Raw genomic sequence first — 55869 nt, 5'->3', positions numbered from 1 at the left:
ACACTCCGAAGCGCGACAGGCTGCCGGACAGCGCACAGTGAGCACACGATCGCCATCACCGACGACGGAGCCGAAATCCTCACCCTGCCGAAGCAGACGTAACCGTGAGGTGACAGCCATCCGCGTTCCCCTCGTGGTCGACGACAGGTGGCCGGTCAGTGAGGTCGCGGCCCGTGCGGCTCTGGCAGCGATGCGACAGCGGCCGGCCCCTCAGGCCGAACGGGTACTGGCACGGCCATAGACGACAAGCAATCATGCTTCCATGGATCCTGCTCCGGTGACCGTCGCTGCCGACCCATCACCGCCCCGCCGGATCTGGTACGTCGTTCCGGCGCTGATCGCCGTCGGCGGCGTGCTGGCCGCCGCCGCGATGCTGTTCCTGATTCCCTTCGGGGGTGACCTCGGGCAGCGCGTCACGCCCGGGCAGCCGATCACCGTGCATGTGCCCCAGGCCGGGAAGATGGTGTGGGTCAAGGGCGAGCAGTATTTCCCAGCCTGCCACTACTCGGAGGCGGACACCCAGAAGCTCGGAGAGTCGAGTCTGGTTTCGATGCTCTCCGACGATCTCACCTTGGAGGTGGACGGCGAGCGTTGGCGCGGCGTACAGATGATGTACGCCAAACCGGCCGGCCCGTACACGCTGACCTGCACGGTTTCGGACGAGCACCTCACCTCGTCCTTCTCGATCGGTGATCCTCCCCGGTTCCACGATGCGCGTTCGAGGGCGCTGGCGGCGCTGGCCGCCTCGGCCCTGGCATCCCTCAGCGTGCTGGTCGGTGCCGTGTTGACGGTGGTCATCGCGGTCCGGCGCCATCGGCACGGAAAGCGTCTCGCCGAGCGGAACCTGACGAACGGACAGCGCCGGTCCGGCGCGTAGCCGCCCGCGATCGCCCCCCACCATGCCCGCGGGGGCGGTGCCACCCTCGTGGGTGGAGAGCCGCTCGCTGCGGCGATTCTGGTTGCCCTTCAACACGTGCGTTGCCCGAGTCGACGCGATGGCGCACGCGCCGGCTGCCTTCCGCCGGCTCGGCGACCGGCTGGCCAGCCGAGGCGTGGACGGTGGCGTGGCGACGTCTGGGCGATGTTCCATCCGGGTCGGCGTTGCCGTGGTTGTACGGGGACCGGGCCGGGCGCGCCGGGAGGCGTTCTCGATTACGTCGAGCGCCCACGGACTCCCTGCCCAGTACACGGTGATCGTCGATCCAGGCTCCGGTGCGCTGTTGGGATATGAGGCGGTACTGACTACGACGGCGGGGAGACTGAACGTGACGATTCCCGCGGTGACCTCCTACCGGTCGTACCTGGTCGCCGAGTATGCCCTGTTACCCGGATGATGTGGGTCGGAGGGGCATCCGTGGCCCCTGGCGGCTCAAGAGCGCCTCGTCCCTCCTCTTCCGCTGCGCCGACTCGGCCATGTGTGAACCGGTAGTTGGCAGCTCAGGGCCCGATAACGGGCAGTGGCTGACCACGAATCCGTCCACGTGTGTACTAGCGTCAAGGTGTGAAGGATCGTGTTGCGGCGTACGAGCCCCTGACAATGGAGCGCCTCGGTGCCCTGCTCGCAGGAGCCGATGAGGCGGAACGGTGGCGGTACGTGGCGGAGTTCCTGGAGGAGTACCGCTGGGAACCGGTCGAGACGCGCGTTGGTCTGCTGGACTCGGAACCGGCTCTCACCGGTGACGAGCATTGGGACGTGTTCCTCGCGGCGTTGGCGGAGCATGTGGCGGCGAAGGACGGGCGCGGTGCCCCCTCGTGGGTTGAAACGCGCTCGCTGCGGCGATTCTGGTTCCCCTTCAACACTCGCGCTGCCCGAGTCGACGCGATGGTGCACGCGCCGGCGGCGTTCCGGCGTCGCGGTGTGTACGTGGCGGCCCAAGAGTTGAACGTCGCATGAGCGCCGACGATCCGCTGCTGGATCGTACAGCGATCGAGGAGGCCTTCCGCCGGCTCGCCGCGCGACGTCGGGATGCCGAGGACATCCGTTTCCTGGTCAAGCATCTCGGGCTGACCAGCTCCGAGCAGGTGCTCACCCTGTGTATGGAGATCTTCCCAGAAGAAGAGGTTCCGGGCCGAGCGAGACTCGTGCTCGATGACGTGTTCGACGGTCGGTAACCCGGCGAGCGGGCACGGCAACTGTGCCGTGTCGGGGCCTGCTCGGCGAGGTCTGCGGCCGTTCGCGGTGCACCGAAGCATCGGATGCGACTGAGGTGCCGGCCCGACCGGGCCGGCACCTCAGGGGCGCATCCGTCGAACTGGTCGGCCTACCTGTCGGCCCTCTGCTGCCGGTCGGGATCGGCCGGTGGCCCGTCGCGTACCGGGTCCGTGGTTCCCCCCGGACCCGTGTCGGTGTGGCGGCCGGAACCCCGGCGTGGCCCCGGGGCGCTGCCGCCGACCGTCGCCATGCGGGGACGGCGCAGCGTCATGAGGAGACCGACGATCACCAGCGCCAGGCCGATGACCGCGAGCGCGAGCGGACCCCACAGCTTGACCATCTGGAGCAGCTGCCGGTTGGAGCCCGCCTTGTCGGCGCTGCCTGCGATCGTCTCGTCGGTGTAGGTGAAGACCGCGTCGAGGATGACGGTCTCCTGCCCGTTGTCGCCGACGAGCTTCTTGCTCTGCTTCTCCTGCACCTTGATGAACTGGCCGGTGGCCGGCTCCACCCACACGGTGCGGGTGTTGCTGTAGCTGACCCGGCCGGTGGTGGCACCGGGCACCAGCTGGCCCACCAGGAGCTTCAGGCGATCGGCCGGCAACGGCTGCGTCGCGTCGCGGATCTCCTGGGTGAACTGGTAGGTCTCCAGCCCGTTGATCTGCTCGGTCTTGATGAAGCGTGCCGGCTGGGTGGTGTTGATGTCCCGGTCGAAGATCTCGTAGGTCTTCTTCTCGGTGCCGAACGGGAACTTGTAGATCTGGCCCGAGTAGTTGACGCTCTGCCGGTTGCTGCCGGTGTCGAGCCACTGCTTGTCCCACTGCTGGGCGGCGCCGGTCTTGCGGTCGAGCGCCAGCGACGTGCTGTAGGCGCTGATCAGGGCCTTGGTGTCGGTGCGGACGACCTCCTGCCCGACCAGCCACACGACGGCGTCGCCGTCGAGCCGGCCGTCCAGCTTGGCGGTCTCCGCGGTGTCCGGCGTTACGGTGATGGTCGAGCGCAGGGTGCCCTGGTTCACCTCCGCCTTGCCGTTGGTGATCTGCATGAAGCGGGCGTTGGGTGCCTCGGCGACGGACTGGGTACGCTCCAGGTCGTACGGCAGACGCTCCGCCTGGGGTGCCACGACGAACGCGAGACCGCCGGCGAAGACCAACGCGAGGACACCGACGCCGAACAGCGCGGCGCCGATGACGCGAGACCTCATAGTGCCTCCACGTATTGAGGGACGGTTAGTTCGGCAGGCGGACTGCTTGCCGGCTGCCAGAGGTTACTACCGAGTTACATCCCGAAGCGACCCCTGCGCGGCATCTTCTACGCTCGATCGCCGGGTTCCGCCGTTTTCCGGAGCACCATCGTGAAGTTCCACGTGAGCGTCTCCCGCAGCGCGGGGATCCGGGCGACCCACCGCGCCCACCCCGGGTGGTACCGGGGCAGCACGTCGACGATGTCGATGGCGCCGGCGCGCCGGGCCGCCCTGGCCCACCGCATCGCCCGCCCGGCGCTGACCGGGAACAGGGTGTGCCCGACCCGGTTCTTCGGCTCCCGGCCGTTGCGGCGCAGGTAGCGCAGCCGGGCCCGCTCGCCACCCAGGAAGTGCCACGGCGAGGTCTCGTGGCCGCCCCACGGGGACAGCCACGGGGTGAACGACACGAACACGGTGCCGCCGGCGCGGGTCACCCGGACCATCTCGTTCAGCATCGCCTCGGGGTCGGCGACGTGTTCGAGCACATTGGACGAGTAACAGACCTCCACCCCACCGGTCCGTACGGGCAGCGCGGTCCCGCTGCCCCGCAGCATGCCCGACACCGCCGCACCGGCCGCGGCGAAGTCACCGACGGCCGGGTCCAGACCGATGTACGCCGCGCCGGCCTCCCGGAACTCGGTGGCGAAGTAGCCGGGGCCGCCACCCACGTCGAGGACCCGCGCGCCGGCGAGATCCACGTAGGACCGCAGTTGGCGTACCGAGTCCTTGGCGAGCAGCGAGTAGAACCGGTCGGGGTCTGACTGTTCGTGCAGGAAGCCGCGGAACAGCGCGACCGACCGGCCGAGCGTCGCCCGGTACCGATTCTCGTCGGGTGGCGCGGGCGCGGGCTCCGGCGACGGCTCGGTGTCGGCCTCAGGCGGCCGGCCGGCGGCCGGCACCACGGTCGCCGCGACGGCGCACACCGCCGCGAGCATCGCCGCCTGCACGACGGTCCCGTACACCCACTCCTGCCCGTGCCCCAGCAGTCGGCCCAGGACGGCCACCGAGATGCCGCCGGCACCGGCGACGAAGGCGATCCCCGGCAGCGCACCCGGCCGCAGCAGGCGCACCAGCATGGCGGCGAGCAGCAGCACGGCCGCGGCCACGCCGCCGAGGGCGACCGCGAGCGCCATCAGCGGCACCACGACCCACCATTCGCCGCCGGTACGGGACGGCCGGTCCGTCGCCGGGCCCACCACCGGGCGGCGGCGTCGAGCCGGCACGAGCGCGGCGAGTCCGACGACGAACACGGCGACAGCACCCGCCACCAGCCCGGCCCGATAGGGCCGGTCCGGGGTGAAACTGAGCGTCACGGTGCCGCCGCTGCCGGCCGGCACCTCGAACGCCTGCTGCCAACCGTCGACCCGCTCGGCCCGCAGCCGCCGGCCGTCCAGCGTCGCGGTCCAGCCGGCGTTGAAGTTCTCCGTCACGACGAGCAGCGCCGCCTCGCCCGCGCCGACCGTGACCGTCCGGTCGGTGGCGGCCCACCGCCCGACCTGCACGTCGCGCGACCGTGTCGGCGCCGCCCGGTCGGTCCCGTCCGGCACGAGCGCTGCCGAGTCCACGACGAACCCGGCCGAGGGCACCGTGCGCAGGCGGTGTTCGCCTGCGGGGAGCTGCACCCCCTCGCTCGCGAAGTCGTCGCACACGGTCACCGCCAGCGACCGGCCGGCGCGCAGGTCCGCCAGGGTGCCGGATACCGAGGTCGGGTACCCGACGCCGTCGAGCGACACCGTCGGCCCACCGCCGCACGGCACCGCCACCGGCGTGTCGGCAGCGGTCGGCCGCAGGAGGCCGGCGAGCGCGGGAACCTCGACCTCGGCGATGCCGACCGGCGCCGGCCACGCGTTGCCGCGCGGGTCGGCCACCGCGCCGTCGAACGCGGTCACCGCGATGTCCAGTCGGTCGGTGGTCAGCGCCGGGAAGCGGATCCAGCCGTCCGCGTCGACCGGCGCGGTGGTCGAACCGGACCGGGTGCGCAGTACGACCTGCCGCGGCCGGGCGGAGACCGGCGCCGTCGGCGCGACCAGTCGCACCCGGTCGATCTTCCGACGCTGATCCCACCGCAGGCGCAGTGTCGGACGGTCGTCGACCGGTTCCGCGAGCCATGCCGTGGTCGGATCGCCGTCCACCGCCGCGTCGGCGGCGACCGTGGCGTCCCCGGCGAGCACCGACGAAGCCGACGCGGTCACCGGGCGGTCCACCGGCATCGACCCGCCCGTGCGCGGTCGCGCGGTCAGGCGCAGGTGGTACGTCGCGTCCACCGGCGTCGCGAAGAACCGGTCCACGCCCAGCGGCTCCTCGCCCGTACGGGCCAGGAACTGGTCGCAGCGGAGCCCGTCCGGGCCGGTGAAGCAGGCGCCGCGGTCCTGCGGGGCGCGGCTGAACGCGTACGCCGGCGCCGGCCCCCCGCTCAGGTCCGCCGGCGCGCGCAGCCCACGCTGGGCCGCCAGCCCCGCGACGCCGAGCTCGCGCAGCGCCACCGCGCCGCCGCTGTAGCCCTCGCGGAGGGCGAGCACCGTCACCCGTACGGTCGTGGTCAGGCCGGGGAGCGTCTCGAGCCGGTGCGGTCCGGGAGTGTCGGGCACCGCCCGGTCGACCGCACCCTGGTCGGTGCTGACCCGCACCAGCCCGACCGGGAGCGCCACCCGCAGGTCGTCGGAGAAGTCCACGGTCACCTCGGTGACCCGGCGCGGCGTGTCGAGGGTGAACTCCAGCCACTGGCCCGAAGCCGGTTGGAACGGGTCGGAGCGCCAGGCGGTGGCCGGGTCGCCGTCGAGCGCGGCGAACGGGAGGTGGGACGGCTCGGTGCCGCCGCCGGAGTCGGCGAAGCTGGCGCTGCTGGACGCGTCCACCGACCGGATGCCCTGGTACACGGCGACGGTCTGGTGCCCGTCGGCGGCGAACGGGAGCAGGTCGGTGCGGATCCGTCCCTGCCGGGTCGCCTCGTCGGCGGTCAGGGTGTGGCTGACATTGTCGCGCATCCGGCCCACGTTCAGCTCGCGCCGCCGCAGCCCGTCGGTGACGATCCGCGGACCGGCCGCGTCGGCCGGTTCCGCGTCGCCCGTCAGCAGGACCGGCTGCCGCGGGTCGAGCAGGCCCTGATCGAGCACCCCGAGCAGCGACTCCGGTCCGCCGCTGACCACCGGCACGTCGGCGCGGGCCGACGCCGACACGGTGGGCACCGCGCGGTCGACCGCGAAGATCTCGATCGCCGGTACGGACTCCGCCGCGTCCACCGGGCTGCGCTGCGGATCGTCGACGCTCACCTCGGGACCGAACGACGCGGCCGGCCGCAGCCCCGGGGAGCCCGCGATCGCCTGCCGGATGACCGCGACCGGCGGGGCGCCGCTGGCCGTCCGGTCGATGTCGTGGCGGACCAGCAGGTAGCGGTAGCCGGAGCGGGCGAGGAAGTCGGCGAGCGCCGGTGAGCCCCGGCCCTGCGCCAGGACCGTCTCGACGGTGTCCATCACCCGGATGTTGCCCTCGGAGCCGAGCGGGATCTGGTGCCGGGTCGCCCAGGGGGCGCCGGTCAGCGGCTGAAGTGGCTCGTCCACCGTCCGGCCCCAGGTGTGCTGCGCGAACCCGGACCCGGGGACGACCAGCGTGCGGGCCTGCGGATCCTGCGCGGCGAGCCAGCCGGCCGCCTGCCGCCAGTGCGTGGGCAGGTCCGTCCAGCCAGGACCCGGCCGCAGCATGAGCAACCACGCGGGCGCGGACGCGACGAGCAGCAGGACCGCCACGACCGGCGCCGCAGGGATCCGCACCCGGCGGGGGGCGACCAGGTAACTGGCCGCGTGGGCGAGGCCGAGCAGGAGCGGCAGCCGCAGCACCGGCTCGAACTTGTGCACGTTGCGCAGCGGCGCGAGCGGCCCGTCGAGCAGGTCGCGGACGAACGGGGCGAGCGGGCTGTCCAGCGTGCCGAGGTAGCCGGTGGTCAGCAGGGTCAGCCCGGTCAGCACGCCGAGTACGAGAAAGCGGCGCTCGGGCAGGCCGCGCAGCGCGAGCCCCACCAGGCCGACCAGGGCGACCAGCGCGGTCGCGGCCATCAGTACGGGGTTGTCGATGAGCACCCAGCCGGCCGGCCACCAGGGTTCGCCCTGGACGACGTAGCCGACCCACTGGTTGGTGCCGCGTACGGCCTGGAAGAGCGAGGTCACCGCGGTGGTCGTCGCCGACGACTCGATGTAGTCCAGGAACGGCAGACTGTACTGCCCGAAGAGCAGCAGTGGCGCGACCCACCAGAGGGTCGCGCCCGCCACGAAGACGCACCACCAGGCGGTGAGCACGGCCAGTTGCCGGTCCCAGCGCCGGGTCGCCAGCCAGAGTGCGGGAAGCACCAGCGCCATCACGGTGGCGGCGGCGTTGATCCCGCCCATGAAGAGCACGGCGAGCCCGGAGAGGGCCGCCGCGCGCCGGGCCGATCCGATGCGGCGCACCGCCGCCAACGGCAGCAACACCCACGGCAGCACGACCACCGGCAGCATCTCCGCGGAGAGTGGGCCGATCTCGGTCAGCATCCGGGGCGCGAGCGCGTAGGCCAGCCCGGCCAGCAGCCGCCCGGGCTCGGCACCGATCCGCAGCGCCCGGGCGAGCAGCACCACGCCGAGGTACCCGGCGCAGAGCAGGAGTGCGCTCCAGGCTCGCTGGGTCACCCACGGGGGCAGGCCGAGCAGGTCACCGACGGCGAAGAACGGGCCCATCGGGAACAGGTAGCCGTACGCCTGCTGCTGCAGTTCCCCCGAGGCCGCCTCCGGGTTCCACAGGTGCAGCGCCCGGGCCATGAACCCGATCGGATCGACGGCCAGGTCCAGCTTGGTGTCGAAGGTGGTCCGGCCGGGGCGCTGCAGCACGGCGACCATCACGAGGAGGAGCGCGCCCGCCCAGGTGGCGAGACGCCGCCGGCGACGGTTTACCGCTTGGGGGCCGACGGCCGCGTCCACCGGCCGGGCGGCGGTCGGCCCGGGAACGCGGTCCCGCGTGGTGGCCGTCATCGGCGGCACTTCGGCGGCAGGCAGCTGAACTCGGCCAGCGCGGAGTAGAAGATCTGCTGGATGCCGGACGGTCGCGGGGTCAGCGCGACCCGTCCGCCCGTGGCACGGGCGATCTGTCTGAGCTCGTCCGGATCGATCTCCGGGCCGACGCCGATGAACAGGATCGGCACCGGGCGGCGCTTGTCGCGCAGCCCGGCCAGCTCGTCCAGCAGCTCCGCACGGCTGATCCCGCTGGCGTTGTCGTCCTTGCCGTCGGTCAGGACCAGCACCATGTTGATCCGTCCGACGGTCCAGTTCCGGGTCGCGTCGCGGTACGCGGCGAGCGTGGTGTCATAGAGTCCGGTCGCGCCGTTCGGCTTGACCCGTACCCGGTCGAGCGCGTCCACGATCTCCTCACGGCGCGGGCCGACCGGACCCACCGGTACGACCTCGCGGTAGTCACGCTCGCCGTCCAGGTCGGTGGAGAACTCCCAGACGCCGAGCTCGGTGGTGCCCAGGAGCAGCTCCGCCCCGCCCTGCGCGGCCTTGATCGTGGCGGAGAGCCGGGTCTGCGTCGACCCCGGCAGCCGCGCGGCCATCGATCCGGAGATGTCCAGGACCGCGAGCATCCGGGCGCTGATGTGCACCCCGCCCCACGCGTTGAGCAGCGCGGTCGCGTCCGCCTCGGCGGGTATGGAAGCCGGCGGGTACTCCCCGGTGCGGATCCCGCTGCCGGCGGGGATGCCGGCGGGTGACCCGCCGCTCGGGGTGCGCAGGCCGTGGCCGGTCAACGCCGCCGCGCCCTCGGTGGCGAGCATCCCGCGCAGGAAGGCGGCGGCACCGTCGCGGCGCGCGTCGGAGGCGAGGATCGCGTACGGGTAGTCCGGGCCGGGCACGGGCGCCGGCGGGTAGACGGCGACCTGGCGCGTACCGCCGCCGGCGGCGGCGGACAGGAGGATCGCCTGCTCGGTGCTGACGACCGCGGATTCGGCCGCACCAGGGCCGGTGGGTGCGGGGGCCGCACCGGGGAACGGCACCGTGCGGGCCGCCAGTCGACGCATGATCGCCGCCGCGCCGGCCGCACCCGCCGCCGGTCGGGCGGAGTCGGCGAGCGCCCGGATGCCCACCAGCGCGCCGAAGCCGAGCGGGCTGGCCGTCGGGTCGGGCAGCACGACGGGCAGCGGTGGTCGTTCGGCGGCGACCAGACTGGTCCAACCGAGGTCGCGGTCGCGCCTCAGCCGCGCGGCCGACCGCTCGTCGAGCGACAGCACGACCGGGGTGCTCGCCACGGAGACGCCCTCCGCCGGCACCTGGAAGGCGCCGGCGGCGTGGGCCCGGCGCAACCACAGCGTCGACTCCGGCAACCAGGCGTCGGGGGGAGCGGCGGGAGCCGAGGTCGTGGCCGTCACCGTGGGCGGCGGACCCGTCGCTGTGCCGGTCCCCGCACCGCCGGCCGCCGGGCGGATGAGGTCGCGCAGCACGTCCGCGGACTCGCGCGCCTGCACCGTCACGTCGAGGCAGCGTTCCCGGGCGGCCAGGTCGCGCGCGACCTGTCGGGCGGGCGCTTCGACGCTCGGCGCCACCGCGATCCGCAGCGCGGTCCGTTGTGTACACGGCGGTTCACGCCGGGTCCGATCGAGGTAGCTGGTCGCACCCCAACCGCCGAGCACCGCGACCAGCGCGACGCTCAGCAGCAGGACCGGCCAGAACTCCGGCCGGTTCCGCAGGCCGCCGTTCGCCACACTTCCTCCTCTGTGACGTCACCGTTGCGGAAACTCTGCAGAGCGCCCTAGTGTGACGCAACCGCGAACCGTACTCGCAAGTAGGGGTGGATGAGTAGGCCATGACCCAAACCTCTGGTCCTCATGTCCACTTCCTCAGTTGGCGGGACACGCGGCATCCGGAGGGCGGCGGTTCGGAGGTCTTCCTCGAACGGGTCGCAGCCGAGTTGGTCGCGCGCGGTTACCGGGTGACCCTGTTCTGCCAGGCGCACGCCGACGGCCCCGCCCTGGAGACGATGCCCGACGGGTTCCGCATCCTGCGCCGCGGCGGCCGTCACACGGTCTACCTGTACGCGGCCCTGGTCTACCTGGCGGGCGCCTTCGGCATCGGTCCGCTCGCCCGCCGGCGGCTCGGCCGGCCGGACGTGATCGTCGACGTGTGCAACGGCATGCCGTTCCTCAGCCGGGTCTACGCCCGCCGCCCGGTCATCGCGCTGGTCCACCACGTGCACCGTGAGCAGTGGCCGGTGGTCTTCGGCCCGTGGATGGCCCGGATCGGCTGGTGGATCGAGTCGCGGCTGGCGGTCCGGGTCTACCGGACCTGCCGGTACGTCACGGTGTCCGAGTCGACGCGCAGCGAGCTCGCCGGGCTCGGCGTCGACCCGGGCCGCATCGCGGTCATCCACAACGGAACGCCGGCCGTCGTCGGCCCGCCGGTGCCGCGTACCGCCCACCCGAGCCTGGTGGTGCTCGGCCGGCTCGTCCCGCACAAGCGGGTGGAGCTGGCGCTGCGCGCCACCGCCCTGCTCGCCACGGAGTTGCCGGAGCTCGAGCTGGTGGTGGCCGGCCAGGGCTGGTGGGACGAGCCGTTGCGGCGGCTCGCCGCCGACCTCGACATCGCCGACCGCGTCCGGTTCACCGGGTTCGTCCCTGAGGAGCACAAGCACGACCTGCTGTGCCGCTCGTGGGTGTCGCTGGTGCCGTCGCTCAAGGAGGGCTGGGGGCTGACCATTGTGGAGGCCGGTGCCCGGGGCACCCCGTCCGTCGCGTTCCGCGCCGCCGGCGGGGTCGCCGAGGCGATGGCCGACGGGCAGACCGGCATGCTGGTCGACGACGAGTTCCAGTTCTTCCAGGCGGTCCGGGCGTTGCTGGTGGACGCGGACCGGCGCGCGGAGATGGGCACGGCTGCCGCGGCCTATGCGCGGCGCTTCACCTGGTCGGTGTCGGGGGCGGCGTTCGCCGACGTGGTCGCCGGGCAGTTGCCGGCGACCACGTCGCAGCTAGCGGATCAGCGGTTGCCGTAGACCTTGGTGACAGCGGTGTCGGTGCTCTCCTCGGCGACGTGGTCGGCGGACGGGCTCACCGCTCCGACCGTCGCGACGAGGCCGATGACGCCCAGCGCCGCGCCGAGGACGGCAGCGACGGCGAACGTGGCCAGCTTGGCCATGGTTCTACCTCCCCGGGTTCGTGAGTGCGCGGAATATACCACGATCTTTGTCCGCGTAGCAGTAGTGCCAGGAGGGCGAGAACCACGATCGCCGCGGCGACCAGGTGCGCGGCGGCCGCGGGCCACCGCCGGCCGGCGGCCGGCGGCGGGCCGGCGGCCGGGTTCTCCCACAGTTCAAGGTGCGGACCGGCGAAGGCCGGGCGCAGCCCGGCGAGGGCCGTCGCGGGCGGCTCGACGCCGGGTTCGCGCCGCAGGAGCACCCACCGGACCCCCAGCTCGGCGAGCGGGCCGTCCGCGTCGAGAACGGCACGGACCCGCGCCGCCCGTGGGTTCTCGCCGTCGACCGTCACGTCGCCGACCCGCAGCGCGTCGTTCATCAGCACCGGCGCGTCCAGGTAGCGCGGCGCGGGGTCACGCACCACAGTGTTCCGGGCCCAGCCGTAACGCTGGTAGCCCTCGAACGGCAGCGAGAGTACCTCGCCGGGCGTGGCGGCGACCCGCGCCGCCACCGCGTCCCAGTCGGCCGGGTAGCGCACCGGCCGGAGCTGCCCGGCGGCGCCGAAGGCCAGGTCGGGCAGGACCGCCACCGGCAGCAGCGCGGCCGCGACCAGCACGACCCGGCCCGCATCGGCGTCGAGGCGGCGAGCCAACCTGCCGGCGAGCACCTCGGCGCCGAGGGCCACCCCCAGGGCCAGCAGGACCGCGTACGGGATCAGGAACTTCTGGCCGTCGCGCAGCAGCCCGGCGCCCGGAACCGTGCCGATGAGCCGTTCCAGGACCGGCGCACCGGGCCCGGTGCCCGCCGCGGCGAGCAGGAACGCCCCGGCCGCGAGCAGCCCCAGCCGTCCGGCCCCGCCCGGCCACCGCCGGCGCAGTTCCCGCACACCCACCACGGCCACCGCGAGCAGCACCAGTGTCGCGGCCGGCACCAGCGGCGAGGACCGGCTGTCGGGAACGGTCTGGGCGTTCCAGATGCCGCCGGTGCCGGCCAGCGCGGTCCACGCGCCGCCCCAGTTCTCGGCCCGCGCGGCGAACGCGGCGACGCCTTCCGGGTCCGACCGGCCGTCGGCGGCACTCGTCGCGGCCGCGACCAGCCAGGGCGCGTTGATCGCGGTGAGCGCGCCGAGGGCGGCGGCGGTCGCCCGGCGCCAGCCCGCGAAGCCGCCGGGCAGCAGCACGGCCACCGTGCACAGCGCGATCAGGCCGCCGGTCGGGGTCACCGCGGCCGGCGCCGCCGCCAGCACCAGGCGGGGCAGCCCGCCGGGCCGGCCGGTGCGCACGTCCCGCACCGCGGCGACCAGCCAGGGCAGGGCCGCGTACGCCAGCAGGAGGCCCCACTGCCCGAGCAGCAGCCGCTCGGCGAGGTACGGCGTCCAGGCATAGGCGAACGCGCCGGCCACCCGGGTCAGCGTCCGCCCGGTCGGCATCAGCCGGGCCATGCCGAGCGCCGCCAGGTAGACGATCGCGACCAGCGTGATCCGCTGCACCAACCAGCCCGGCGCGACGAGGTTGGTGACCGACACCAGCGCGTCCAGCGGCACGGCGCGGGGCAGCGCGTCGGCCGGCGCGACCATCTCCCAGTTCAGCGGCTGACGGGGCACGAAGACCATGTCGTAGCGCAGCACGTAACCGGGCAGGACCAGCGGGGCGAGCACCACGGCGGTGATCGCCGCCGCGACGGCGTGCGGCGCGGCGTGCGGGATCAGCCGGTGGCGCACCGGCTACCCGACCGGCTGTGGCACCAGCGCGCCGATCTCGATCTCGTCGGTGCAGAGGGTGGCCGCCGGGTCGTCCACCGCGAGCTGGACCTCGTCGCCGCCACCAGGCACGAGCAGGAACATCGCGTTGAGCCCGCGGTGCACCTCGAACGGCACCAGCTCGCCGTCGCCGAGCCGGAACGTGGCGGTGGTGTCCCGGTCGCTGAGGTACCCGATCCGCACCACCTGCCAGTAGTCGACGACCGTCCCCCGGAGCGGGATCCGCGCCGTCCGGCCACCCGCGACCTGGTAGCCGCAGCCCGGTGCCGGCCCGGGCGCCGCCTTGACGCCCTTGACCCAGGCCGGGCGGACGTTGCCGGAGTCGTCGAAGACCCACAGCTTGCGGGCCCTGGTCACGAAGGTCGGTCCGTCGTCGAGCGGCGCGAAGAACCGCGACTGCATGTTCCACGGGTGGGACAACCCGGGGACCACGATCTCGGGCACCGGCTGGTCCATGAACACCGTTCCCGGCTCGGCGGTGGCCAGGCCGGCGCGGGCCGTGTTCAGGTAGTCGCGCCCGGCCTTGGACCGCCAGTCGGTGCCGAAGTCGACGCCGCTGTAGACGCTGCTGGCGATCAGCAGGACCAGGCCGGCGGCGAGCGCGGTGGCGAACTGCTGGGGGTGGCGGCGGACCGGCCCCGGCTCCGTGGCGTCGGCGGGCTCCGTGGCGTCGGCCGGCTCCGTCCGGCGCAGGCCGCAGAGCGCCACGCCGGCGCAGAGGGCCGCGACCAGCAGCACGTCGCCGAAGTAGCGCGGCACCAGGCCGGCCACGCCGCTGAACCCGGACCCGAGCCGGGTGGCGCCGATCAGCCCGGCGCCCAGTCCGGAGTAGAGCGCCAGCAGGATCCACGCCCGGACCGCCACCACGCGGCGCAGCCACACCGTGCAACCGATGAACGCTGCCACGATCGCCCACGAGACCCACTGGGCGGTCCGGGTCAGGGCGACGACGGCGGGGCCGTCCGAGGCGTCGAGCCAGGTCCACGGGCCGCCCACCAGGCCGGCGGGGAGGGACTGCCCGTAGAACTGCTGAAGGAACGCGCCCACCTCGCCCGCCGAGACCGGCGCGCGGAGCGTCGACGTCGACACCGACAGGTAGCCGGCCAGGTACACCACGGAGATCCCGCCGAGCACCAGCCAGGCGGGCCACCAGCGGCGGATCGTCGTCAGCACCGCCCGCAGCGGCCCGCCCGGTGCGTAGAGGCAGAGGGTCAGCAGGAAGACCGCCGCGACCACCAGCAGCGCCTTCTCGAAGAAGAGCAGGGCCACGACGACCGACGCGCCGAGCGCGACCAGGTGGCGGCGCCGGCGGGTACGGATGTAACGCACCTGGGCCCCGATGGCCACGATCATGGCCAGCTGCATCGGCAGCAGGTTGATCGCCACCGCCCACCACGCGCTGTCCTCCAGCGTCAGCGGGTTGAACACGAACAGGCAGAGCGGCACCAGCAACGCCCAGCCTGCCGGGAGCAGGAGGCGCAGCAGCCGGTAGAAGGCGACGCTGACGGCCACCTGACCGATCACCATGAGCGTGGCGTACGGCCAGTATTCGTACTCGGTCAGCCGGTGGGTGACCCAGGTGAGCAGCCGGGCGGCCGGCATGAAGTGGTTGTTGTAGAGCCCGAACAGGTGCCCCGGATCCAGGCCACCGGCGTCGGCTTGGCCGATGATCGGGAAGTCGTCGCTGGTGAGGTACCCACGCGTGGTGATCGATGCCCGCCAGAGCACGCTCGCGGTGATCAGCACGACGGCGGCGAGGTGGATCGGGTCGATGGGCCTGGCGGCCGTGGTGTCCGGCGAGGCCGTGGTGCCCTGTTCGGCCGTGCTGCCAGGCTTCGTCATCGGGGCGGCTCCTCGCGTCGGAACAGAACCATGTTGACGTAGCGGGGCCGTGGGTCGACGACCCGTCGGGCGAAGCTCTGCGCCACCCGGCCGACCGCCGCCCGCTGGTGCGCGACCAGGTCGAAGCCGGCCAGCGGCACCCAGCGGTCGTCCGGCATGACGTGCGGCCGGTAGCCCCACCCGTCGAGCAGCGCGAGCACCGGGTCGATCGGCTGGATCCGCTCCTCCAGCTCGATGAGCAGAAGCGGGCCGTCCCGCCGGATGGTGCGCTCGGCGCCGCGTAGCGCCGGCAGCTCGTGGCCCTCGACATCGAGCTTGACGAACCGCACGTCGGTGAGCCCGAGACCGTCCACTGTGATCCGGTCGACGGTGACCGACGGGCCGTCGCCACGCTCCACGGACGAGGTGCCGATACCGGGACCACCGGCGGGAACGAACAGCTCCGCCTTACCCGGCCGGTCGGAGGCCACCGCCTCGACGACCCGCACGTCCGGGTAGGCGGCGGCCACGCACCGCGCCAGCTCGGCGGCCGGCTCCACCGCCACGACCCGGTCGGCCAGCCGCCGCAGGCCGCGGGTCCACGGCCCGTACCAGGCGCCGATGTCCACAGCGGTGCCGCCGCGCGGCGCGTAGGAGGGCAGCCGGGCGAGTTCCGGTTCGACCCGCGGATAGGCGAGCCGAACGGCGGCCCCGACGGCGCGGGCCGGCAGCCTGGCGGCGAACCGCGAGCTCAGTTCCGTGGACAGCGTGCTGGCCATGGTGTGGAACCTTAGTCCCTTACCTACGGATGGGTAGACCCGAGGTTTCCTCGCCAGTAACCTGCACTGGCCGGCGGGCGATTTCCGTGCCGGGCCGGCGGGAGGATGCGGCGATGACACAGGCGGACGGTGCGGCGGCGGTCGATGTGTGCGTCGTGGGCGGCTGCGGCCGGGTCGGCCTGCCGTTGGGCATCGCGCTGGCCTCCCGTGGCCTGAGCGTCGTGTTGTACGACATCGACGCCGCCGCGGTCGACCGGGTCAACTCCGGTTCGCTGCCCTTCGCCGAGGAGGGCGCCGCGGAGCCGCTGACCGAAGCGCTGGCCGCCGGCCGGCTGCGCGCGAGCACCGAGGCGACGAGCGTCGGTCTGGCCGACACCCTGGTCGTGGTCGTCGGCACCCCGGTCGACGAACACCTCAACCCCGACCTCAGCGCGGTGCCCCGGGCGCTGGAACGCTGCGCCGAGCACCTGCACGACGGGCAGCTGGTGGTCCTGCGCAGCACGGTCTACCCGGGCGTGACGGCGCTGACCGAGAAGCTGCTGGCGAGCAGGGGCCTCACGGTCGACGTGGCGTTCTGCCCGGAGCGGATCGCCGAGGGCCGGGCGATGACCGAGCTGTTCACCCTGCCGCAGATCGTCGCGGCCCGGACGCCGCGGGCCATGGAACGGGCGGAGCTGCTCTTCCGCCGGCTCACCGACTCGATCGTCGCGTTGGAGCCGGAGGAGGCCGAGCTCGCGAAGCTGTTCACCAACACCTGGCGGTACGTGAAGTTCGCGACCGCCAACCAGTTCTGGATGATGGCCAACGACTTCGGCCTCGACTTCGCCCGCATCCGGCACGCCGTCGCGTTCGACTACCCGCGCGCGGCCGACCTGCCGATGCCCGGCTTCGCCGCCGGGCCGTGCCTGCTCAAGGACACCATGCAACTGGCCGCGTTCAACCGGAACAACTTCGTGCTCGGCCACTCGGCGATGTTGATCAATGAGGGCCTGCCGCTGTACCTGGTCTCCCGGCTGGAGGACCGGTTCGACCTGGCCACGATGACCGTCGGCATCCTGGGCATGGCGTTCAAGGGCGGCAGCGACGACTCCCGCAGCAGCCTGGCGTACAAGCTGCGCAAGATCCTCAGGCTCAAGGCGGGGGAGACCCTGTGCACCGACCCGTACGTGGTCGACGACGACCGGATCCTCCCGCTCGACGAGGTGCTCAGGCGGGCCGACCTGCTGGTGATCGCCGCACCGCATGCCGACTACGCCGACCTCGACACCGACCAGCCGCTGATTGACATGTGGGGCCTGACCGGACGGGGCGTGCGGGTATGACACCCCGGGTCACGGTGGTCATCCCGGTCTACAACGAGGGCGCGGACGTCGTCCGCTGCCTCGACCGCATCCTGTGTGAGGTGCTGCTGCCGGCCGAGGTGCTCATCGTGCACGACATGCCGGAGGACACCACCGTCCCGTACGCCCGGGAGGTCGCCCGCCGCGACCCGCGGGTCCGCCCGGTGCTCAACACGTACGGGCCCGGGCCGGCCAACGCGATCCGGTTCGGCATCGACGCGGCGCGAGCGCCGGTCGCCGTGGTGACGATGGCCGACGGCTGTGACGACCCACGGCAGATCGACGACCTGGCCCGGCTCGTCGACCGTGGTGTGGTGGTCGCCGCCGCGTCCCGCTACATGCCCGGTGGGCAGCAGGTCGGCGGGCCGCGATTCAAGCGGATGGCCTCCCGGTGGGCCGGGCGCACCCTGTGGCTGCTGGCGAGGGTCGGCACCCGCGACGCGACCAACAGCTTCAAGGCGTACGACACCGACTTCGTCCGCGAGGTCGGCATCGAGTCCCGGACCGGGTTCGAAATCGGCATCGAGCTGACCGCGAAGGCGACCCGGCTGCGCCGCCCGGTCGCCGAGATCCCGACGATCTGGCTGGATCGGCAGCTCGGCGAGTCGCATTTCGACGTGGGGCGGTTCCTGCCCAGCTATCTGCGCTGGTACTTTTTCGCGTTCGGCCGGCGGCTGACCGCGCAGCAGCTCGCCGCGCGGTGGGAGGCGCGGCGTCCGGCGCCGGCCACGCCTGCGCCGGCTGTGGCGACCGAAAACGTGGCGACCGACATCGACGTGGCGCGGTAGAGGAGATACGGATGGCGACGGTGCTGGTCACCGGCTCGGCGGGATTCATCGGCGGATACCTGGTGGAGGAGTTGCTCGGCCGTGGGCACGAGGTGGTGGGGCTCGACAACCACTCGAAGTACGGCCCGGTGGCGCACAGCTACGACGACCATCCCCGCTACCGGTTCGTCGAGGGCGACGCGCGCGACGCCGCGCTCCTCGCCGACCTGCTCGCCGGCTGCGACCACTTCGTCGCCGGCGCCGCGATGATCGGCGGCATCTCCTACTTCCACGCGTACGCGTACGACCTCCTCGCCACGAACGAGCGGATCATGGCGGCGTCCTGCGACGCGGCGATCGCGGCGCACCGGGCCGGCCGGCTGCGGAAGGTCACCTACGTCTCGTCGTCGATGGTGTACGAGTCGACCGACCGCTGGCCGAGCCGGGAGGGCGACGAGCGGCGGATCCCGCCGCCGCTGTCCTCGTACGGCTTCCAGAAGCTGGCGGTCGAGTACTACGCGCGGGCGGCCTGGGACCAGTACCGGCTGCCGTACACGATCGTGCGGCCGTTCAACTGTGTCGGGGTCGGCGAGGGGCGGGCGCTCGGCGAGGCGGAGGTGCTGTCCGGCAACGTCAAGCTGGCGATGTCGCATGTGGTCCCCGACCTGGTGCAGAAGATCGTCAAGGGTCAGGACCCGCTGCGCATCCTCGGCACCGGCGAGCAGGTGCGCCACTACACCTACGGCGGCGACCTGGCGCGCGGGATCGTGGTGGCGATGGAGCACGAGGCGGCGCGCAACGAGGACTTCAACCTCTCGACCGCCGACTCGACCACGGTGCTGGAGCTGGCCGAGCTGATCTGGCGCAAGATCAAGGGCCCTGACGTGCCGTTCCGGTACGTCAGCGACGAGCCGTTCGAGCACGACGTGACCAAGCGGGTGCCGGACGTCGCCAAGGCCCGCGAGGTGCTCGGCTTCACCGCGACGACCGGCCTCGACGCCATGCTCGACGAGGTGATCCCGTGGGTGACCCGGGCCGTGCACGACGGCCGCCTCTGAACCGCGCCGAGCCACCCTCCCTCCGGCGGCTGGTGCCGTGACCGTGACGACCTCCGCCCGGCGGCGGATCGGCATGTCCGGGGCGGCGGTGGCCGTGGCGGGCGCGCTGACCAACGGCCTCGGCTACCTCGTGCCCGTCCTCGGCGCCCGACAGCTCGGCCCCGGCGACCTGGGCGCGCTGGCCACCGTCCTCGCGATCGCGGCGATCGCCGGCGTTCCCGGGGTGGGCCTACAGATCGCGGTCGCGATCCACCGGGCCCGCACGCGCGGCGCGGCGAGCGGCCGGATCGGCTGGCTGACCGCAGCCGTCTGTGCCGGCGCCGTGGTCGTCCTGACGCCGGTCCTGAGCGCGCTGCTGGACCTTCCGCCGGCCGTGACGCTGCTGCTCGCGGTCTACACCGGCGCTGTCGTGGTGGCCGGCAGGTGGCTGGGCGAGTTGCAGGGTGACGAGCGCTTCCTGCGTCTGGCACTCGGCATGGCGGTGCTGGCCGTCGGCCGGTACGCCGGCCTGATCGCCGGCCTGCTGCTCGGTGCCGGCCTGACCGGGTCGGTCCTGGCGGGTACGGCCGTCACGCTGCTGATCCCGCCGGTCCTGGCCCACCTGGCCCGTTCGCGGGTCGACGCGTCGGGCGGCCACGGCATCACCGCCCGTCAGGTCCTCACCGCCTGCTCGGCGACGCTCGCGATGCTCGTCGTCTCGTACGCCGACCTGATCCTGGCCCGCCACCTGCTGCCGGCGGACGCCTCGGGCGGGTACGCGGTCGGGACCGTGCTCACCAAGGGGGCGCTGTGGGCGCCGCAGGTGGTCACGGTGCTGGCGCTCCCGCGCCTGGCGCAGGGCAACCGACGGGCGCTCATGATCGCCCTCGGGCTGGTGGCCGGCTGCGGCGCGTCGCTGGTGGCGGCGTCGGCGCTCGCCGGTGGGCTCGCGTTCCGCCTGGCGGGCGGCGCCGACTACGTCGGCCTCGGTCGCTACGCGCCGGTCTTCGCCGCCACAGGTGCCCTGTACGCGCTGGTGTTCGTGCTGGTCAATGCCCAGGTGGCGGCGGGCGCGCGGTGGCCGTCGGCGCCGCTGTGGGCGGCGACGGGCGGCCTGATCGTGGTCACCGAGTGGGTGGTGCCGCACACCTTCACGGCGATCCTGTGGTGCGCGGTCGGCACGGCCGCGGTGGCGCTCGCGCTCACCGCGCTCGCGACCCGCCGGGGAGGCGCGCAGCCGGTGCCGTGACCGGCGCCCACCGCGCCGATGACATGCCGCTGTCCGTGGTCAGGGTTGGCCGTTCGCCGTGCACGGGGCATGCCTGCGTGCCACCTCGCCGGGTCGCACAGGGCGAGTCGTCAGCCGAGAGGCGGGCCGTATCATGAGGGCGGACCCATCCACAGGCCCTGGCTTTGGACCTGGTCGGGGCTGTCGACGCTGCGGTGACGATCCTCGTGCTCGGCGATGACAGGCAGGGTCTCGTAGGCTCCGAGAGTGGAAAGCAGCCGGGGGCGGATCATGGCCCATATGTTGGATGCGGCGGAGAACGCCTCGCCGGTCGAGGCGGTCGAGGCGGTCACCCGGGAACTCGGTGTGGCGCTGCGGGCACGTAGCGTCGCGTTCCTGATCGCGGACCTCAGCGGCCGGGCGCTGGTCCGGTTGGCCCACGTGCCGCTCGACGATGCCGGTGGGAGCCGCCGGGACGGTGATGAGGTCGCCACGGTGATGCCGTTCGACGGCGGCCCCGTCGAGCAGGCGCTACGCACCCAGACGGTGCAGGTTGTCGCCCAGCCTGACGGGTGGACGGTGTTGACCCCCGTGACCGACCGCGGTGAGGCGATCGGCCTGCTCGAGATGATCCTGCCGGCCGAGCCCGCTCCGCAGGCGCTGGAGGAGATCGCCCGCACGGCGCACGTGCTGGCGTACGTGGTGATTGCCAACCGGCGGTACACCGACCTTTTCGAGTGGGGGCAACGCACGACCCCCTTCACCCTGTCCGGGGAGATCCAGCGCCGCCTGCTGCCCGGCTCGTTCACGTGTGAGGGCAGTGCGTTCACCCTGTCCGGCTGGCTGGAACCCGCCGCCAGCATCGGCGGGGACACCTTCGACTACAGCCTTGCCCGGGACGTGCTGCACTTCAGCGTCACCGACGCGATGGGCCACGGGGTGGCCAGCGCGCTGACGGCCACCCTGGGCGTGGGCAGCCTGCGCAACAGCCGCCGCCGTGGGGTTGGTCTGGTGGAACAGGCCGACGCCGCGAATACCGACGTGGCCGCACACGCCGGTGTGCCCGGCAGTTACATGACCGCGGTCCTCGGCCGTCTCGACCTGCGCACCGGGGTGTGCGTGCTGCTCAACGCGGGGCACGTGCCGCCGCTGCTGGTACGCGACGGGGACACCCGGACGCTGTCGCTACCGGCGAACTTCCCCCTGGGCATGTTCGCCGAGGCCGATTACCGCGCCGGCGAGATCACGCTGCGACCCGGCGACCGTCTGGTAGTGGTCACCGATGGCATGCGGGAGCGCAACGCCGCCAACCTGGATCTACCGACCATGTTGCGGTCGATCACCGGTCTGCATCCGCGCGAGGCCGTCCGGGCGTTGGCCGATGCGGTGCTCGAGGTCAGCGGACCGGCTCTGGCCGATGATGCCACCCTGTTCATCCTCGACTGGCACAGCGGGCACAGCCAGGACCGGCGTACCAGATCCGGTGCCGACCAGGCGCGGGCCAGCACCGCGCTGCCCGACTGACTACCGGCCTGTCGCGTCGTCCGTGGACGGCACGCCGGCTTCAGCCGCCTGCACACTGTCATAGACCTGGATAGCTCGATTCACCGACGTGACCGTCAGGACGCTGTGCACGGCGGGCTGCGCCGCGGCGAGGCACAACCGACCATCGAGGTCACGCAGCGCCTTGAACATCATCACCAGCGCGCCCAGCCCGCTTGAGTCCATGAACCCGACCCCGGCCAGATCCACCACCACCTGGCGGTCACCGGCGTCAACCAACCGTTGCAGACTCTCGCGCAACTGCGGGGACGTCGCCATGTCCAGCTCGCCGCCCACCTCGAGCACGGTGCAACCCCGGCCCGGCCGGACCGACAACAGCAGACTCACAACGACCTCCCACGCCGATGATCCTCGCTTACCCTATCCGCCAGCGGGCGAACCGCCGCCTGGCCGACGTACGTCGAACCGACACCCTGACCGTTTCACCTCGGCAGCCCCGGGTAGTGGTGATCGCAGCCGGAGCATCCCGCCTTAGGGTGTGACGCAGTGGTCCGGCGGGTCACGCACGGGCCGGGAGGAGCTACACAATGCGGTTGAGTATGGCGCTGTCACTCCCGCGTCAACCGTCCTCGGTGACCTGTGCCCGCCATGTGCTCGCCACCCTGCTGAGCCTCACCGACGCCGCCGAGGACTCTCGTGGCCACCTCGCCGTGCTGATCACCGAGGCATGCGCCAACGCGGTGCTACACGCCGATCCCGACAGCGCCATGGACATCGCCATCGTCATCGAAGACGACGTGTGCCTGCTCAAGGTCGGCAACCGCGGCAGTACCCCCGATGGCGCCGGACTCGACGCTGAGCTCCCCGCCCCACTCACCGTCGGCGGCCGCGGACTGCCCCTGATCGCCGCACTCTCCGACACGGCCGCCTTCGTCGCCGGGCCACCGGACCAGGTGCTGCTACGCATCACCAAAAACCTCGGTTGATGTACGAAAGCCGCGTCACCACCCTTCGTAGCTCCCCTCCCGGGACGCGGCGGGTGGCTCTGGGCGGATCTCGTGGTGGGTCAGGGCGTCAGCCCATGGGAAGTAGCGGCTGAAGGGCGTCCAGCAGCGGACCGGGGTGGATCGGGACGCCATTGGAGTCTTCCCCGGCCTCGAACTCGCCGATTTCCAGCCCGACGACGTCGAACTCGCTCATGGCGAGCGCGGCGGATCTGAGGTCGCTGAGTGTGAGGCCGCCGGGGACGAGGTAGTCGGTGGGCACTGTGCCGGGCTCGAGGACGTCGCAATCGATGTGCACGTAGACCGGCCGGCCGGCGATCGCGGCCCTCAGCCTCTCCGCCAGGTCTGGGCCTACCCCGACCAGCGTGATCACGCCGTCATCGATCAAGGGCTGTTCGGCTGGGTCGATGTCGCGTACCCCACAGAGGATCGCGTTTTCTGGTTTCAGCCCCTGTCCCAGACCGGAGTCCCACATTCCGAGCGGGCCACTGAGGGCGAGGCCTCCGAGGTAGCCGGTGGTGGTGCTCCGGGGGGTGTTGAGGTCTGCGTGCGCGTCGAACCAGACGACCACCGCATCCGGGCGGTGCCTGGCGACGACCGGGAGCGTGGCCAGGGCGACCGCGCAGCGGCTCAGCGCTGTGACGGGAAGAGCGCCGTCGCGGAACAGCTCGTCGAAGTGCGCTGACATGGCGTGGAGCGCTGGTCGGGCCGCGGCCAGTTCCTCGTCCCAGTTCGCGCACAGTGCGGGCTGGGGCGACCCGATGACGACCGGCGCCGACCCCAGGCGAGCTGCGAGTTCGGCGGCGATCATGCCCGATCCCTGCATGGCGTGGTCATTGTGGTCGCCGGCGCGGGCCGCGAAGTGGGTGATCGCCGGTCCCGAGGTGTTGGAGGCGGACACGGGTTCTCGCTTTCACAAGAGCGGGCAGTGACGACCTGACCCTAGGAACAGTCGAAGTGGTGACACAATGAGCAAGTAGCACGCAATCTGCTGCATGTTCCAGCAGATTGCCCAGAGGGGGAGGACGATCTGCATGCTGGATGATCTCGATCACCGACTGATCTCAGAGTTGCGTCACGACAGCCGCACTCCGGTCGCTGTCCTGGCCCGGGTCCTCGGTGTGAACCGGTCGACGGTGACAACGAGAATCGAGCGGCTCCGCGACTCCGGGGTGATCGAGGCGTTCACGGTTCGGCTGAGCAACGACGTCGACCGGGACGCCATCCGGGGCGTCACGATGGTCAGGATCGAACCGAACCGTGGCCAGGACGTAGTGCGGGCGGTGCGGGGCTACCCCGAGGTCGAGACGCTGTTCTCCACGATCGGGGCCTGGGACCTGGTCCTACACTTGCGCGCCGCCTCCCTGTCGGAGTTGGATCTCGCACTGGAGAGAATCCGTGGACTCGCGGGGGTCCTGGACACGCAGACGAGCCTGCTGTTCAACTCGCTGACGGGTGGCGGTTCAGCCGCTGGAGCAGACCGCCCGGCGGCGACCACCGCGGGCGTGGTCAGCCGCGTAGGCGCAGGCCGCGGGGAGTCGCCCGGAAGCCGGCGGCGGTGAGCGCGTCACGCAGCGGGGACGAGGAGATCGCCTCCCCGTCGGCCCGCTCCACCGAGATCGCGCCGAGCGCGCCGGAGTGCACCGCGTCGGCCAGGGCCTTGCCGGCCGCCGCGAGGGCGTCCGGGTCGTCGGCGAAGGAGAGGATCGTCCGGCCGCCGCGCTCGACGTAGAGCACCAGGTCGCCGCCGACCACCACGACCAGCGCGCCCGCCTTGCGGCCGGCCCGGTGCCCGGTGGCCGGGGCCGCCCCGTCGCCGGAGTCGACCACGCGCTCGGGCCAGGGCAGCGCCGCACCGTACGGGTTGGCCGGGTCGGTGGCGGCCAGCACCAGGGCGGGTTCGCCCCGGCCCCGGCCAGGCCCGGCCGGGTCGGCGAGGGCGCGGATCCGCTCCACCGCGCCGGGCACCGCGAACTGGGCCGCGCCCAGCCCTTCCACGAAGTACCCCCGTCGGGCCGCGCCGCGTTCCTCCAGCGCCGACAGCACCGGGTACACGGCGGCGAAGCCGCCGGTGACCTGCTCGGCGACGACCGCGCCCCGGGTCACCACGCCGTGCCGCTCCAGCAGCACGTCGGCCAGGGCGGCGGCCCGCCGGGTGGGGTCCAGGTCCCGTTCCGGCAGGCGGGACCAGCGGCCGGCGACGGTGGGCGGGCCGGTGCGGCTGGGCAGCGCGACCCGGCCGGGGCGGCGGTACCGGGTGCGCGGCGCGGTCGGCCGGGACCGGTGCGCCCCGCCGCCGCCGAGCGCCGCCCGCAGCGGGGCGAGGGTGTCGTTGGTGAGGTGCCCGGCCCACACCAGGTCCCAGAGCGCGGCGGTCAGTGCGGCGTCGTCGGTGGACTCCACCCGGTCGGACAGCGACCGGAAGAACAGCGCCTGCCCGTCGGCGAGCGCGTCCAGCACGGCGTCGTGCAGCGGGGTACGGGTCAACGCGTCGTCGGGCGGGGGGAACAGCAGCGGCGCGGAGTCGGCGTACGCCAGGGTGACCCAGCCGTCGCCGCCGGAGATCGCCCCGGCCCCGGCCCAGACCACCTCGCCGCTGGCGCACAGCTCGTCGAGCTGGGCGGGGGAGTAGTCGGCGACCCGGCAGGGCAGCACCAGGCGTTCCAGCGCGGACGCCGGCACCGCCGCGCCCTGCAACTGTTCGACGGCGGCGGCCAGCGCCTCCACCCCCCGCGCCGACGCCCCGACCTGCTGCCAGCGGGGCAGGAACGCGGCCAGGGCCCGGGGCGGCACCGGCTCGATCTCCCGGCGCAGCGCGGCCAGGGACCGGCGGCGCAGCAGCCGCAGCACCTCGGCGTCGCACCACTGGGTGCCCACGCTGTCGGGGGCGAACTCGCCGGACACCACCCGCCCGGTCGCGGCGAGCCGGCGCAGCGCCTGCTCCACCACGAACACCCCGAGCCCGAACCGGGCCGCGCAGGTGGCCGCGGCGAACGGGCCGTGGGTGCGGGCGTACCGGGCGACGAGGTCGCCGAGCGGGTCCGCCACCGGGGCGAGGTGCGCCTCGGCCACCCCGACCGGCAGCGCCACGCCCAGCGCGTCGCGCAGCCGGGCGGCGTCCTCGACGATCACCCAGCGGTCCTCGCCGGCGATGCGCAACCGCAGCACCCGGCGGGCCGCCGCCAGCTCGGTGAGCCAGTCGACCGGGGCGCCGCGTTCGGCCAGCTCCGCCTCGGACAGGTCGCCGAGGGTGCGCAGCAGCTCGACGGCGTCCTCGGCGTCGCGGGGGCGGCGCTGCTCGGTGCGCCAGCGCAACTGCCGCTCGGTCTCGGCGAGCACCGCCGGGTCGAGCAGTTCGCGCAGGTCGACCCGGCCGAGCAGCTCGCCGAGCAGCGCCGAGTCCAGCGCCAGGGCGGCGGCCCGCCGCTCGGCGAGGGGGGCGTCACCCTCGTAGAGGAACGCGCCGACGTACCCGAAAAGAAGCGACCGGGCGAACGGCGACGGCTGGGTCGTCTCCACCTCCACCAGGCGGACCCTGCGGGCGGCCAGGTCGCGCATCAGCCCGGCCAGCGCCGGCTGGTCGAAGACGTCCTGGAGGCACTCCCGGGCGGCCTCCAGGGTGACCGGGAAGTCGGCGTACTCGCGGGCCACGTCGAGGAGCTGTGCGGCGCGCTGGCGCTGCTGCCACAGCGGCTGCCGGCGGCGCGGGTCGCGGCGGGGCAGCAGCAGCGACCGGGCCGCGCACTCGCGGAACCGCGACGCGAACAGCGCGGACGTGCCGACCGACTCCTCGACGAGCTGGGTGATCTCGTCGGGCTCGAAGACCACCACGTCGGCCCCGGGCGGCTCCTCGGCGGTGTCCGGCAGCCGCACCACGATCCCGTCGTCCGACGGCATGACCTGGGCGTCGACGCCGTACCGCTCGGCCAGGCGGCGGCCGATCGCCAGCGCCCAGGGGCCGTTGACCCGGGCCCCGAGCACCGAGTGCACGGCGAGCCGCCAGTCGCCCAGCTCGTCGCGGAACCGCTCGACCAGCACCGTCCGGTCGTCCGGCAGGGACCGGGTGGCGGCCTGCTGCTCCCGCAGGTACGCCATCAGGTTGCCGGCGGCCCAGTCGTCCAGCCCTCCGGCGCGCAGCGCGGCCACGGCCGCCTCGTCGCCGTGGCGCATCAGGGCGCGCACCCGGGCGCCGATGGCCCGGCCCAGCTCCACGGGGCGGCCGAGCTGGTCGCCCTTCCAGAACGGCATCCGCGCGGCCTGGCCGGGGGCGGGCGACACCAGCACCCGGTCGGGGGTGATCTCCTCGATCCGCCACGAGGACGAGCCGAGCAGGAACACGTCGCCGATGCGCGACTCGTAGACCATCTCCTCGTCCAGCTCGCCCACCCGGGCGGCCCGCTCCGCGCCGGCGAGGAAGACCCCGAACAGGCCCCGGTCGGGGATGGTGCCGCCGCTGGTGACGGCGAGCCGCTGCGCGCCGGGCCGGCCGGTGAGCACGTCGGCGGCCCGGTCCCAGACCAGCCGGGGCCGCAGCTCCGCGAACGCGGTCGACGGGTACCGGCCGGAGAGCATGTCCAGCACGGCGTGCAGCGCGGAGTCGGGCAGCTCGGCGAAGGGCGCGGCCCGGCGGACCAGGACGGCCAGGTCGCCGACCCGCCACGGCTCAAGGGCGACCATCGCGACGATCTGCTGGGCCAGCACGTCGAGGGGGTTGCGCGGGTGGTGCAGCTCCTCGATCGCGCCGTCGGCCATCCGCCCGGCGACCACCGCACAGGACAGCAGGTCGCCCCGGTGCTTCGGAAAGACCACGCCCCGGGAGACCGCGCCGACCTGGTGCCCGGCCCGGCCGACGCGTTGCAGGCCGGCGGCGACGCTGGGCGGGGCCTCGATCTGCACCACCAGGTCGACCGCGCCCATGTCGATGCCCAGCTCCAGGCTGGAGGTGGCCACCACGGCGGGGAGCTGGCCGGACTTGAGCGCCTCCTCGATGTGCTTGCGCTCTTCCCGGGAGACACTGCCGTGGTGGGCGCGGGCGATCACCGGGGCCGCCCCGGCCGCCGCGCCGGACTGGGCCATCACCTCGGCCGGCGGCCGGCCCCCGGAACCGGTGGGGGCCGGTCCGGCGGGGGCGGCTCCGGCTGCGGTGGGTCCGGCGGGGGCGGCGGCCAGCTCCTCGGCGGCCAGCTCGTTGAGCCGGGCGCAGAGCCGCTCGGCGCTGCGCCGTGAGTTGGTGAAGACGATCGTCGAGCGGTGCGCCCGGACGAGGGAGAAGACCCGCTCCTCCACGGCCGGCCAGATCGAGGCCCGGCGCGGGCCGGGGCCGCCGAGGTCGTCGGCGGGCTGTTCCCGCTCGTCGAGGCGGGTCATGTCCTCCACCGGGACCTGGACGCTCACCTCGATGGTCTTGGCGCTGGGCGGCTGCACCACGTCGACCGGGCGGGCCCCGCCGAGGAACCGGGCGCAGGCGTCGACCGGCCGGACGGTGGCGGACAGGCCGATCCGCTGGGCGGGGGCGGGCAGCAGCTCGTCGAGGCGCTCCAGGGAGAGCGCGAGGTGTGCGCCGCGCTTGGTCCCGGCGACCGCGTGAACCTCGTCGACGATGACCGTCTGCACGCCGCGCAGCGAGTCCCGCGCGGCGGAGGTGAGCAGCAGGAACAGCGACTCGGGGGTGGTGATGAGGATGTCCGGTGGGGTGCGGGCGAAGGCCCGCCGCTCGTCGGCGGGGGTGTCCCCGGTGCGCATCCCCACGGTGATCTCCGGCGGGGCCACGCCCAGCCGGGTGGCGGCCTGCCGGATGCCGGCGAGGGGGGCGCGCAGGTTGCGTTCGACGTCGACGGCGAGCGCCTTGAGCGGGCTGACGTAGAGCACCCGGCAGCGCTGCCGGGCCTCGGCCGGTGGCGGTGACCCGGCGAGCCGGTCCAGCGACCAGAGGAACGCCGCGAGGGTCTTGCCGGAGCCGGTGGGCGCGACGACCAGGGCGTTTCGGCCCGCCGCCACGGAACGCCAGGCGCCGACCTGGGCGGCGGTGGGCGCGGCGAAGGCCGCGGCGAACCATTCCCGGGTCGCCGCCCCGAACCCCGCCAGCACCCGCGCCGCGTCCGCCGCGCGCGGCCCTGCCGTCACCTCCGCCATGCCCCCATCCTGCCCCGGAGGTGGGACATCCAGGCCGGCCCGGAGAGGCGGCCCACGCCCGACCAGTCCAGGTGGCTGCTTGACTGGGGCGAAATGCACGCAGAAAGCGCGTTTTCTTCCGTTAAGTCTTACTTAACTGCTTGCTTGTGTGCCGCAACCTAAAGTAACTTCACCACAACGCTAGGGTGAGGAGAGCGGATGGCTGTCGAGGAACGAGGTGCCGGGCTCGGTGCCGACGTGCTCATTCGCAAGGTCGACAGCCATCTTGCCGCACTCCGCGCCGGCCTGCACGGCCCCGAGCTGAAGCTGGCCGAGCAGCTCGCGAGCTGCCTGCGGGAGCTGGTCCGGCAGACCGCCCAGTCCAGCGCGGCCGACCGGGGGCAGGTCCGGGTCGCCGTGCACTACTTCGTCCTGCGCCGGGAGAGCCGTGGACGGCTGCTTCCCGTGCGGTCCCTGGCCGCCGCCCAGCGCGTGGTCAACAAGGTCGTGCTCCAGCTCGGCCGCCCCGAACTGCTGGTGGAGACCCGCCGCGACCCGTTGCTGGAGGACGGCCCCCGCCTGCGGTTCGAGACCCGCCCCGAGTCCCGACCGCACGATTGTGCGAACCGGTGAACTCTTCGGAGAGGCTCAGTGCGTGGCGGCGTCGGTGAGGATCGTTTCGAGCCTCGTCCGGCATTCGGTGACGAAGGCGGGCCAGGTGTTCCAGTAGTAGGAGATCCCGCTGATGCCAACGGCAATGGCCCATGCCCGAGCACGTGCCCAGGTGGGATCGTCGAGGTTCGCGGCGTTCCAGTAGGCCTGTCGCGCTGGATGCGGCAGGTCCCAGACAGCGGCGTGCTCGGCAGCGGGGAAGCCGACGGAGAGACCCCCAAAATCGATGACGGCGTGCAGCCGGCCCTTCGCTACCAGGAGGTTGGAGGGCCTGAGGTCCCCGTGGAGCCACACGTGCGGGCCCGACGGCTCAGGCAGCCTGATTGCGGCACGCCAAAGCTGTTCCAACGTTTCGACATCGAGTCCGGTGTCAATGGTGGTCCGGCATTCCTCGAAACGGGTGCTGATCCACTCGTCGCAGGCATTCAGGCTGCCTCCGCGGTACCAGCTCAGTCCCCCAGCGCGAGTTGCACCCATGAGGTCGATGTTGTGCAGCTCGTGGACGAACGTCGCCAGCTCGGTTCCGAAAGCGGCCCAGTCCCGGACGGTATTCGGCTCAACTTCGGCCCCGTCGATCCAGCGGTAGATCGACCAGGGCAACGGGAACTCGGGGGCTGGCGTGCCGGCGGCGACCGGCTCCGGGATCCGATACGTCAGAAGTGGCCCGAGCCGTGGGAGCCACGTCCGCTCCTTGTTCAGGGACCGAGCCTTGTCGGCTGTTCGCGGAAGCCGGACGAGTAGATCGTTTCCCAGCCGATACATGGTGTTGTCCGTGCCGGCACCTGCCGGCGACAGTGACAGCGAAGCCCAGTCGGGGTGCTGAATCTGCAGAAGTGACCTGACGACTTCCTCGTCGACCGGGATCTCGTTCTCGTGAAGCATCACGCCACAGATCCTTCCGTCGGAGGAGACACAAGACCAGCCAATTCTCGGCAGAGTCGTCTGGTCTCAGCCGTCTGAGCTGGGGTTGACGGCCGGGGCCCGCGGCAAAGTCGTGAGGGTCTCCGGCTTGGCGGGCCCCTGGGGATGCGCGCGTTTGCCGGCACCATCGGCCCCTGCCGGGTCGGCCCCTGCCGGGTCGGCTCTGCCGTCGGCCCTGCCGTCGGCCCTGCCGGGTCGGCCTGCCCTGCGTTGGTTCCTATGGAGCTGCCCCGTTTGTGCTGTCGGTGGAGCGGGAGCGTGGACGGGGCAGCTCCATAGGGGCCGAAGGGCAGGTCCCCGACCGGGTGGGGGCGTATTCGTCAGGCCGCCGCCCGACTGCCCGGTGAACGGGGCGGTATGGGGCGGTGCAGTGGCGACCTCACAGGGCATGTGCGGGAGAGGGGGACATGACTGAGGGCCGGTGAGACCGAGGCCCCGGCCAGGATCTCGGGTCACCCGCAAGGAGCGGAACGGGATCTCCGGATCGAGACCAGCAGTTCGACACACATACGTCGTTTTCGAGACCAGAGATGGCGGGTGGTCGCGGCATGAACACGACCACCCGCCTTCAGCTCTCAGTGGGCGAAGAAATCGACAAGTGTCAGTAGTCCACGCACGGGGTGTGGGTCGACCGAAGGCATTTGTAGTCGACGATCAGCATGGCTCGGTAGCCACCGAGCGTCGCCATCCTTTCATACATCGACTCCACCTGATCGAGAGTGGGGCGTCCGATGAAACCCACCTCCAGCGAGTACGGATGACTTTTGAACGGCTCCAGTTCAGCCGAGTCAAATGTGAGCCATACCCTCCACAGGTCGTTTCCGCCGGCGTACATTTCCTGACCCGAACCCTCCCGTTTCAGGTCGAAGCCGAGGGCCCGGCCCAGATGGCGGGCCAACTGGTCGAGCCGAGGCTCAGACCCGTCCGCCACGCCGAGCATCAACTCCACTTCCACACTCGCCCCTCCCTTGTCAGCCGGTGGTCATTCGGGATTCATAAACCCGTCCCGAGCCGGCCACGGAACAGGCCCCCGGCGTATGCCGAGGGCCTGCGGGTCGAGCGGGGTCAGTCGACGCGCTTCGCCAGGTCGACGAAGCCGCGCCACGTGGCCGGCGAGAAGGAGAGGGTTCCGCCGTCGCGGTCCTTCGTGTCACGGACGAGGACGACGCCGGGCAGGTTGTCGGCGACCTCGACGCAGTCGCCGCCGTTGCCGCCGCTCTTGGTGCTCTTGCGCCACTGTGCGCCGGTCATGTCCATGCTGCTGCCGCTTCCCTCAAGAGGTCCAGGGACTGCGACCGGGACAGGGCCTCGCCCCGGATGCGTTCCCACCGTCGTTCGAGAGTAGCAAGCTGGGACGCCTGATCGATGATGTGCGCCTGGGCCTGGCTGTCCACATGCGCCACCCGCGTCCCGCCGGGAAGCTCGGCGATCGTGAATGGGCCGTCGAGCCCCGGATAGGTCGGGGCGTCGCGGGGAACGATGTGCAGTTGGACGGTGGGAAGCTCCGCGCAGGTCACCAGGTGGGCGAGCTGGGCCGTCATGGTCGCCCGCCCGCCGGCCGCCGCCCGTCGGATCACCTGCTCGTCGATGACAACGACGGTCAGCGGCGCTTCGTCGCAGGTGAGGATCGCCTGCCGGTTGATACGGGCCGCGACCAGGTCTTCGACCTCGGCCGGCGGTAGTGGCTGCCCGTGGAACGTGGCGCGGGCGTACGCCTCGGTCTGTAACAGGCCCGGAACCCACGCGAGCTGGAAGGCCCGCAGCGCGACCGCCGCGCGCTCGATGTCGACCCACGGCCGGAACCACACCGGTTCGCGGCGCAGGGCATCCGGCCACAGCTCGGCAACGTCCTTTCCGAGTATCTTCGCAATTTCGGCACGGTGCCGGGTCTGCGGAATGCGCCCCGGGTTGGCCCAGCGGGCGACGGTCTTCGGGTGAATCCCTATGCGACCCGCCAAGCTTTCGGAGGTCTCGCACGCCTCCGCGAGGGCCGCGACGAACGCATGATTCATGCCTGAGTCCCTTCAAGAGCAAACAGAACGTCCGAAAGAAATAATCTAACGCTGTGTGATTGCTCCGCAACCCTCGGCAGGCTGTCATCAGGACGGCGTGGGTTGGCAGGCAGGGAGTGCGCCCCGGCCCGCGTTCGTCGAGGGGGCCGCCCGGTCCTTCCGACACACCTGAGCGGGTGGCCCCCTCTCCAATCTCCACGGACAGGGGAATCACCGTGCCGAACCGAGCAGAACCTCACCCCGGAAGACCGTGGTGAGCGCCCGACCGATCCAACCGGGCGACGTGCTGCGCCTGACCCGCGCCGCGAGCCCGCAGTTCGTCAAGCCGATCACCGTGCGGGTCATCCGCGAGATGAAGAACCAGCACACGTACCACGGCTGGACATGGGTCGAGGCGTACGAGCTGAATGCCGCAGGCGACGCGGTCGCGAAGCGTGAGCTGTTCGTGCTGCGCGAAGGGCTGCACCGGCTCGCCGCGCCCCTGCGGCAGGCCACGCCGGTCCGGGGCGCGAGCCCCACCCGGGCGTCCTGATGCCCCGCCCGCACCTGCCGATGCGGCCCGCCTGGCTCTGCCGGGTCTGCGCCGCGCAATGGCCCTGCCCGGCGGCGCAGCTCGACCTGCCCACCGAGTTCCACGGCCACACCGTCGCGCTCGCCTTCTACCTGGCCGCCATGATGCACGACGCCATGGACGACATGTACCGACTCGGCGGCCACCCCGACAGAACCGCGATGCACGCCCGGTTCCTCGGCTGGCTGTCCCTGACACGCCGGCCACGCCGCGCCGAGCGCCACTGACCGCACGCCGCCGCCTTCTGCCCGCCGACGCACCCTGAATTCTGGCAAAACCGCCCATAGGGCCGCGAACTGGCGTCTGATCGCTCATAGGCGCTTCCCTCGGCGCGCACGGCTGCCACCTCGACCGGGAGCGCGGGTGCTCGTACTGCTGATCCTCCACCTCGTGGCGGCGCTCGTCGCGCCGCTGCTGGTCCGGTGGTGGGGGCCGCGGGCCTGCTATCCGCTGGCGCTCGCGCCGGCCGCCGCGTTCGGCTGGGCGCTGGCCCGCACGCCTGCGGTGCGCGACGGCGGCGCGGTGGCCGAGACGTACCCCTGGGTGCCGCAGCTACGGCTGGAGCTGGCCTTCCGGATGACCACCCTGTCCTGGCTGATGACCCTGCTCGTCGGCGGCGTTGGGGCGCTGGTGCTGGTCTACTGCGCCCGGTACTTCTCCGCCGGGTCGGCGGGGCTGGCCCGGTTCGCCGCCGTGCTGGTCGCGTTCGCCGGCGCGATGCTCGGCCTGGTGCTCTCCGACGGCCTGCTGCTGCTCTACGTCTGCTGGGAGCTGACCACGATCTTCTCGTACCTGCTGATCGGGCACAGCACCGAGCGGCGGTCCAGCCGCTGGGCCGCCGCCCAGGCGCTCATGGTGACCACCCTCGGCGGGCTGGCCATGCTGGTCGGGTTCCTGATGCTCGGCCGGCACGCCGACGGGTACCGCTGGTCCGCCCTCGCGGCGGCCGACCTGCCGCACGGCGGCTACCTGGCCACGGCCGTGCTGCTGGTGCTGGCCGGGGCGCTGACCAAGTCGGCGGTGCTGCCGTTCAGCTCCTGGCTGCCGGCGGCGATGGCCGCGCCCACGCCGGTCAGCGCGTACCTGCACGCGGCGGCGATGGTGAAGGCCGGCGTCTACCTGCTCGGGCTGCTCGCCCCGGTGCTCGCGGCGGCCGGCCCGTGGCGTCCCGTGGTGGTCACCGCCGGCCTGCTCACCATGCTGGCCGGCGGGTGGGCGGCGCTGCGCCAGACCGACCTGAAGCTGCTGCTGGCGTACGGCACGGTCAGCCAGCTCGGCCTGCTCACCGTGGTCCTCGGGGCGGGCACCCCGCAGGCCGCGCTGGCCGGCACGGCCATGCTGTTCGCTCACGCGCTGTTCAAGGCGGCGCTCTTCCTCGTCGTCGGCGCGATCGACCACACCACCGGCACCCGGGACCTGCGGGAGCTGTCCGGGCTGCGCCGGCACGCCCCCCTGCTGGCCACGGTCGGGACGCTCGCCGCGGCCTCGATGGCCGGGGTGCCCCCGCTGGTCGGCTTCGTCGCCAAGGAGGCGGTGCTCGCGGCGTTCACCGACCATCCGCTGGTCCTCGCCGGGCTGGTCGCCGGGACCGTGCTGACCGTCGCCTACAGCGCCCGCTTCGTCTGGGGCGCGTTCGCCGACCGGCCGGCCGTCGCGCCCGTCGAACCGGACCCGGTCCCCGTCGCGATGCTGGGGCCGCCGGCCCTGCTGGCCGTCGCCGGGCTCGTCGTCGGGCTGCTCGCCGGCCCGCTGGGTCGCCTGCTGCGCCCGTACGCCGAGCTGCTCGGCCCGGTCGACGAGAACCTCGCGCTGTGGCACGGGCCGACCGCCGCGCTCGGCCTCTCCGCCCTGGCACTCGGCGGCGGCGCGGTGCTGTTCGCGCTGCGCGGCCCGCTCGCCCCCGTGGTGCAGCGGGTCCGCGCGCCGGTGGACGGCGCCCGGGGGTACGAGTGGCTGACCCACCAGTTCGACCGGCTCGCCATCGAGGTCACCAGCGTCACCCAGCGCGGGTCCCTGCCCCAGTACCTCGGCACCATCCTGATCGTCCTGGTGGTCGTGCCCGGCGGGGCGATGCTGGCTGCGCGCCCCTGGCGGCAGGGGATCGTCTTCTGGGAAAACCCGTTGCAACTGATGGTGGGGCTGGTCATCGCGGTGGCCGCGTTGGTGGCCGTCGGCGCCCGCCGCCGGCTCACCGCGATGTTGCTGGTCGGGGTCACCGGCTACGGCATCGCGATGCTGTTCGTGCTGCACGGCGCGCCAGACCTGGCGCTGACCCAGTTCCTGGTGGAGAGCTCCACCATCGCGGTCTTCGTGCTGGTGCTGCGCCGGCTGCCCGAGCGGTTCTCCGCTCGTCCGCTGCGCCGCAGTCGCTGGGTACGCCGCTCGCTCGGCGTGGCCGTCGGCGTGGTGCTCGGCGGGTTCTCCCTGGTCGCGGCCGGGGCCCGGACCGCGCCGCCGATCTCGCTGGACTTCCCGGACCTGGCGGTCGCCGCCGGGTACGGGCGCAACGTCGTCAACGTGACCCTGGTCGACATCCGGGCCTGGGACACCATGGGCGAGATCTCGGTGCTGCTGGTGGCCGCGACCGGGGTGGCCAGCCTGATCTTCGAGCGCTCCCGGACCGGTCCCCGCCCGCGCCGCCCCCGACGCCCCGAGGTGCTCCGCCGCCCGGGGCCGCAGCGGCCGGTGTGGCTGCGCGGCGGGCCGACCCTGCGGGAGCACCGCCGGTCGATCGTCTTCGAGGTGGTCACCCGGCTGCTCTTCCACACCATCGTGCTGTTCTCCCTGTTCCTGCTCTTCGCCGGTCACAACGCGCCGGGCGGCGGCTTCTCCGGCGGCCTGGTGGCCAGCCTCGCCCTGGTCGTGCGCTACCTGGCCGGCGGCCGGTACGAGCTGGCCGAGGCGGCCCCGGTCTCCGCGGGCACGATCCTCGGCGCGGGCCTGGCCGTGTCGGTCGGCACCGGCGTGGCCGCCCTCGTCGCCGGCCGGTCCGTGCTGGAGAGCGTGAAGATCGACCTCGCGCTGCCCGGCGTCGGAAACCTCCACGTCGTCTCGTCGCTCCTCTTCGACATCGGCGTCTATCTGATCGTGGTCGGCCTGATGCTGGACATCCTGCGCAGCCTCGGCGCGGAGATCGACCGGCACATCGAGGCGGCCGGCCAGCGCGAGCGCGGGCTGGTCGTCGACCCGAAGGGGAAACTGCGGTGAACGGAACCGGCACGACCATGGTGCTGGTGGTGGTCGTCGGCGTGCTCGCCGGCACCGGCGTCACCCTGCTGCTGGAGCGCAGCCTGACCCGCATCCTGCTCGGCGTCATCCTGCTCGGCAACGGGGTGAACCTGCTGGTCCTGATCGGTGGCCGGTCCGGTGGGGCCCCGGTGGTCGGCACCGGCCCGGTCGACCGGATGAGCGACCCGCTGACGCAGGCGATGGTGCTCACCGCCATCGTGATCACCTTCGGGCTCACCGCGTTCCTGCTCGCCGTCGCGTACCGCAGCTGGTACCTGCAGGGCAACGACGAGGTGCAGGACGACCTGGAGGACCGCCAGGTCGCCGAGTTGGCCGCTCGCAACGAACTGCCCGCGCCCGACCTCGGCGGCGAGGGGCCGGACAACGACCCGGAGCAGGTCGCCCCGGAGCCGCACCTGCGCCGCCTACGGCGGACGGAGGAGCCGTGACCGGTCACCAGGCGCTCGTGCCCCTGCCGGTGGTGGTGCCCCTGCTGGGCGCCGCGCTCACCCTGCTGCTGGCCGACCGGCCCCGGCTGCAACGCGACGTCAGCGTGGTCGGGTTGAGCACCAGCCTGGTGGTCGCCGTGGTGCTGCTGGTCGAGGCGTACCGGCACGGGCCGGTGGTGGTGCGGATCGGCGGATGGCCCCCGCCGGTGGGGATCGTGCTGGTGGCCGACCAGCTCGCCGCGCTGATGGTGGTGGTCTCCTCGGCGGTGACGCTGTGCGTGCTGCTCTACTCGATCGGCCAGGGGCAGGGGGAGACCGGCGAGTCGGCCCCGTTGACCATCTACCACCCCACCTACCTGGTGCTCACCGCCGGCGTGACCAACGCCTTCCTCGCCGGGGACCTGTTCAACCTCTTCGTCGGCTTCGAGATCCTGCTGGCCGCGAGCTTCGTGCTGATCACCCTCGGCGGCACGGAGGTCCGGATCCGGACCGGTTCGATGTACGTGGTGGTCAGCATCCTGTCCTCGATGATCTTCCTGGCCGGGGTGGGCCTGGTGTACGCGGCCACCGGCACCCTCAACATGGCCCAGCTCGCCCAGCGGCTCGACGCGCTGCCGGACAACGTACGGCTCTGCCTCCAGCTCATGCTGCTGCTGGCGTTCGGGATCAAGGCGGCGGTGTTCCCGCTGTCGGCCTGGCTGCCGGACAGCTACCCGACCGCGCCCGCGCCGGTCACCGCGGTCTTCGCCGGCCTGCTCACCAAGGTCGGCGTGTACGCGATCATCCGCACCGAGACCCTGCTCTTCCCCGGTGGCCAGGTCTCCGGGCTGCTGATGGTGGTGGCCGGGCTGTCCATGGTGGTCGGCATCCTCGGCGCGGTCGCCCAGTCGGACATCAAGCGGATCTTCTCGTTCACGCTGGTCAGCCACATCGGCTACATGATCTTCGGGGTGGCGCTGAGCACCGTCGCCGGGCTGGCCGGGGCGATCTTCTACGTGGCGCACCACATCACCATCCAGACCACCCTGTTCCTGGTCGCCGGGCTGGTCGAGGAGCGGGCCGGCAGCACCGACCTGCGCCGGCTCGGCGGGCTGGCCCGGGTCGCCCCACTGGTCGCGGTGCTCTTCTTCGTGCCCGCGATGAACCTCGCCGGTATCCCGCCGTTCTCCGGGTTCCTCGGCAAGTTGGGCCTGCTCCAGGCCGGGGTGGCGGTCGGCGGCCCGCTGCCCTGGGTGCTGGTCGCCACCGGCACCGCCACCAGCCTGGTCACCCTCTACGCCGCGTCCAGGGTGTGGAGCATCGCGTTCTGGCGGGAGCCCCGGCTGGCCACCACCGAGCCGACGGTCCGGCTGCCCGCCCTGATGGTCGGCGCCACCGCCGCCCTGGTGGTGCTGGGGCTGGGGTTCACCGTCGCCGCCGGTCCGCTGTTCGGGGTCAGCACCGACGCGGCCACCGACCTGCGGGCCCGCACCCCGTACGTGCGGGCCGTGCTGCCCGGCGGGGTGCCGTGACCGGGGCCCGCCGCCCCGCCGCCTCCGGCGACCCGCGGCCCGCGGGCGGCCCGAACGGCCCGGTCGGCCCGGACGGGCCGGCGGCCCGGGGCCAAAGCCGGGCCGTACGGTGGCGGGACCGGCTGACGGCCCTCGCCTGGATGGTCGGGGTCTGGAACCTGCTCTGGGGGCGGCCCTCCTGGGGCAACCTGCTGGGCGGGCTGCTGGTCGGCGTGGCCGTGCTGGTGTTCTTCCCGCTGCCGCCGGTCACCTTCGGCGGCCGGCTGCGCCCCTGGGCGCTGCTCGTGCTGGCGGGCCGGTTCGTCACGGAACTGGTCGGCGCCAGCATCCACGTGGCCCACGTCGCCGTGCGGCCCGGCTACCTGCCCCGGGGCGCCATCATCGCGGTACGCCTGCGGGTGCGCACCGACCTGAACCTGGCGCTGACCGCCGAGGCGATCTCGCTGGTCCCCGGCACCCTGATCATCGAGGTCGACCGGGAACGCGGCCTGCTCTACGTGCACGTGCTCGACGTGCACGGCCCGGCGGACCTGACCGACAGCCGGGAGCGGGTCCTCGCCACCGAGGCCAGGATCGTCCGCGCGATCGGTTCCGCCGCCGAACTCCGCCTGCTGGACACCCCTGCCCCGGACGTGCCCTCCTCCGCCGCCGCGCATCCCGACCGTCCCACCGACAGGGGGCCAGACCAGTGACCTTGCTGCTCGCCGCCGTGCTCACCGTGCTCTTCTCGGTGACCGCGCTGCTCGCGCTGACCCGGCTGTACCGCGGCCCCTCGCTGCTGGACCGCGTGGTCGCGGCCGACGTGCTGCTCAACACGATGGCCGGCGCGGTCGGGGCGGAGGCGGCGGTCAACCGGCACGCCACCACCCTGCCGGTGCTCGTGGTGCTGTCCCTGCTCGGCTTCGTCGGCGCGGTGGCCGTGGTCCGCTTCGCCGTCCGGGAGGAGTCGTGAGCGCGGGCGTGGTCGCCGACTGGCTGGGCGCGGCCTGCCTGGTCGCCGGCGGACTGCTCAGCCTCGCCGCCGGGATCGGCGTGCTGCGCTTCCCGGACGTGCTCGACCGGATGCACGCGGCCACCAAGCCACAGGTGCTCGGCGTGCTGCTGCTGCTCGTCGGGGTGGCGTTGCGGCTGCGCACGGCGTCCGACATCGGCATGATCGTCCTGGTCGCGGTCTTCCAGTTGGCCACCGCGCCGGTCGCCGCCCAGATGGTCGGCCGGGCCGCGTACCGCTCGGGCCGGGTCGACCGCTCCCTGCTCGACGTCGACGAACTCGCCGAGGAGCGGTGAGGGCGTCCCTCAGCGGGCGCTCAGCCGACGCCGATAAAATGGGCCACATGATCGACTCTTCTGCCCAGGAGGGCAGCAGTAGCCAGCCGGGTCGCGCCCGGCATCTTCCCGTCCCGACGGCCCCGGGAGCCCTGAGCAACCCGTGTTGATCGTCGTAGGACTCGTCCTCATCATCGTTCTCACCGCCGCCACGGGTTACTTCGTGGCCCAGGAGTTCGGCTACGTCGCCGTGGACCGGGGGCGGCTCAAGCAGCTCGCCGACGACGGCGACCAGGCCGCCGCACGGGCCCTCGAGGTGACCGGCCGGCTCTCCTTCATGCTCTCCGGCGCACAGCTCGGCATCACGGTGACCGCCCTGCTGGTCGGTTACGCCGCCGAGCCCTACCTGGGCGCGGGGCTGGCCGAGCTGCTCGACGTGGCCGGCGTGTCCGCCGCGGTCGCCCTGCCGCTGTCCATCGCGCTGGCCCTGCTCATCGCGACCGTCGTGCAGATGGTCCTCGGCGAGCTGGCCCCGAAGAACCTGGCCATCGCCCGAGCCGAGCAACTGGCCCGGGCGTTGAGCCGGTCCACCCTGATGTACCTGAAGGTCGCCGGGCCGGTGATCACGCTCTTCGACAAGGCCGCCGTCCGGCTGCTGCGTCGGATCGGCATCGAGCCGATCGAGGAGCTGCCCAGCGGCGCCACCCCGAAGGACCTGGAACAGATCATCGCCGAGTCCCGGGAGGAGGGGCACCTGAACGCCGAGATGTCCGACCTGCTCGACCGTGGGCTCGACTTCCGGACGCTGACCGCCGGGGAGGCCATGGTGCCCCGGGTCGACGTGCACACCGTCCGGGCACACGAGCCGCTGAGCCGGGTGGTGGAGCTGCTCGACACCGGGCACTCCCGGTTCCCCGTCCGCGGCACCGAGGGCGTCGACGACCTGGTCGGCGTCGTCGGCATCGCCGACGTGCTGGCCGTGCCCCCGGCCGAGCGCGCGACCACCCCGGTCAGCGCGGTGGCCGGGCCCCCGCTGCTGGTGCCGGAGACGCTGCCGCTGCCGACGGTGCTGGACCGGCTCCGGGTCGGGCACCGGCAGCTCGCCTGCGTGGTCGACGAGTACGGCGGCTTCGCCGGCGTGATCACGCTGGAGGACATCGCCGAGGAGCTGGTCGGCCCGATCCGGGACGAGGACGATCCGCCGGATCGCGCCCCCGCCCGGCAGGACGACGGCTCCTGGTTGGTGCCGGCCCGCTGGCGGATCGACGAGGTCGCCGACAGCACCGGTATCGCCCTGCCCGAGGCCCCCGAGTACGACACCCTCTCCGGGCTCGTCATGCGCGAGCTGGGCCGGGTGCCCGAGGTGGGCGACCGGCTGGAGATCGCCCTGGTGGCCGACGGTGACGCCCAGATCGCGCGGCGCGCCCTGGTCGAGGTGCTCGCGGTGGACCGGCACGTCGCCGACTCGGTGCGGCTCCGGCTCACCGAGGCCACCGCGGGCGAGGGGGAGACGGCATGAGCCCGGGAGTGGCGCTCCTCGTCTCCGTGGTGCTGCTGGCGCTGAACGCGTTCTTCGTGGCCGCCGAGTTCGCGCTGGTGGCCAGCAAGCGGTACCGGCTGGAACAGGTCGTCGCCGAGGGCGGCGGCCGGGGGGCCCGCGCGGCCCTGGACGGCGTACGCGAGCTGTCCCTGATGCTGGCCGGCGCGCAGCTCGGCATCACGCTGTGCACGCTGGGCCTGGGCGCGTTGGCCGAGCCGGCGATCGAGGGCCTGCTCAGCCCGCTGTTGCACGCCGTGGGCCTGCCCACGGCGGCCAGTCACATCGTCGCGCTGGTGTTCGCCCTGACCGTGGTCACCTTCCTGCACCTGGTGGTCGGCGAGATGGCCCCGAAGTCCTGGGCGATCACCGACGCGGAGCGCTCGGCGACCCTGCTGGCGCTGCCGTTCCGGGCCTTCGCCCGGGTGGCCCGGCCGGTGCTGTCGCTGCTCAACGCCCTGGCCAACGCGATCCTGCGGCTGGTCCGGGTGAACCCGCAGGACCAGCTCGCCCAGGTGCACGGCCCGGCCGAGCTGCGGATCCTGCTGGAACAGTCCCGCGAGCACGGGCTGCTCGGCGCCGAGCAGCACCAGTTGCTCACCAGCATGCTGGAGCTCCAGGGCACCACGGTCGCCCAGGTGATGGAGCCGTTCGACCAGATCGTCACGGTCCGCCGGGACGATCCGGCGGAGCGGATCGAGGAGGTCTCCCGGGACAGCGGCCGGTCCCGGCTGGCGGTGCTGGACTCCGGCGGCGAGGTGTGCGGCCTGGTGCACGTCCGGGAGGCCGTGCGGGCCACCACCACCGGCCGGACGGCCACCGCCGGCGAGCTGATGAGCGCCGCGTTCACGCTGCCGGGGACGGCGTCGGTGACGGAGGCGGTGACCGCGATGCAGGGCCAGCAGGCCCAGCTCGCCCTGGTCCGCAACGGCGGTGGACCGACCCGCCCGATCGGCTTCGTGGCGCTGGAGGACCTGCTGGAGGAGGTCATCGGCGAGTTCGACGACGAGACCGACCCGGTGCCCCGGGGCCGCCGGCTGCGCTGAGGCCGTTGGGGGGCGGCCGGCTGCGCTGAACCGTCGGCTGCGCTGAGGACCGTCCGGGGCCGGTCCGGCGACCAGCCGGGCCGGCCCCCGACGTCCGCGCCGGTCCGGTCCGGTCCGGCAGGACTGTCCGGCCGCCGACCGGGAAAGCCGTGCCACCACCGAGGGGGTACGGAGGGAGCGGTGTGCGGCTGACCGGGGTGTCGCCGGAGTCCGGCCGGACCGGGCTCGCGGTGCACACCACGCTGGCGAACCCGAGCACCCGCCCCGGGTTGCGGCTGCCCGGCCGGGTGACGCTGCACGCCGGTCGCGACGATGTCCCCGTCCGGCGGCTCCGGCTCGGCCTGGTCACCCAGGTGGAGCCGGACGACCCGGGTGCCCCCCGCCGGCTCGTGCAGTTCCACCAGGTGTCGATCGCCGGGGCGTTCGTGGTGCCGGCCGGGCGGCGGCGGGCGGTCGACTTCGCGCTGCCGCTGCCCTGGGAGACCCCGGTCACGATCTTCGGTGGGGTGCCGCTGATGAGCCTGCGGATGGGCCTGCGCACCGAGGCGTCGGTCGACGTCGATCTGGAGCAGGGCCCGATGGTCCCGATCTTCGTGCACCCCCTGCCGACCCAGCAGCACATCCTCGCCGCCCTGGACTCGCTCGGGTTCAGCCTGCGCCAGGCCGGCCTGGCCGCCGACCGGCTGCCCGGGGTGGAGCAGGCGCTGCCGCTGCACCAGCGGCTCGGCTGGTGGGTCGCGCCGCTCTACGCCGGCCCGATCACCGAGCTGGAGGTGATCTTCGTGGCCAACTCCGCCGGCCTGGAGGTGATCCTCTGGGCCGACCGCCGACTCTCCCTGGCCGGGGTCACCCACCAGAGCATCAGCCGGTTCCGGGTCTGGCATGCCGGCGCGGACCGGGCCGACTGGGTCGCCGTGGTGGACGGCTGGCTGCGGCACGCGATCAACCGGCACGCCGCGGCGGCGGCGCACGGTCACTGGTCGGCCCGGATCAGCGAGTCGGCGCACGTGAGCCGCCGGCCGGACCAGCCGGTCCGGCCGGGCTACGGGCTGGGCGGCACCGCCGGCGGCGCGGGCATCGGCGGGGGTGGGGGCGGGGGCGACGGCACCTGAGCCGGTACGTCGCCCCCGGGTGGTGGCGGGCGGGCGGTCGTGCCCTCCTACACCGAGGCGGTGGCGAGCTTGACGCTGAAGCCGAGGAAGAGCGCGGCCACCCCGGTGGTCGCCCCGGCGGCCAGCCGGCGGCGCTGGCGGAACTGGGCGGCCAGGTACGTCCCCGCGAAGATCAGCATCGTCAGGTACAGCACGCTGGCCGCCTGGGCGATCAGCCCGAGCAGCAGGAACGACAGCGCCGGCCAGGCGTACCCGGGGTCGACGAACTGGATGAAGAACGAGATGAAGAACAGGATCGCCTTCGGGTTGAGCAGGCTGATCACCAGCGCCCGCCGGAACGGGCTGCGCAGCTCCGCCGGCTCGGCGGCGTCGATCAGCCGCGGCGCGGCCGGGTCGTTGCGGTCCCGCCAGCGCCGCACCGCGCCGCGCAGCATCGCCAGCCCGACCCAGCCCAGGTACGCCGCGCCGACGTACTTCACCACCAGGAACAGCGGCGGGTACGCCTGGAGCAGCGACGCCACCCCGGCGGCGGAGAGGACCATCAGCACCGAGTCGCCGACGAACACCCCGGCGGCGGCCCGGTAGCCGGTCCGTACCCCGCGTTTGGCGGCGGTGGAGAGCACGAAGAGCGAGTTCGGGCCGGGGAGCAGAACGATCGCCACGGTCCCCAGCAGGTACGTCCAGATGTCGGTGATGCCCAGCACGCCCGACATCATCGCGCCGGGGCCGGCGCGGCGGAAACCCATTCCCGCAGCATGGCCTGTGCGTTCGGCCACTCGTCGGCGATCATCGAATACTGGACGGTGTCCCGCCAGGAGCCGTCGGGCCGGACGCGGTGCCGGCGCAGCACCCCCTCCCGGGTGGCGCCCAGCCGCTCGATGGCCCGCTGCGAGCGCTCGTTGCGCAGGTCGGTGTGCCACACCACCCGCTCCGCGCCCAACTCCTCGAAGGCGTGGGTGAGCAGCAGCAGCTTCGCCTCGGTGTTGATCCCCGTCCGCCACCAGGGCCGACCCAGGTACGTGTACCCGATGGCCAGCGTCCGCAACGCCGGGTCGACCTCGTAGAAGGAGGTGGTGCCGACCGCCGCCCCGGTGACCGCGCACCGCTGGACCCAGGGCACCCGCTCGCCCCGGTGGTGGGCCGCGAGCGCCGCCCGGATCAGCTCGGCCGTCCCGGCCGGATCGGCCGGCTGCGGCCAGCCCAGGTGCCGCCACACCTCGGGGTCGTCGGTGGCGGCGTGCAGCTCGTCGGCGTGCGCGAGGTCCAGCGGTTCGAGCACGACGTGCGCGCCCCGCAGGGTGGCCGGCTCCAGCCACGGCGACCGCTCGGTCCGCAGGTACGCCGGCAGCGGCGCGGTCACCCCGGCGGCCGGCTCGGGCGGCCCGGGGGTCAGCGCCAGCGGCAGCACCCCGGCCCAGTGCGGCAGGTCCAGGTCGGCCTCGTCGTCGCGTACCCCGCCGGCGCGGGACCGGACGGACACCTCGCGCAGCGGCAGCGCCAGCACCGCCGTCTCGGCCATCTCCCGGCGGCTCGGCGGGCGGGCGTCCCCGCTGCGCCCGGGGGCGGCCTTCTCCACCAGGGCGGTCATCACGGCGGCCTTCTCCCCGGCATCGGTGACCAGGTGCGCGGTGCCGTGCGCGACCACCGACCGGTAGTTGGCGCTGTGGTGGAACTGCGAGCGGGCGTAGACCAGCCCGTCGAGCAGGGTCACCGCGACGCAGACCGGCAGGCCGTCGCCCCGGGCGGCGAGCATCGACGGGCTGCCGGTGGAGCCGTGCAGGTAGAGGGTGTCGCCGATCCGGACGTGCAGGGTGGGCAGCACCCGGGGCTCGCCGTCCACGGTGAACCCGAACGCGCAGTGGTACGCCTCGTCGAGGACGGCGTGCGCGGCGGCCCGGTCGTAGCTCATCCGTTCGCGGGTGCGGGTGGCGGTGGTCCGGGGCGTGGGTGGGTACATGCGACAGCCCGCCTTTGTTCTAGTACAATGCCGAAATTGTGTCAGCACATTATCAGGTGAGCGGCGGGACGGCCGCCGAGATCTCGGCCAGCGTGGAATCGGGCATCCGGTCCGGCGAGCTGCCGGCCGGGGCGGCGCTGCCGCCGGTGCGGGCCCTCGCCGCCGAGCTGACGGTCAGCCCGGCCACGGTCGCCCGCGCGTACCAGGAACTGCGCCAGCGCGGCCTGCTCGCCACCGCCGGCCGGCACGGCACCCGGGTGCGCCCCCGGCCGCCGGTGGCCACCCGCCGGGCGTTGCGTCCGAGCCCCGCCCTCGGCGCCCGCGACCTGTCCCGCGGGGAGCCCGACACCCGGCTGCTCCCGCCGCTCGGCCCGCACCTGGCCGCCCTCGCCGCCGAGCTCGCCGTCCCCGTCGGGTACGCCTCGGTCGGCGTCCTGCCCGAGCTGGCCGACGCGGCCCGGGAGCGGCTCGCCGCCGACGGGGTGCCCGCCGACGAGATCACCGTGACCGGGGGCGCGCTCGACGGCATCGAACGGCTGCTTGCCGCCCACCTGCGCCCCGGCGACGCGGTCGCCGTGGAGGACCCGGGCTGGGCCGACCTGCTGGACCTGGTCGCCGCGCTCGGGCTGCGCGCGATCGGCGTCCCGGTGGACGACGACGGGCCGGTCGAGGCCGGGGTGCGGGTCGCCCTGGCCGCCGGGGCGCGGGCCCTGGTGGTGACCAGCCGGGCGCAGAACCCGACCGGGGCGGCGGTCTCCGCCGACCGGGCCGCCGCGCTGCGCGCCCTGCTCGCCGGCCGCAACGGCCTGCTGCTGATCGAGGACGACCACGCCGCCGAGCTGGCCCGGGTGCCGCTGCACCCGCTCGCCGGGGCCACCCCGGCGTGGGCCTTCGTCCGGTCGGTCAGCAAGCCGTACGGCCCCGACCTGCGGCTCGCGGTGCTGGCCGGCGACGAGGCGACCGTGGCGCGGGTGGCCGGCCGGGCCCGGGTCGGCGCGGGCTGGGTCTCCACCGTGCTGCAACGCCTCGTACTGGCACTCTGGCGCGACCCGGCCACCGCCGCGCTGGTGGACCGGGCCGGCGAGAGCTACGAACGCCGCCGGGGCGACCTGCTCGCCGCCCTGGCCGCCCGCGGCCTGACCGGCCACGGCCGTACCGGCATCAACGTCTGGCTCCCCGTGCCGGACGAGACCAGCGCCGTCACCGCGCTGCGCGACGCGGGCTGGGTGGTCGCCCCGGGGGCGCTGTTCCGGATCGCCGCCGAGCCCGGACTGCGGATCACGGTCAGCTCACTCGCCACCACCGACTCACTCGCCACCACCGACTCGCTCGCCACCGCCGACTCACTCACCACCGCCGACATCCCGGCGCTGGCCGACGCGCTGGCAGCCGCCGTCCGCCCCGCCCCCCCACCCGGCTTCACCGCCTAACCCACCCCGCCCACCATGCACTTTCACGGAAAACGTGGCCATTCCGCGTCCCATGACCACTCTTTCCGTGAAAGCGGGGGGCGTCGGGCGGGGGCGTCGGGCGGGGTGCCCGCGTGGGCGCGGGGACGGCGGGTAAAAAGATCGCCATGACCGACAAGACCGACACCGCCCCCGGTGCGCAGCAGTTCATCCCGCCGCAGGCCGACACCATCGACGAGCTGCGCGCCGCCGCGGGCGGCTGCCGGGGCTGCGAGCTGTACCGGGACGCCACCCAGACCGTCTTCGGCCGCGGCGGCGAGGATGCCCGGGTGGTGCTGGTCGGCGAGCAGCCCGGCGACCTGGAGGACCAGAAGGGGCTGCCGTTCGTCGGGCCGGCCGGCCGGCTGCTGCGCCGGGCGGTCGACGACGCCGGGCTCGACCCGAGTCAGCTCTACCTGACGAACGCCGTCAAGCACTTCCGTTTCGAGCTGCGCGGCAGGCGGCGCATCCACCAGACCCCGGACCGGGTGCACGTCACCGCGTGCCGGCCCTGGCTGGTGGCCGAGTTCGCCCGGCTGCGCCCGGACGTCGTGGTGGTGCTCGGCGCGACCGCCGCGAAGGCGCTGCTCGGCCCCACGTTCCGGGTCACCCGGCAGCGGGGCGCGCTGATGCCGTGGCCGGCCTCGGCCGAGCACCCGGAGGACTTCGCGCGGGTGCCGGTCGACTCCGCCGGGAAGGTCGCCGACGCCCCGGCAGCCCGGTTGCTGGCCACCATCCACCCGTCGGCCGTGCTGCGCGCCGACAACCAGGACATCGCGTACGCCGGCCTGGTCGCCGACCTGACCGTCGCCGCCCGCGCCCTGTCCGCCTGACCAACCGCCCACCCACCCCAGGAGGCTCGCCCGGGTCGTTCCTGGACAGTTGTCGTCCTCGGGGGCCGGTAACTGTCCAAGATCGGGCCGCTGTCCATCTGGGATCGTCGGCTGAGGCGGCGGCTGGTGGCCGCTGGGGCGTGAGCGGTGCCGGTCCGTGTGTCGCCGAGGCGACTGCCGCTCAGCGTGAGCGGTGGCGGTCCGTGTGTCGCCGAGGCGACTGCCGCTCAGCGTGAGCGGTGGCGGTCCGTGTGTCGCCGAGGCGACCGCCGCTCAGCGTGAGCGGTGGCGGTCCGGCTTCTGCCCCGGCGACCTGGTGGCGGCGATCGGAAGTTCGGCCTATGGCAGACCAGGGTGCCGGCCTGGGCCGGGCTGCGCAAGGATGGGGCAGCCCACCGCCCCTTACCCGGCAGCCCACCACCCCTTATCCGGGAGCCCGCCGCCCTTATCCGGGAGCCCACCGCCCCTTCCCGAGGAGCCCCGATGGCCACCGACCTCACCGCGCCGGCCCCGAGCCGGATCGACGTCGCCCCGATCCAGCGCCGGACGGTGCGGCTGCTCTTCGTGACCCAGATCATCGGGGGTATCGGCGTCACCATCGGCGTCACGGTCGGGGCGCTGCTCGCCGCCCGGATCGCCGGCACGGCGGTCGCCGGCCTGGCGCAGAGCGCCGGGGTGGTGGGTGGCGCGCTGCTCGCCGTCCCGGTCACCCGGATCATGACGGGATACGGCCGCAGACCCGGCCTGGTCACCGCGTACCTGGTCGGGGCCGCCGGGGGCGTGCTGGTGGTGCTCGCCGCGGCGACCCGCCAGGTGCCCCTGCTCTTTCTCGGCATGCTGCTGTTCGGCGGTGGCACGGCCGCCAACCTCCAGGCCCGCTACACGGCCGTCGATCTCGCCGAGCCGGCCCGCCGGGGCCGCCAGCTCTCCGTGGTCGTCTGGGCCACCACGGTCGGGGCGGTGGCCGCGCCGAACTTCGCCGCGTTGGCCGACCGGACCACCCGGGGCTGGGGCCTGCCGCCGCTGGCCGGCCCGTTCGCGTTCAGCGCCGTGGCGTTCACGCTCGCCGCCGGCGTACTGCTGGTGCTGCTGCGGCCGGACCCGCTGCTCACCGCGCGCCGGCTCGCGGCGGCCGAGGCTTCCGAGGCGGCCGGCGGGCCGGCGGCGAGCGGCCGGCGCGGGGCGGGCATGCGGGCGGCCTGGCGGGTGGTCCGCGCGCGGCCGGCGGCCCGGCTGGGCATCGCCGCCGTCGCGGTCGGCCACCTGGTGATGGTCGCGGTGATGTCGATGACCCCGGTACGCCTCGGCGAGTACCACTCCGACGCCGCCGTGCTCGGGGTGGTCGGGGTCGTGCTCAGCCTGCACATCGCCGGCATGTACGCGCTGTCCCCGGTGGTCGGCTGGCTCACCGACCGGCTCGGTCGACGCCCGGTGATCCTCGGCGGCCTGGCGGTGCTGCTGGCGGCCTGTGCGGTGGCGGGCGTCTCCGGGCACCACACGGCGGGGCTCTCGGTCGGCCTGGTCCTGCTCGGGCTGGGCTGGTCCGGGACGATGGTGGCCGGCTCCACCCTGCTGTCGGAGTCGGTGCCCACTGCCGTGCGGCCCAGCGTGCAGGGGTTGTCCGACCTGACGATGGGCCTGGCCGGGGCTGCCGCCGGCGCGCTGAGCGGGTTCGTCATGCAGGTGGCCGGGTATCCGACGCTCACCCTGCTGGCGGCGATCGCGACGGTGCCCCTGCTGGCGCTAGCGTTGCGTCCGGCGTCCGTACCGGCGCCGGACGAGGAGGACCGACAGTGCGGCTGACCGACTTCTGGACCCGGCTGGAGGAGGTGTTCGGGCGGGGCTACGCGGCAAGCATCGCCTCGGACCAGGTGCTGTCCCAGCTCGGCGGGCGGACCATCGAGCAGGCGCTGAGATCGGGTGAGCAGACCCACGTGGTGTGGCGGGCGGTGGTCGCCGCGTATCCCGACCGGGTGCCTGTACGGCTACGCTGAGCAGCCATTTCTTCCGGTCTGCGTGTCGCTTGCCGACTCGTACACCTGTTCGGCTATTGTCCACAGCGGGGTGCTCGTCCACAGCTCACGGCCGGTCGGCTGGTGTTCTGTCGGACCCAGCGCCTAGCGTGTCCGCGTGACGAGAAGCTCAGCAGCAAAGACGCCGGCGAAGGCAGGGGTGGCAAACATGGCGGCAGGGCCCGACCGGGAGAAGGCGCTCGACCTTGCTCTCGCCCAGATCGACAAGCAGTTCGGCAAGGGCTCGGTGATGCGGCTGGGGGAGCGGCCGGTTGTCCAGACCTCGGTCATCCCGACCGGTTCCATCGCGCTCGACGTGGCGCTCGGCGTGGGCGGTCTGCCCCGCGGCCGGGTCGTCGAGATCTACGGCCCGGAATCCAGCGGTAAGACGACGGTGGCCCTGCACGCGGTGGCCAACGCCCAGCGGGCTGGCGGCATCGCCGCCTTCGTCGACGCCGAGCACGCGCTCGACCCGGACTACGCGAAGGCCCTCGGCGTCGACACCGATGCCCTGCTGGTCTCCCAGCCGGACACCGGTGAGCAGGCGCTGGAGATCGTGGACATGCTGGTCCGCTCCGGCGCGATCGACATCATCGTGATCGACTCGGTGGCGGCCCTGGTGCCGCGCGCCGAGATCGAGGGCGAGATGGGCGACAGCCACGTGGGCCTCCAGGCCCGGCTGATGAGCCAGGCGCTGCGGAAGATCACCGGCGTGCTCAACAACACCGGCACCACGGCGATCTTCATCAACCAGCTCCGCGAGAAGATCGGTGTGATGTTCGGCAGCCCGGAGACCACCACCGGTGGCCGGGCGCTGAAGTTCTACGCCTCGGTCCGGCTTGACGTGCGCCGTATCGAGAGCCTCAAGGACGGCACCGACGTGGTCGGTAACCGCACCCGGTGCAAGGTCGTGAAGAACAAGGTCGCCGCGCCGTTCAAGCAGGCCGAGTTCGACATCATGTACGGCAAGGGCATCTCCCGCGAGGGCTCGCTCATCGACGTGGGCGTGGAGCAGGCGATCATCCGCAAGTCCGGCGCCTGGTACACGTACGACGGTGACCAGCTCGGCCAGGGCAAGGAGAAGGCCCGGGAGTTCCTCAAGGAAAACCCGGACGTGGCGGCCGAGATCGAGAAGAAGATCCTGGAGAAGCTCGGCGTCGGGGTCGGCGCGGGCGACGCCGCCGGTGGCCCGGAGCTGCCGCCGGTCGACTTCTGACCGGTAGCTGACCAGTGGCAGGACGACGCGCCCGGGCGGGGCGGGGCTGGGATGCCAGCCCGTCCCGGTCGGGCGACGCCGAGACTCCGCCCCGTCCTCGGCGGGGCCGCCCCGATCAGGCGACCGACCCGGAGGCAGGCGGACAGGCCCCGCCCCGGGACGAGGCCGAGGTGGCGCGGGAGATCTGCCTGCGCCAGCTCGCCCTGCGTCCGCGCACCCGGGCCGAGCTGGCCGGCGCGCTCGCCAAGCGGGGGATCTCCGAGGAGGTTTCCGCCGGAGTGCTCGACCGGTACGACGAGGTCGGCATCATCGACGACGCGGCCTTCGCCCGGGCCTGGGTGTCCAGCCGGCACGCCGGCCGGGGGCTGGCCCGTCGGGCGCTCGCCAACGAGCTGCGCCGGCGCGGCGTGGACGGCGAGGTGGCCACCGAGGCGCTCGGCGAGCTGGACGAGGAGACCGAGGCCGAGACGGCCCGGGTGCTGGTCGAACGGAAGCTGCGCACGGCCCGGGGCGAGCCGGACGCGGTGTTCCGCCGGCTCGTCGGCATGCTCGCCCGCAAGGGCTACCCGCCCGGCGTGGCGATCCGGGCGGTGAAGGACGCGCTCGCCGCGCAGAGCGCCGAGGCGGCCGAGTTCGCCGACCGGATCGACGCCGACGCGCTCGCCGACGCGGAGGGCGACGTCGACCGGGACAGCCGCAGCCTCGACTGACAGTGTGCGGCCGGCCGGGTGGGATGTCCGGCGGAGGCGGTGGGGTCCCGGTGGGTTCGTCAAGCGGTGATCGGCGGGGTGTGGCGGGAAGGCGGCATCGATGTTGAAGGCGTGTCTCAACGGCGGCCGGAGCCGGGCCGAACACCCCGCCGTGCCGGTCACCGCGGCCGAGTTGGCCGCCGACGCGTATCGCTGCGCCGCCCTCGGGGTCGCGGCGGTACACGTCCACCCACGCGACGCCGCCGGCGCGGAGTCCCTCGCCCCGGCGGCGGTCGACGCGGCGGTCGGCGCGCTGCGCGCCGCCTGCCCCGGGCTGCCGGTCGGCGTGAGCACCGGCGCGTGGATCGAGCCGGATCCGGCCGCCCGGGTGGCCGCCGTGCGGGCCTGGCGGGTGCCGCCCGACTTCGCGTCGGTCAACGTGCACGAGGTCGGTGCCGAGCAGGTGGCGGCGGCGCTGGTCGAGCGGGGCGTGGCCGTCGAGGCCGGCGTCTGGACCCTGGACGCCGTCCGGGCGTACCGGGGCTGGCGGGTGCCGGCCCTGCGGGTCCTCGTCGAGTGCATGGCCCCCGATCCGGCGGACGCGCTGGTCGACGCGGCCGGCATTCTCGCCGCCCTGCCGCCCGGTGGCCCGCCGGTGCTGCTGCACGCCGAGGGCCCGGCGGTGTGGCCGATGCTCGCCGAGGCCGTCGGTCGCGGGCTCGACACCAGGATCGGGCTGGAGGACACCTTCGTGCTGCCGGGCGGCGCGCCGGCCACCGACAATGCCGCGCTGGTCGACGCGGCCCTCGCGGGTGGAGCCCACTGAGCCGAGCAGCGCCGATGCCCCGGCGGCGGGCGCGCCACGCCACCTTTGTCCGGCGGTGTCCGGCGTCGGATCGGCGTTCGGTGACCCTCCAACTTCGCTCCGTTCGAGGGGTTTGATCATGAGTCCTTGACCAGATGGCCCCCGGAGACCTAGCCTCGCCATACAGGCTCACATTGCCCGACCAGCGCAGGCTAAGCGCACAACATAGATCGCGTAACAGAACAGCATCACTTTGGCCGGCTCGCCGGCCTGCGGTGCCAGCTCCGACAGGCCGGACCGGAGTTGGTGCGACAACTGCACCCGGCTGCCGACGATGCCCACGGGCACCGCCGGTGGTGAGAGCTACCCATGGCCAGCCGCTCAGGTCGGGCGTCTCAGAGCCGCAGCGCGCGTGCCCAGTGGCACGAGCACTGCGGCGCCGACGTTCAGGGGAGGCGGCCATGGCGGGGTGGCACAGGTACACCGGTGGTCCCGACAGGACGGCCGTCGGTCGCGGCGCACCGACGGGCGACGGGGTCGGCGGCGGCGCCGCGCGCCGTGGCCTCCGACCCGGCGGTGCCCGAGTCGCCCGCCCCGGCTCCTGCCCGGAAGGCACCCGGGCGGCACGCCGCAGTTCCGCCACCGCCACCGCTACCGGCGGCGCCACCGCCATTGCCACCGGCGGCGGCCAGGCCCGCCCGCTCGTCCCGGCCCGTCGGCTCGTTTCGGCCCGCGTCGATGTGGCGGTGCGGCCGTGAACGCCTTCGATGCCCTCATCCTCGCCGTGGTGCTGGTGCTGGCCGTCGTGGTCGTCGGCGCGGTGCTGGTGGGGCTGCGCACGATGCGCCGGATCAGCACCGCCCCCCGCCCCGAGGACCCGGCCTTCGTCGCCGAGAAGGACCGCCAGGAACAGTCCCTGGCCGCGCTGCGCACCGCCGCCGACGAGGTGAACAGCACCATCGACGTGGCCAAGTCCGCCGCCGCGGCGGCGCGCGCCGAGGCCGCCGCCGCGAAGGCCGAGGCGAAGGCGGCCCGCTCCGAGGCCGGGCGGGTGCTCGACGGCGCCCGCGCGGAGGCGGACACCGTCCTGGAGCGGGCCCACAAGCAGGCCGAGGCGGACGCCGAGCAACTGCGCACGGCTGCCCGGCGCAGCGGCGAACGCGAGGTGGCGGTGCTCGCCTCGACCACCCGGGAACAGGCCGCCGAGGTGGAGCGGCGGGCCGCCCGGATGGACGAGCGGGAGCGGTTGCACACCGAGGAGGTGGAGCGGTTCGCCGGCCGGGAGCGGCAGCTCACCGCCGCCAGCGCCGCCCTGGCCGTCCGGGAGTCCGCGCTGGTCGAGCGGGAACGGGCCCTGACCGAGGCGGAGGAGCAGGTCCGGCGGGAGTTGGAGCGCGTCGCCGGGCTGACCGTCGACGCCGCCCGCACGGAGCTGATCGAGGCGATCGAGACGCAGGCCAAGCGGGAGGCCGCGCTGCTGGTCCGGGACATCGAGTCGGATGCCCGCAGCACGGCCGATCAGCGCGCCCGGCACATCGTGGTGGACGCCATCCAGCGGATCGCCAGCGAGCAGACCTCGGAGAGCGTGGTCAGCGTCCTGCACCTGCCCGGGGACGAGATGAAGGGGCGGATCATCGGCCGGGAGGGGCGCAACATCCGCGCCTTCGAGTCGGTCACCGGGGTCAACCTGATCATCGACGACACCCCCGAGGCGGTGCTGCTCTCCTGCTTCGACCCGGTGCGGCGCGAGGTCGGCCGGGTCACCCTGGAGAAGCTGGTCCTCGACGGCCGGATCCACCCGCACCGGATCGAGGAGGTCTACGACCTGGCCCGGCAGGAGGTGGAGCAACTCTGCCGCCGCGCCGCCGAGGACGCCCTCGTCGAGGTCGGCATCACCGAGATCCACGACGAGATGGTCACCCTGCTCGGCCGGCTGCGCTACCGCACCTCGTACGGGCAGAACGTGCTCAAGCACCTGGTGGAGACCGCGCACATCGCCGGGATCATGGCCGCCGAGCTGCGACTGGACGTGCCGACGATCAAGCGGTCGGCGTTCCTGCACGACATCGGCAAGGCGCTCACCCACGAGGTGGAGGGCAGCCACGCCATCATCGGCGCCGACCTGGCCCGCAAGTACGGCGAGAGCGAGGACGTCGTCCACGCCATCGAGGCGCACCACAACGAGGTGCCGCCGCAGACCATCGAGGCCGTCCTCACCCAGGCTTCCGACGCCTGCTCCGGTGGCCGGCCCGGGGCGCGGCGGGAGAGCCTGGAGGCGTACGTCAAGCGGCTGGAGCGGATCGAGGAGATCGCGGCCGGGAAGATCGGCGTGGAGAAGGTCTTCGCCATGCAGGCGGGCCGGGAGATCCGGGTGATGGTCAAGCCCGACGACGTCGACGACATCGGCGCGGCGGTGCTGGCCCGGGACGTGGCCAAGCAGATCGAGGAAGAGCTGACCTACCCGGGTCAGATCCGGGTGACCGTGGTGCGCGAGTCCCGGGTCACCGAGATCGCCCGCTGACCGGCGGGCAGGGGCGGCCCAGAGCGACCGGAAATGCCGACGGGCGGGTGGAGATCTCCACCCGCCCGTCGGCTATCAGGACCGAAAGGTCACACCATCCGGGAGGCGTCCGCGCCGGCATCCTGGGCCGGGAGCACCTTTGCGGCGGTACGTGGCATCCGCCCCATCCGCTTCTGCAGCCACCACGCGAAGATCGACAGCAGGCCGCAGATGGCGATGTAGATCGCCCCGACGATCAGGTACGTCGGCACGTACGGCAGCCCGAACGCCAGCCGGCCGCCGATCTGCTTGCCGACGAAGAGCAGCTCCGGGTAGGTGATGATGAAGCCGAGCGCGGTGTCCTTGAGCAGCACGACGAGCTGGCTCACGATCGCCGGCAGCATCGACCGGAACGCCTGCGGCAGCAGAATCAGCCGCAGCACCTGGTTCTTGCGCAAGCCGATGGCGTACGCGCCCTCGGTCTGGCCGTAGGGGACCGCGTTGATGCCGGCGCGGAAGATCTCCGCCAGCACCGAGCCGTTGTAGAGCATCAGGCCGATGACCAGGGCCCAGAGCTTGTCGATCGACCAGCCGTACTGCAACGGCACGTAGTAGCCGAAGAAGATCAGGATCAGCAGCGGGATGGCCCGGAACAGCTCGACCATGAACGTGGCCGGTGCGCGCAGGACCCACTTGTCGCTGAGCCGGGCGCTGGCGAAGACCGCGCCGAACAGCAGCGCCAGCACCGCGGCGATGCCGGCCGCCTTGAGGGTGGCCCACAGGCCGGCGAGGAGTTCCCGCTGCACCGCCGCGTACTGGAACTGCTCCCACTTGCGGGCCTCGAACTGGCCGGTGTCGTAGAACTTCCAGCCGACCCAGGCGAGCAGCGCGACAATGCCGACGAGCGACGCGACGCCGAGGAGCGCGTTGCGCCGCCGGGCCCTCGGCCCGGGCAGGTCGTAGAGAACCGAAGCCTGACTCACCGGGCCCACCCTCCGTCCGCGACTGCGGCGCTCGCAAAATCGCTCACCGTGCCACCCCCGTTCGCGACTGCGGGGCTCGCAAGCTCACTCCTCGCGCTCACCGTGCCACCCCCGTTCGCGACTGCGGGGCTCGCAAGCTCACTCCTCGCGCTCACCGTGCCACCCCTGTTCGCGACTGCGGGGCTCGCAAGCTCACTCCTCGCGCTCACCGTGCCACCCCT

The 55869-nt window shown here is 73.3% G+C and carries 48 protein-coding genes and 1 pseudogene; 33 read left to right on the top strand and 16 right to left on the bottom strand.

The features are described 5' to 3' along the window. From ACH4T9_RS21330 to ACH4T9_RS21310, 5 genes and pseudogenes are all read left to right on the top strand, one after another. A pseudogene (locus ACH4T9_RS21330) lies at positions 1-102 on the top strand (type I methionyl aminopeptidase); the annotation flags it as partial. A 160-nt stretch (positions 103-262) separates the two neighbouring features. Then, positions 263-877, top strand: a complete 615-nt coding sequence (locus ACH4T9_RS21325) for a hypothetical protein (RefSeq protein ID WP_396673424.1) — start codon at positions 263-265, stop codon at positions 875-877. 52 nt (positions 878-929) lie between these two features. Then, the gene (locus ACH4T9_RS21320) at positions 930-1334 is read left to right on the top strand and encodes a hypothetical protein (RefSeq protein ID WP_396673423.1); all 405 of its coding nucleotides are present in this window, start codon (positions 930-932) and stop codon (positions 1332-1334) included. A 167-nt stretch (positions 1335-1501) separates the two neighbouring features. Next, a complete protein-coding gene (locus tag ACH4T9_RS21315) occupies positions 1502-1894 on the top strand; it encodes a hypothetical protein (protein WP_396673422.1) in 393 nt (130 codons plus the stop codon). Further along, complete coding sequence (locus tag ACH4T9_RS21310; RefSeq protein ID WP_396673421.1) at positions 1891-2112, top strand: hypothetical protein; 222 nt, start codon at positions 1891-1893, stop codon at positions 2110-2112. Before ACH4T9_RS21315 ends, ACH4T9_RS21310 begins: the two co-directional genes overlap by 4 nt. 149 nt (positions 2113-2261) lie before the next feature. Here the strand turns inward: ACH4T9_RS21310 and ACH4T9_RS21305 are convergent, their stop codons facing one another. From ACH4T9_RS21305 to ACH4T9_RS21295, 3 genes are all read right to left on the bottom strand, one after another. Further along, positions 2262-3353 carry a DUF3068 domain-containing protein gene (locus ACH4T9_RS21305; protein WP_396673420.1) on the bottom strand — a complete coding sequence of 364 codons (1092 nt, stop codon included), beginning with the start codon at positions 3351-3353 and terminating at the stop codon, positions 2262-2264. 107 nt (positions 3354-3460) lie between these two features. After that, positions 3461-8386, bottom strand: a complete 4926-nt coding sequence (locus tag ACH4T9_RS21300; RefSeq protein WP_396673419.1) for an alpha-(1->3)-arabinofuranosyltransferase family protein — start codon at positions 8384-8386, stop codon at positions 3461-3463. Further along, a complete protein-coding gene (locus ACH4T9_RS21295; RefSeq protein WP_396673418.1) occupies positions 8383-10107 on the bottom strand; it encodes a substrate-binding domain-containing protein in 1725 nt (574 codons plus the stop codon). Before ACH4T9_RS21295 ends, ACH4T9_RS21300 begins: the two co-directional genes overlap by 4 nt. A 101-nt stretch (positions 10108-10208) precedes the next feature. Here ACH4T9_RS21295 and ACH4T9_RS21290 point away from each other — a divergent pair, with 101 nt between their 5' ends. Further along, positions 10209-11390, top strand: coding sequence for a glycosyltransferase family 4 protein (locus ACH4T9_RS21290; protein ID WP_396673417.1), 1182 nt, complete (start codon positions 10209-10211; stop codon positions 11388-11390). 55 nt (positions 11391-11445) lie between these two features. Here ACH4T9_RS21290 and ACH4T9_RS21285 read toward each other — a convergent pair whose 3' ends face one another. The 3 genes from ACH4T9_RS21285 to ACH4T9_RS21275 are packed head-to-tail and all read right to left on the bottom strand — an operon-like array spanning position 11446 to position 15890. After that, positions 11446-13251 (bottom strand): hypothetical protein, encoded by a 1806-nt coding sequence (locus ACH4T9_RS21285; RefSeq protein WP_396673416.1) that lies wholly within the window; start codon positions 13249-13251, stop codon positions 11446-11448. 3 nt (positions 13252-13254) lie between these two features. Further along, positions 13255-15132, bottom strand: coding sequence for a hypothetical protein (locus ACH4T9_RS21280; protein WP_396673415.1), 1878 nt, complete (start codon positions 15130-15132; stop codon positions 13255-13257). Beyond that, positions 15129-15890 carry an FkbM family methyltransferase gene (locus ACH4T9_RS21275; protein ID WP_396673414.1) on the bottom strand — a complete coding sequence of 254 codons (762 nt, stop codon included), beginning with the start codon at positions 15888-15890 and terminating at the stop codon, positions 15129-15131. Before ACH4T9_RS21275 ends, ACH4T9_RS21280 begins: the two co-directional genes overlap by 4 nt. Positions 15891-16003: 113 nt before the next feature. Between ACH4T9_RS21275 and ACH4T9_RS21270 the strand changes: the two genes are divergently transcribed. The 5 genes from ACH4T9_RS21270 to ACH4T9_RS21250 all read left to right on the top strand — a co-directional run bounded on the left by ACH4T9_RS21270 (position 16004) and on the right by ACH4T9_RS21250 (position 21786). Then, a complete protein-coding gene (locus tag ACH4T9_RS21270; protein ID WP_396673413.1) occupies positions 16004-17212 on the top strand; it encodes a nucleotide sugar dehydrogenase in 1209 nt (402 codons plus the stop codon). Beyond that, positions 17209-18018: a glycosyltransferase family 2 protein gene (locus ACH4T9_RS21265; RefSeq protein ID WP_396673411.1), complete on the top strand. Its 810-nt coding sequence runs from the start codon at positions 17209-17211 to the stop codon at positions 18016-18018. Before ACH4T9_RS21270 ends, ACH4T9_RS21265 begins: the two co-directional genes overlap by 4 nt. Positions 18019-18029: 11 nt before the next feature. Continuing rightward, complete coding sequence (locus tag ACH4T9_RS21260; protein WP_396673410.1) at positions 18030-19055, top strand: NAD-dependent epimerase/dehydratase family protein; 1026 nt, start codon at positions 18030-18032, stop codon at positions 19053-19055. Between the two features lie 73 nt (positions 19056-19128). Beyond that, positions 19129-20283: a polysaccharide biosynthesis protein gene (locus ACH4T9_RS21255; protein WP_396673445.1), complete on the top strand. Its 1155-nt coding sequence runs from the start codon at positions 19129-19131 to the stop codon at positions 20281-20283. Positions 20284-20529: 246 nt separating this feature from the next. Then, positions 20530-21786, top strand: coding sequence for a PP2C family protein-serine/threonine phosphatase (locus tag ACH4T9_RS21250; protein ID WP_396673409.1), 1257 nt, complete (start codon positions 20530-20532; stop codon positions 21784-21786). On the opposite strand, the gene ACH4T9_RS21245 is transcribed toward ACH4T9_RS21250, so the two are convergent. Beyond that, a complete protein-coding gene (locus ACH4T9_RS21245; protein WP_161688125.1) occupies positions 21787-22152 on the bottom strand; it encodes an STAS domain-containing protein in 366 nt (121 codons plus the stop codon). It abuts the gene before it with no gap. A gap of 212 nt (positions 22153-22364) precedes the next feature. On the opposite strand from ACH4T9_RS21245, the gene ACH4T9_RS21240 reads away from it, so the two are divergent. Next, positions 22365-22751 (top strand): ATP-binding protein, encoded by a 387-nt coding sequence (locus ACH4T9_RS21240; RefSeq protein ID WP_396673408.1) that lies wholly within the window; start codon positions 22365-22367, stop codon positions 22749-22751. A gap of 88 nt (positions 22752-22839) precedes the next feature. Here ACH4T9_RS21240 and ACH4T9_RS21235 read toward each other — a convergent pair whose 3' ends face one another. Then, complete coding sequence (locus ACH4T9_RS21235; RefSeq protein WP_396673407.1) at positions 22840-23670, bottom strand: arginase family protein; 831 nt, start codon at positions 23668-23670, stop codon at positions 22840-22842. Positions 23671-23764: 94 nt separating this feature from the next. Here ACH4T9_RS21235 and ACH4T9_RS21230 point away from each other — a divergent pair, with 94 nt between their 5' ends. Beyond that, entirely contained in the window at positions 23765-24331 is a 567-nt protein-coding gene (locus ACH4T9_RS21230) for an Lrp/AsnC family transcriptional regulator (RefSeq protein WP_396673406.1), read from the top strand. Here ACH4T9_RS21230 and ACH4T9_RS21225 read toward each other — a convergent pair. Continuing rightward, entirely contained in the window at positions 24279-28901 is a 4623-nt protein-coding gene (locus tag ACH4T9_RS21225) for an ATP-dependent helicase (protein WP_396673405.1), read from the bottom strand. The genes ACH4T9_RS21230 and ACH4T9_RS21225 overlap by 53 nt on opposite strands. Positions 28902-29099: 198 nt before the next feature. Here ACH4T9_RS21225 and ACH4T9_RS21220 point away from each other — a divergent pair, with 198 nt between their 5' ends. Next, positions 29100-29513: a hypothetical protein gene (locus ACH4T9_RS21220; protein WP_396673404.1), complete on the top strand. Its 414-nt coding sequence runs from the start codon at positions 29100-29102 to the stop codon at positions 29511-29513. A 15-nt stretch (positions 29514-29528) separates the two neighbouring features. Here ACH4T9_RS21220 and ACH4T9_RS21215 read toward each other — a convergent pair whose 3' ends face one another. The 4 genes from ACH4T9_RS21215 to ACH4T9_RS21200 form a co-directional block, all read right to left on the bottom strand. Beyond that, positions 29529-30434 (bottom strand): aminoglycoside phosphotransferase family protein, encoded by a 906-nt coding sequence (locus ACH4T9_RS21215; RefSeq protein ID WP_396673444.1) that lies wholly within the window; start codon positions 30432-30434, stop codon positions 29529-29531. 640 nt (positions 30435-31074) lie between these two features. Beyond that, on the bottom strand, positions 31075-31428 hold the full coding sequence (locus ACH4T9_RS21210) for a hypothetical protein (protein ID WP_396673403.1): 354 nt from the start codon (positions 31426-31428) through the stop codon (positions 31075-31077). 110 nt (positions 31429-31538) lie between these two features. After that, positions 31539-31724, bottom strand: coding sequence for a DUF397 domain-containing protein (locus tag ACH4T9_RS21205; RefSeq protein ID WP_396673402.1), 186 nt, complete (start codon positions 31722-31724; stop codon positions 31539-31541). Then, positions 31721-32485 carry a Scr1 family TA system antitoxin-like transcriptional regulator gene (locus ACH4T9_RS21200; protein ID WP_396673401.1) on the bottom strand — a complete coding sequence of 255 codons (765 nt, stop codon included), beginning with the start codon at positions 32483-32485 and terminating at the stop codon, positions 31721-31723. The genes ACH4T9_RS21205 and ACH4T9_RS21200 overlap by 4 nt, the downstream gene beginning before the upstream one ends. A 253-nt stretch (positions 32486-32738) precedes the next feature. Here ACH4T9_RS21200 and ACH4T9_RS21195 point away from each other — a divergent pair, with 253 nt between their 5' ends. The 11 genes from ACH4T9_RS21195 to ACH4T9_RS21145 all read left to right on the top strand — a co-directional run bounded on the left by ACH4T9_RS21195 (position 32739) and on the right by ACH4T9_RS21145 (position 43205). Beyond that, positions 32739-33017 (top strand): hypothetical protein, encoded by a 279-nt coding sequence (locus ACH4T9_RS21195; protein WP_396673400.1) that lies wholly within the window; start codon positions 32739-32741, stop codon positions 33015-33017. Then, the gene (locus tag ACH4T9_RS21190) at positions 33017-33283 is read left to right on the top strand and encodes a hypothetical protein (protein ID WP_396673399.1); all 267 of its coding nucleotides are present in this window, start codon (positions 33017-33019) and stop codon (positions 33281-33283) included. The genes ACH4T9_RS21195 and ACH4T9_RS21190 overlap by 1 nt, the downstream gene beginning before the upstream one ends. A 136-nt stretch (positions 33284-33419) precedes the next feature. Further along, a complete protein-coding gene (locus tag ACH4T9_RS21185) occupies positions 33420-36263 on the top strand; it encodes a Na+/H+ antiporter subunit A (RefSeq protein ID WP_396673398.1) in 2844 nt (947 codons plus the stop codon). 17 nt (positions 36264-36280) lie between these two features. Next, positions 36281-36733, top strand: coding sequence for a Na(+)/H(+) antiporter subunit C (locus tag ACH4T9_RS21180; protein WP_396673443.1), 453 nt, complete (start codon positions 36281-36283; stop codon positions 36731-36733). Next, entirely contained in the window at positions 36730-38244 is a 1515-nt protein-coding gene (locus ACH4T9_RS21175) for a Na+/H+ antiporter subunit D (RefSeq protein ID WP_396673397.1), read from the top strand. The genes ACH4T9_RS21180 and ACH4T9_RS21175 overlap by 4 nt, the downstream gene beginning before the upstream one ends. Then, entirely contained in the window at positions 38241-38936 is a 696-nt protein-coding gene (locus ACH4T9_RS21170) for a Na+/H+ antiporter subunit E (protein WP_396673396.1), read from the top strand. Before ACH4T9_RS21175 ends, ACH4T9_RS21170 begins: the two co-directional genes overlap by 4 nt. Then, complete coding sequence (locus tag ACH4T9_RS21165; RefSeq protein WP_350885291.1) at positions 38933-39196, top strand: monovalent cation/H+ antiporter complex subunit F; 264 nt, start codon at positions 38933-38935, stop codon at positions 39194-39196. Before ACH4T9_RS21170 ends, ACH4T9_RS21165 begins: the two co-directional genes overlap by 4 nt. Beyond that, positions 39193-39531 carry a monovalent cation/H(+) antiporter subunit G gene (gene mnhG / locus ACH4T9_RS21160; RefSeq protein ID WP_396673395.1) on the top strand — a complete coding sequence of 113 codons (339 nt, stop codon included), beginning with the start codon at positions 39193-39195 and terminating at the stop codon, positions 39529-39531. Before ACH4T9_RS21165 ends, mnhG begins: the two co-directional genes overlap by 4 nt. Positions 39532-39673: 142 nt before the next feature. Beyond that, entirely contained in the window at positions 39674-41029 is a 1356-nt protein-coding gene (locus ACH4T9_RS21155; RefSeq protein WP_396673394.1) for a hemolysin family protein, read from the top strand. After that, positions 41026-42093 carry a hemolysin family protein gene (locus ACH4T9_RS21150; protein WP_396673393.1) on the top strand — a complete coding sequence of 356 codons (1068 nt, stop codon included), beginning with the start codon at positions 41026-41028 and terminating at the stop codon, positions 42091-42093. The genes ACH4T9_RS21155 and ACH4T9_RS21150 overlap by 4 nt, the downstream gene beginning before the upstream one ends. 182 nt (positions 42094-42275) lie before the next feature. After that, positions 42276-43205, top strand: a complete 930-nt coding sequence (locus ACH4T9_RS21145) for a sporulation protein (RefSeq protein ID WP_396673392.1) — start codon at positions 42276-42278, stop codon at positions 43203-43205. A 47-nt stretch (positions 43206-43252) separates the two neighbouring features. On the opposite strand, the gene leuE is transcribed toward ACH4T9_RS21145, so the two are convergent. Then, positions 43253-43921, bottom strand: a complete 669-nt coding sequence (gene leuE, locus ACH4T9_RS21140; protein WP_396673442.1) for a leucine efflux protein LeuE — start codon at positions 43919-43921, stop codon at positions 43253-43255. Next, positions 43918-45162, bottom strand: coding sequence for a bifunctional pyridoxamine 5'-phosphate oxidase family protein/GNAT family N-acetyltransferase (locus ACH4T9_RS21135; protein WP_396673391.1), 1245 nt, complete (start codon positions 45160-45162; stop codon positions 43918-43920). Before ACH4T9_RS21135 ends, leuE begins: the two co-directional genes overlap by 4 nt. A gap of 38 nt (positions 45163-45200) precedes the next feature. Here ACH4T9_RS21135 and ACH4T9_RS21130 point away from each other — a divergent pair, with 38 nt between their 5' ends. From ACH4T9_RS21130 to rny, 8 genes are all read left to right on the top strand, one after another. Beyond that, the gene (locus ACH4T9_RS21130) at positions 45201-46592 is read left to right on the top strand and encodes an aminotransferase class I/II-fold pyridoxal phosphate-dependent enzyme (RefSeq protein ID WP_396673390.1); all 1392 of its coding nucleotides are present in this window, start codon (positions 45201-45203) and stop codon (positions 46590-46592) included. A gap of 146 nt (positions 46593-46738) precedes the next feature. Next, on the top strand, positions 46739-47443 hold the full coding sequence (locus ACH4T9_RS21125; protein WP_396673389.1) for a UdgX family uracil-DNA binding protein: 705 nt from the start codon (positions 46739-46741) through the stop codon (positions 47441-47443). A 483-nt stretch (positions 47444-47926) separates the two neighbouring features. Next, positions 47927-49246, top strand: a complete 1320-nt coding sequence (locus ACH4T9_RS21120) for an MFS transporter (protein WP_396673388.1) — start codon at positions 47927-47929, stop codon at positions 49244-49246. Further along, complete coding sequence (locus ACH4T9_RS21115) at positions 49237-49437, top strand: DUF3046 domain-containing protein (protein ID WP_396673387.1); 201 nt, start codon at positions 49237-49239, stop codon at positions 49435-49437. Before ACH4T9_RS21120 ends, ACH4T9_RS21115 begins: the two co-directional genes overlap by 10 nt. 187 nt (positions 49438-49624) lie before the next feature. Beyond that, positions 49625-50671: a recombinase RecA gene (recA, locus tag ACH4T9_RS21110; protein ID WP_350885269.1), complete on the top strand. Its 1047-nt coding sequence runs from the start codon at positions 49625-49627 to the stop codon at positions 50669-50671. A gap of 14 nt (positions 50672-50685) precedes the next feature. Next, positions 50686-51381 carry a regulatory protein RecX gene (locus tag ACH4T9_RS21105; RefSeq protein WP_396673386.1) on the top strand — a complete coding sequence of 232 codons (696 nt, stop codon included), beginning with the start codon at positions 50686-50688 and terminating at the stop codon, positions 51379-51381. Between the two features lie 100 nt (positions 51382-51481). After that, complete coding sequence (locus ACH4T9_RS21100) at positions 51482-52186, top strand: 3-keto-5-aminohexanoate cleavage protein (RefSeq protein ID WP_396673385.1); 705 nt, start codon at positions 51482-51484, stop codon at positions 52184-52186. A gap of 733 nt (positions 52187-52919) precedes the next feature. Next, positions 52920-54686, top strand: a complete 1767-nt coding sequence (gene rny / locus ACH4T9_RS21095) for a ribonuclease Y (RefSeq protein WP_396673384.1) — start codon at positions 52920-52922, stop codon at positions 54684-54686. 89 nt (positions 54687-54775) lie between these two features. Here the strand turns inward: rny and ACH4T9_RS21090 are convergent, their stop codons facing one another. Further along, on the bottom strand, positions 54776-55648 hold the full coding sequence (locus ACH4T9_RS21090; RefSeq protein ID WP_396673383.1) for an amino acid ABC transporter permease: 873 nt from the start codon (positions 55646-55648) through the stop codon (positions 54776-54778). Positions 55649-55869: the final 221 nt, after the last annotated feature.

It is taken from the genome of Micromonospora sp. NPDC020750 (genome assembly GCF_044334565.1).
GTDB lineage: Bacteria > Actinomycetota > Actinomycetes > Mycobacteriales > Micromonosporaceae > Micromonospora.
The sequence above is the reverse complement of the archived record's forward strand: the minus strand, read 5'-3'. Positions and strand labels throughout refer to the sequence as shown.

Excerpts from the sequence above, each read along its gene's own strand:
- ACH4T9_RS21300 (WP_396673419.1), bottom strand. The coding sequence starts at position 8,386 with ATGACGGCCACCACGCGGGACCGCGTTCCCGGGCCGACCGCCGCCCGG.
- ACH4T9_RS21100 (WP_396673385.1), top strand. The coding sequence starts at position 51,482 with ATGTTGAAGGCGTGTCTCAACGGCGGCCGGAGCCGGGCCGAACACCCC.
- ACH4T9_RS21215 (WP_396673444.1), bottom strand. The coding sequence starts at position 30,434 with ATGCTTCACGAGAACGAGATCCCGGTCGACGAGGAAGTCGTCAGGTCA.
- leuE (WP_396673442.1), bottom strand. The coding sequence starts at position 43,921 with ATGATGTCGGGCGTGCTGGGCATCACCGACATCTGGACGTACCTGCTG.
- ACH4T9_RS21310 (WP_396673421.1), top strand. The coding sequence starts at position 1,891 with ATGAGCGCCGACGATCCGCTGCTGGATCGTACAGCGATCGAGGAGGCC.
- ACH4T9_RS21270 (WP_396673413.1), top strand. The coding sequence starts at position 16,004 with ATGACACAGGCGGACGGTGCGGCGGCGGTCGATGTGTGCGTCGTGGGC.
- ACH4T9_RS21135 (WP_396673391.1), bottom strand. The coding sequence starts at position 45,162 with ATGTACCCACCCACGCCCCGGACCACCGCCACCCGCACCCGCGAACGG.
- ACH4T9_RS21180 (WP_396673443.1), top strand. The coding sequence starts at position 36,281 with ATGGTGCTGGTGGTGGTCGTCGGCGTGCTCGCCGGCACCGGCGTCACC.
- recA (WP_350885269.1), top strand. The coding sequence starts at position 49,625 with ATGGCGGCAGGGCCCGACCGGGAGAAGGCGCTCGACCTTGCTCTCGCC.
- ACH4T9_RS21205 (WP_396673402.1), bottom strand. The coding sequence starts at position 31,724 with ATGACCGGCGCACAGTGGCGCAAGAGCACCAAGAGCGGCGGCAACGGC.
- ACH4T9_RS21305 (WP_396673420.1), bottom strand. The coding sequence starts at position 3,353 with ATGAGGTCTCGCGTCATCGGCGCCGCGCTGTTCGGCGTCGGTGTCCTC.
- ACH4T9_RS21125 (WP_396673389.1), top strand. The coding sequence starts at position 46,739 with ATGACCGACAAGACCGACACCGCCCCCGGTGCGCAGCAGTTCATCCCG.
- ACH4T9_RS21255 (WP_396673445.1), top strand. The coding sequence starts at position 19,129 with ATGTCCGGGGCGGCGGTGGCCGTGGCGGGCGCGCTGACCAACGGCCTC.
- ACH4T9_RS21200 (WP_396673401.1), bottom strand. The coding sequence starts at position 32,485 with ATGAATCATGCGTTCGTCGCGGCCCTCGCGGAGGCGTGCGAGACCTCC.
- ACH4T9_RS21150 (WP_396673393.1), top strand. The coding sequence starts at position 41,026 with ATGAGCCCGGGAGTGGCGCTCCTCGTCTCCGTGGTGCTGCTGGCGCTG.
- ACH4T9_RS21260 (WP_396673410.1), top strand. The coding sequence starts at position 18,030 with ATGGCGACGGTGCTGGTCACCGGCTCGGCGGGATTCATCGGCGGATAC.
- ACH4T9_RS21265 (WP_396673411.1), top strand. The coding sequence starts at position 17,209 with ATGACACCCCGGGTCACGGTGGTCATCCCGGTCTACAACGAGGGCGCG.
- ACH4T9_RS21220 (WP_396673404.1), top strand. The coding sequence starts at position 29,100 with ATGGCTGTCGAGGAACGAGGTGCCGGGCTCGGTGCCGACGTGCTCATT.
- ACH4T9_RS21190 (WP_396673399.1), top strand. The coding sequence starts at position 33,017 with ATGCCCCGCCCGCACCTGCCGATGCGGCCCGCCTGGCTCTGCCGGGTC.
- ACH4T9_RS21290 (WP_396673417.1), top strand. The coding sequence starts at position 10,209 with ATGACCCAAACCTCTGGTCCTCATGTCCACTTCCTCAGTTGGCGGGAC.
- ACH4T9_RS21240 (WP_396673408.1), top strand. The coding sequence starts at position 22,365 with ATGGCGCTGTCACTCCCGCGTCAACCGTCCTCGGTGACCTGTGCCCGC.
- ACH4T9_RS21280 (WP_396673415.1), bottom strand. The coding sequence starts at position 15,132 with ATGACGAAGCCTGGCAGCACGGCCGAACAGGGCACCACGGCCTCGCCG.
- ACH4T9_RS21275 (WP_396673414.1), bottom strand. The coding sequence starts at position 15,890 with ATGGCCAGCACGCTGTCCACGGAACTGAGCTCGCGGTTCGCCGCCAGG.
- ACH4T9_RS21225 (WP_396673405.1), bottom strand. The coding sequence starts at position 28,901 with ATGGCGGAGGTGACGGCAGGGCCGCGCGCGGCGGACGCGGCGCGGGTG.
- ACH4T9_RS21230 (WP_396673406.1), top strand. The coding sequence starts at position 23,765 with ATGTTCCAGCAGATTGCCCAGAGGGGGAGGACGATCTGCATGCTGGAT.
- ACH4T9_RS21120 (WP_396673388.1), top strand. The coding sequence starts at position 47,927 with ATGGCCACCGACCTCACCGCGCCGGCCCCGAGCCGGATCGACGTCGCC.
- ACH4T9_RS21325 (WP_396673424.1), top strand. The coding sequence starts at position 263 with ATGGATCCTGCTCCGGTGACCGTCGCTGCCGACCCATCACCGCCCCGC.